Origin of the sequence: Aeromicrobium sp. 50.2.37 (assembly GCF_024655735.1) — a bacterium.
Classification (GTDB): domain Bacteria; phylum Actinomycetota; class Actinomycetes; order Propionibacteriales; family Nocardioidaceae; genus Aeromicrobium.
This window is the reverse complement of the sequence record NZ_JANLGG010000014.1, coordinates 1-53,145: the sequence shown is the minus strand read 5'-3', so window position 1 is coordinate 53,145 and position 53,145 is coordinate 1. Positions and strand designations below refer to the sequence as shown.

General features: G+C 72.4%; 63 protein-coding genes and 1 tRNA gene (1 of these 64 only partly in view). 24 read left to right on the top strand and 40 right to left on the bottom strand.

The window, feature by feature from the left end:
- Both NUV38_RS09265 and NUV38_RS09260 read left to right on the top strand, forming a co-directional pair.
- Positions 1–899 carry the 3' portion of an Mrp/NBP35 family ATP-binding protein gene (locus NUV38_RS09265; protein WP_257728849.1) on the top strand. The gene continues 280 nt to the left of window position 1, outside the view, so 899 of the gene's 1,179 nt are visible here — the last part of the coding sequence; its start codon lies beyond the left edge, outside the window; it ends in the stop codon at positions 897–899.
- 19 nt (positions 900–918) lie between these two features.
- Positions 919–1,218, top strand: a complete 300-nt coding sequence (locus NUV38_RS09260; protein ID WP_235492879.1) for a sec-independent translocase — start codon at positions 919–921, stop codon at positions 1,216–1,218.
- A gap of 25 nt (positions 1,219–1,243) precedes the next feature.
- On the opposite strand, the gene NUV38_RS09255 is transcribed toward NUV38_RS09260, so the two are convergent.
- Entirely contained in the window at positions 1,244–2,086 is an 843-nt protein-coding gene (locus NUV38_RS09255; protein ID WP_257728848.1) for an anti-sigma factor, read from the bottom strand.
- Positions 2,086–2,673, bottom strand: a complete 588-nt coding sequence (gene sigE, locus NUV38_RS09250; protein WP_374626685.1) for an RNA polymerase sigma factor SigE — start codon at positions 2,671–2,673, stop codon at positions 2,086–2,088. The genes NUV38_RS09255 and sigE overlap by 1 nt, the downstream gene beginning before the upstream one ends.
- A gap of 221 nt (positions 2,674–2,894) precedes the next feature.
- Between sigE and NUV38_RS09245 the strand changes: the two genes are divergently transcribed.
- A complete protein-coding gene (locus tag NUV38_RS09245; RefSeq protein ID WP_055970181.1) occupies positions 2,895–3,524 on the top strand; it encodes an O-methyltransferase in 630 nt (209 codons plus the stop codon).
- A 9-nt stretch (positions 3,525–3,533) separates the two neighbouring features.
- Here NUV38_RS09245 and NUV38_RS09240 read toward each other — a convergent pair whose 3' ends face one another.
- On the bottom strand, positions 3,534–3,863 hold the full coding sequence (locus tag NUV38_RS09240; RefSeq protein WP_257728846.1) for a hypothetical protein: 330 nt from the start codon (positions 3,861–3,863) through the stop codon (positions 3,534–3,536).
- A gap of 17 nt (positions 3,864–3,880) precedes the next feature.
- Positions 3,881–4,042 carry a DUF3117 domain-containing protein gene (locus tag NUV38_RS09235; protein ID WP_162237311.1) on the bottom strand — a complete coding sequence of 54 codons (162 nt, stop codon included), beginning with the start codon at positions 4,040–4,042 and terminating at the stop codon, positions 3,881–3,883.
- Between the two features lie 153 nt (positions 4,043–4,195).
- Between NUV38_RS09235 and NUV38_RS09230 the strand changes: the two genes are divergently transcribed.
- Positions 4,196–4,798, top strand: a complete 603-nt coding sequence (locus NUV38_RS09230; protein ID WP_257728845.1) for an enoyl-CoA hydratase-related protein — start codon at positions 4,196–4,198, stop codon at positions 4,796–4,798.
- Positions 4,799–4,867: 69 nt separating this feature from the next.
- Here the strand turns inward: NUV38_RS09230 and NUV38_RS09225 are convergent, their stop codons facing one another.
- Both NUV38_RS09225 and NUV38_RS09220 read right to left on the bottom strand, forming a co-directional pair.
- A complete protein-coding gene (locus NUV38_RS09225; RefSeq protein ID WP_257728844.1) occupies positions 4,868–5,458 on the bottom strand; it encodes a hypothetical protein in 591 nt (196 codons plus the stop codon).
- A gap of 81 nt (positions 5,459–5,539) precedes the next feature.
- Positions 5,540–6,100 (bottom strand): DNA-3-methyladenine glycosylase I, encoded by a 561-nt coding sequence (locus NUV38_RS09220; protein ID WP_257728843.1) that lies wholly within the window; start codon positions 6,098–6,100, stop codon positions 5,540–5,542.
- 107 nt (positions 6,101–6,207) lie between these two features.
- On the opposite strand from NUV38_RS09220, the gene NUV38_RS09215 reads away from it, so the two are divergent.
- On the top strand, positions 6,208–7,008 hold the full coding sequence (locus tag NUV38_RS09215) for an ion transporter (RefSeq protein WP_257728842.1): 801 nt from the start codon (positions 6,208–6,210) through the stop codon (positions 7,006–7,008).
- On the opposite strand, the gene NUV38_RS09210 is transcribed toward NUV38_RS09215, so the two are convergent.
- Genes NUV38_RS09210 through dapE form a run of 3 tightly spaced genes read right to left on the bottom strand, consistent with a single transcriptional unit; the run spans position 6,992 to position 9,619 of the window.
- Entirely contained in the window at positions 6,992–7,834 is an 843-nt protein-coding gene (locus tag NUV38_RS09210; RefSeq protein WP_257728841.1) for a TrmH family RNA methyltransferase, read from the bottom strand. The two genes, NUV38_RS09215 and NUV38_RS09210, sit on opposite strands and share 17 nt — an antisense overlap.
- A gap of 7 nt (positions 7,835–7,841) precedes the next feature.
- Positions 7,842–8,561: a TIGR00730 family Rossman fold protein gene (locus tag NUV38_RS09205; RefSeq protein ID WP_257728840.1), complete on the bottom strand. Its 720-nt coding sequence runs from the start codon at positions 8,559–8,561 to the stop codon at positions 7,842–7,844.
- Positions 8,558–9,619 carry a succinyl-diaminopimelate desuccinylase gene (dapE, locus tag NUV38_RS09200; protein WP_257728839.1) on the bottom strand — a complete coding sequence of 354 codons (1,062 nt, stop codon included), beginning with the start codon at positions 9,617–9,619 and terminating at the stop codon, positions 8,558–8,560. Before dapE ends, NUV38_RS09205 begins: the two co-directional genes overlap by 4 nt.
- An 888-nt stretch (positions 9,620–10,507) precedes the next feature.
- On the opposite strand from dapE, the gene NUV38_RS09195 reads away from it, so the two are divergent.
- On the top strand, positions 10,508–11,200 hold the full coding sequence (locus NUV38_RS09195; RefSeq protein ID WP_257728838.1) for an SDR family oxidoreductase: 693 nt from the start codon (positions 10,508–10,510) through the stop codon (positions 11,198–11,200).
- A gap of 18 nt (positions 11,201–11,218) precedes the next feature.
- Positions 11,219–11,749 carry a DinB family protein gene (locus NUV38_RS09190; RefSeq protein WP_257728837.1) on the top strand — a complete coding sequence of 177 codons (531 nt, stop codon included), beginning with the start codon at positions 11,219–11,221 and terminating at the stop codon, positions 11,747–11,749.
- 47 nt (positions 11,750–11,796) lie between these two features.
- Here the strand turns inward: NUV38_RS09190 and NUV38_RS09185 are convergent, their stop codons facing one another.
- The 3 genes from NUV38_RS09185 to NUV38_RS09175 are packed head-to-tail and all read right to left on the bottom strand — an operon-like array spanning position 11,797 to position 13,525.
- Entirely contained in the window at positions 11,797–12,318 is a 522-nt protein-coding gene (locus NUV38_RS09185; protein WP_257728836.1) for a GNAT family N-acetyltransferase, read from the bottom strand.
- Positions 12,315–12,830, bottom strand: a complete 516-nt coding sequence (locus NUV38_RS09180; protein ID WP_257728835.1) for a helix-hairpin-helix domain-containing protein — start codon at positions 12,828–12,830, stop codon at positions 12,315–12,317. Before NUV38_RS09180 ends, NUV38_RS09185 begins: the two co-directional genes overlap by 4 nt.
- Positions 12,827–13,525, bottom strand: coding sequence for a VOC family protein (locus NUV38_RS09175; protein WP_257728834.1), 699 nt, complete (start codon positions 13,523–13,525; stop codon positions 12,827–12,829). The genes NUV38_RS09180 and NUV38_RS09175 overlap by 4 nt, the downstream gene beginning before the upstream one ends.
- Before the next feature lie 61 nt (positions 13,526–13,586).
- On the opposite strand from NUV38_RS09175, the gene dapD reads away from it, so the two are divergent.
- The 4 genes from dapD (at position 13,587) to NUV38_RS09155 (ending at position 17,489) form a co-directional block, all read left to right on the top strand.
- Positions 13,587–14,519 (top strand): 2,3,4,5-tetrahydropyridine-2,6-dicarboxylate N-succinyltransferase, encoded by a 933-nt coding sequence (gene dapD / locus NUV38_RS09170; RefSeq protein ID WP_257728833.1) that lies wholly within the window; start codon positions 13,587–13,589, stop codon positions 14,517–14,519.
- A 62-nt stretch (positions 14,520–14,581) separates the two neighbouring features.
- On the top strand, positions 14,582–15,412 hold the full coding sequence (locus tag NUV38_RS09165) for a hypothetical protein (RefSeq protein ID WP_257728832.1): 831 nt from the start codon (positions 14,582–14,584) through the stop codon (positions 15,410–15,412).
- A gap of 155 nt (positions 15,413–15,567) precedes the next feature.
- The gene (locus tag NUV38_RS09160; RefSeq protein WP_257728831.1) at positions 15,568–16,617 is read left to right on the top strand and encodes a CoA ester lyase; all 1,050 of its coding nucleotides are present in this window, start codon (positions 15,568–15,570) and stop codon (positions 16,615–16,617) included.
- Positions 16,614–17,489: a CoA ester lyase gene (locus tag NUV38_RS09155; protein WP_257728830.1), complete on the top strand. Its 876-nt coding sequence runs from the start codon at positions 16,614–16,616 to the stop codon at positions 17,487–17,489. The genes NUV38_RS09160 and NUV38_RS09155 overlap by 4 nt, the downstream gene beginning before the upstream one ends.
- A 69-nt stretch (positions 17,490–17,558) precedes the next feature.
- Here NUV38_RS09155 and NUV38_RS09150 read toward each other — a convergent pair whose 3' ends face one another.
- The 4 genes from NUV38_RS09150 to NUV38_RS09135 all read right to left on the bottom strand — a co-directional run bounded on the left by NUV38_RS09150 (position 17,559) and on the right by NUV38_RS09135 (position 19,974).
- Positions 17,559–17,726, bottom strand: a complete 168-nt coding sequence (locus NUV38_RS09150) for a hypothetical protein (RefSeq protein WP_257728829.1) — start codon at positions 17,724–17,726, stop codon at positions 17,559–17,561.
- Positions 17,727–18,186: 460 nt separating this feature from the next.
- Positions 18,187–19,308, bottom strand: a complete 1,122-nt coding sequence (locus NUV38_RS09145) for an aromatic acid exporter family protein (protein WP_257728828.1) — start codon at positions 19,306–19,308, stop codon at positions 18,187–18,189.
- Positions 19,309–19,375: 67 nt separating this feature from the next.
- Positions 19,376–19,723 carry a co-chaperone GroES gene (locus NUV38_RS09140; protein WP_257728827.1) on the bottom strand — a complete coding sequence of 116 codons (348 nt, stop codon included), beginning with the start codon at positions 19,721–19,723 and terminating at the stop codon, positions 19,376–19,378.
- Positions 19,724–19,725: 2 nt separating this feature from the next.
- Positions 19,726–19,974, bottom strand: a complete 249-nt coding sequence (locus NUV38_RS09135) for a DUF3618 domain-containing protein (RefSeq protein ID WP_055968715.1) — start codon at positions 19,972–19,974, stop codon at positions 19,726–19,728.
- Between the two features lie 46 nt (positions 19,975–20,020).
- On the opposite strand from NUV38_RS09135, the gene bcp reads away from it, so the two are divergent.
- The 3 genes from bcp to NUV38_RS09120 all read left to right on the top strand — a co-directional run bounded on the left by bcp (position 20,021) and on the right by NUV38_RS09120 (position 21,569).
- A complete protein-coding gene (bcp, locus tag NUV38_RS09130; protein WP_257728826.1) occupies positions 20,021–20,497 on the top strand; it encodes a thioredoxin-dependent thiol peroxidase in 477 nt (158 codons plus the stop codon).
- A gap of 35 nt (positions 20,498–20,532) precedes the next feature.
- Positions 20,533–20,614 (top strand) — tRNA-Leu (locus NUV38_RS09125).
- A gap of 55 nt (positions 20,615–20,669) precedes the next feature.
- A complete protein-coding gene (locus tag NUV38_RS09120) occupies positions 20,670–21,569 on the top strand; it encodes a carbohydrate kinase (protein WP_056552197.1) in 900 nt (299 codons plus the stop codon).
- A 15-nt stretch (positions 21,570–21,584) separates the two neighbouring features.
- Here NUV38_RS09120 and NUV38_RS09115 read toward each other — a convergent pair whose 3' ends face one another.
- Positions 21,585–22,025: an SRPBCC family protein gene (locus NUV38_RS09115; RefSeq protein WP_257728825.1), complete on the bottom strand. Its 441-nt coding sequence runs from the start codon at positions 22,023–22,025 to the stop codon at positions 21,585–21,587.
- A gap of 26 nt (positions 22,026–22,051) precedes the next feature.
- Between NUV38_RS09115 and NUV38_RS09110 the strand changes: the two genes are divergently transcribed.
- Both NUV38_RS09110 and NUV38_RS09105 read left to right on the top strand, forming a co-directional pair.
- Positions 22,052–22,516 carry a tRNA (cytidine(34)-2'-O)-methyltransferase gene (locus tag NUV38_RS09110; protein WP_257728824.1) on the top strand — a complete coding sequence of 155 codons (465 nt, stop codon included), beginning with the start codon at positions 22,052–22,054 and terminating at the stop codon, positions 22,514–22,516.
- A 108-nt stretch (positions 22,517–22,624) separates the two neighbouring features.
- The gene (locus NUV38_RS09105) at positions 22,625–23,335 is read left to right on the top strand and encodes an SGNH/GDSL hydrolase family protein (protein ID WP_257728823.1); all 711 of its coding nucleotides are present in this window, start codon (positions 22,625–22,627) and stop codon (positions 23,333–23,335) included.
- Between the two features lie 6 nt (positions 23,336–23,341).
- Here the strand turns inward: NUV38_RS09105 and rdgB are convergent, their stop codons facing one another.
- The 10 genes from rdgB to NUV38_RS09055 all read right to left on the bottom strand — a co-directional run bounded on the left by rdgB (position 23,342) and on the right by NUV38_RS09055 (position 31,592).
- The gene (gene rdgB / locus NUV38_RS09100) at positions 23,342–23,998 is read right to left on the bottom strand and encodes an RdgB/HAM1 family non-canonical purine NTP pyrophosphatase (protein ID WP_257728822.1); all 657 of its coding nucleotides are present in this window, start codon (positions 23,996–23,998) and stop codon (positions 23,342–23,344) included.
- The gene (rph, locus tag NUV38_RS09095; RefSeq protein WP_055968726.1) at positions 23,995–24,717 is read right to left on the bottom strand and encodes a ribonuclease PH; all 723 of its coding nucleotides are present in this window, start codon (positions 24,715–24,717) and stop codon (positions 23,995–23,997) included. The genes rdgB and rph overlap by 4 nt, the downstream gene beginning before the upstream one ends.
- 24 nt (positions 24,718–24,741) lie before the next feature.
- Entirely contained in the window at positions 24,742–25,491 is a 750-nt protein-coding gene (locus NUV38_RS09090) for an MBL fold metallo-hydrolase (RefSeq protein WP_257728821.1), read from the bottom strand.
- On the bottom strand, positions 25,488–26,294 hold the full coding sequence (gene murI, locus NUV38_RS09085; protein ID WP_257728820.1) for a glutamate racemase: 807 nt from the start codon (positions 26,292–26,294) through the stop codon (positions 25,488–25,490). Before murI ends, NUV38_RS09090 begins: the two co-directional genes overlap by 4 nt.
- Before the next feature lie 59 nt (positions 26,295–26,353).
- Entirely contained in the window at positions 26,354–27,136 is a 783-nt protein-coding gene (locus NUV38_RS09080) for an amino acid ABC transporter ATP-binding protein (RefSeq protein WP_257728819.1), read from the bottom strand.
- Complete coding sequence (locus NUV38_RS09075; protein WP_257728818.1) at positions 27,133–28,614, bottom strand: ABC transporter substrate-binding protein/permease; 1,482 nt, start codon at positions 28,612–28,614, stop codon at positions 27,133–27,135. The genes NUV38_RS09080 and NUV38_RS09075 overlap by 4 nt, the downstream gene beginning before the upstream one ends.
- A 130-nt stretch (positions 28,615–28,744) precedes the next feature.
- Positions 28,745–29,722: a ribose-phosphate pyrophosphokinase gene (locus NUV38_RS09070; protein ID WP_056574283.1), complete on the bottom strand. Its 978-nt coding sequence runs from the start codon at positions 29,720–29,722 to the stop codon at positions 28,745–28,747.
- Positions 29,723–29,819: 97 nt separating this feature from the next.
- Positions 29,820–30,770, bottom strand: coding sequence for a PLP-dependent cysteine synthase family protein (locus NUV38_RS09065; protein WP_257728817.1), 951 nt, complete (start codon positions 30,768–30,770; stop codon positions 29,820–29,822).
- Entirely contained in the window at positions 30,767–31,111 is a 345-nt protein-coding gene (locus tag NUV38_RS09060) for a MoaD/ThiS family protein (protein ID WP_257728816.1), read from the bottom strand. Before NUV38_RS09060 ends, NUV38_RS09065 begins: the two co-directional genes overlap by 4 nt.
- A gap of 46 nt (positions 31,112–31,157) precedes the next feature.
- Complete coding sequence (locus tag NUV38_RS09055) at positions 31,158–31,592, bottom strand: M67 family metallopeptidase (RefSeq protein ID WP_257728815.1); 435 nt, start codon at positions 31,590–31,592, stop codon at positions 31,158–31,160.
- A gap of 88 nt (positions 31,593–31,680) precedes the next feature.
- Between NUV38_RS09055 and NUV38_RS09050 the strand changes: the two genes are divergently transcribed.
- The gene (locus NUV38_RS09050; protein WP_257728814.1) at positions 31,681–32,313 is read left to right on the top strand and encodes a GntR family transcriptional regulator; all 633 of its coding nucleotides are present in this window, start codon (positions 31,681–31,683) and stop codon (positions 32,311–32,313) included.
- Positions 32,310–33,092, top strand: coding sequence for an ankyrin repeat domain-containing protein (locus NUV38_RS09045; RefSeq protein WP_257728813.1), 783 nt, complete (start codon positions 32,310–32,312; stop codon positions 33,090–33,092). The genes NUV38_RS09050 and NUV38_RS09045 overlap by 4 nt, the downstream gene beginning before the upstream one ends.
- Before the next feature lie 55 nt (positions 33,093–33,147).
- Here NUV38_RS09045 and NUV38_RS09040 read toward each other — a convergent pair whose 3' ends face one another.
- Genes NUV38_RS09040 through clpS form a run of 3 tightly spaced genes read right to left on the bottom strand, consistent with a single transcriptional unit; the run spans position 33,148 to position 34,522 of the window.
- On the bottom strand, positions 33,148–33,645 hold the full coding sequence (locus NUV38_RS09040; RefSeq protein ID WP_257728812.1) for a hypothetical protein: 498 nt from the start codon (positions 33,643–33,645) through the stop codon (positions 33,148–33,150).
- Positions 33,642–34,223 carry a DUF2017 domain-containing protein gene (locus NUV38_RS09035; RefSeq protein ID WP_257728811.1) on the bottom strand — a complete coding sequence of 194 codons (582 nt, stop codon included), beginning with the start codon at positions 34,221–34,223 and terminating at the stop codon, positions 33,642–33,644. The genes NUV38_RS09040 and NUV38_RS09035 overlap by 4 nt, the downstream gene beginning before the upstream one ends.
- Positions 34,223–34,522: an ATP-dependent Clp protease adapter ClpS gene (clpS, locus tag NUV38_RS09030; protein WP_200914431.1), complete on the bottom strand. Its 300-nt coding sequence runs from the start codon at positions 34,520–34,522 to the stop codon at positions 34,223–34,225. Before clpS ends, NUV38_RS09035 begins: the two co-directional genes overlap by 1 nt.
- Before the next feature lie 59 nt (positions 34,523–34,581).
- Here clpS and NUV38_RS09025 point away from each other — a divergent pair, with 59 nt between their 5' ends.
- Positions 34,582–35,868 (top strand): nicotinate phosphoribosyltransferase, encoded by a 1,287-nt coding sequence (locus tag NUV38_RS09025; protein ID WP_257728810.1) that lies wholly within the window; start codon positions 34,582–34,584, stop codon positions 35,866–35,868.
- A gap of 26 nt (positions 35,869–35,894) precedes the next feature.
- Entirely contained in the window at positions 35,895–36,461 is a 567-nt protein-coding gene (locus tag NUV38_RS09020; RefSeq protein ID WP_257728809.1) for an isochorismatase family protein, read from the top strand.
- On the opposite strand, the gene NUV38_RS09015 is transcribed toward NUV38_RS09020, so the two are convergent.
- The 4 genes from NUV38_RS09015 to NUV38_RS09000 all read right to left on the bottom strand — a co-directional run bounded on the left by NUV38_RS09015 (position 36,448) and on the right by NUV38_RS09000 (position 41,311).
- Entirely contained in the window at positions 36,448–36,585 is a 138-nt protein-coding gene (locus NUV38_RS09015; RefSeq protein WP_257728808.1) for a hypothetical protein, read from the bottom strand. The two genes, NUV38_RS09020 and NUV38_RS09015, sit on opposite strands and share 14 nt — an antisense overlap.
- Positions 36,586–36,650: 65 nt before the next feature.
- Positions 36,651–37,688, bottom strand: coding sequence for an LLM class flavin-dependent oxidoreductase (locus NUV38_RS09010; RefSeq protein ID WP_257728807.1), 1,038 nt, complete (start codon positions 37,686–37,688; stop codon positions 36,651–36,653).
- A gap of 90 nt (positions 37,689–37,778) precedes the next feature.
- Entirely contained in the window at positions 37,779–40,334 is a 2,556-nt protein-coding gene (locus tag NUV38_RS09005; protein ID WP_257728806.1) for a hypothetical protein, read from the bottom strand.
- Between the two features lie 98 nt (positions 40,335–40,432).
- Positions 40,433–41,311: an oxygenase MpaB family protein gene (locus NUV38_RS09000; RefSeq protein WP_257728805.1), complete on the bottom strand. Its 879-nt coding sequence runs from the start codon at positions 41,309–41,311 to the stop codon at positions 40,433–40,435.
- A 121-nt stretch (positions 41,312–41,432) separates the two neighbouring features.
- Between NUV38_RS09000 and NUV38_RS08995 the strand changes: the two genes are divergently transcribed.
- Positions 41,433–42,056: a TetR/AcrR family transcriptional regulator gene (locus NUV38_RS08995; protein ID WP_257728804.1), complete on the top strand. Its 624-nt coding sequence runs from the start codon at positions 41,433–41,435 to the stop codon at positions 42,054–42,056.
- A 40-nt stretch (positions 42,057–42,096) separates the two neighbouring features.
- Here NUV38_RS08995 and NUV38_RS08990 read toward each other — a convergent pair whose 3' ends face one another.
- From NUV38_RS08990 to NUV38_RS08975, 4 genes are all read right to left on the bottom strand, one after another.
- Positions 42,097–43,053 (bottom strand): alpha/beta hydrolase, encoded by a 957-nt coding sequence (locus NUV38_RS08990; protein WP_257728803.1) that lies wholly within the window; start codon positions 43,051–43,053, stop codon positions 42,097–42,099.
- A 20-nt stretch (positions 43,054–43,073) separates the two neighbouring features.
- Positions 43,074–44,768 carry a DEAD/DEAH box helicase gene (locus NUV38_RS08985; RefSeq protein ID WP_257728802.1) on the bottom strand — a complete coding sequence of 565 codons (1,695 nt, stop codon included), beginning with the start codon at positions 44,766–44,768 and terminating at the stop codon, positions 43,074–43,076.
- Positions 44,761–45,051 (bottom strand): DUF3039 domain-containing protein, encoded by a 291-nt coding sequence (locus NUV38_RS08980; RefSeq protein WP_257728801.1) that lies wholly within the window; start codon positions 45,049–45,051, stop codon positions 44,761–44,763. Before NUV38_RS08980 ends, NUV38_RS08985 begins: the two co-directional genes overlap by 8 nt.
- 70 nt (positions 45,052–45,121) lie before the next feature.
- Positions 45,122–45,682 (bottom strand): YqgE/AlgH family protein, encoded by a 561-nt coding sequence (locus NUV38_RS08975; RefSeq protein ID WP_257728800.1) that lies wholly within the window; start codon positions 45,680–45,682, stop codon positions 45,122–45,124.
- Positions 45,683–45,699: 17 nt separating this feature from the next.
- Here NUV38_RS08975 and NUV38_RS08970 point away from each other — a divergent pair, with 17 nt between their 5' ends.
- Positions 45,700–46,539, top strand: a complete 840-nt coding sequence (locus NUV38_RS08970) for a MerR family transcriptional regulator (RefSeq protein ID WP_257728799.1) — start codon at positions 45,700–45,702, stop codon at positions 46,537–46,539.
- Between the two features lie 89 nt (positions 46,540–46,628).
- Here NUV38_RS08970 and NUV38_RS08965 read toward each other — a convergent pair whose 3' ends face one another.
- Positions 46,629–47,159: a hypothetical protein gene (locus NUV38_RS08965; RefSeq protein WP_257728798.1), complete on the bottom strand. Its 531-nt coding sequence runs from the start codon at positions 47,157–47,159 to the stop codon at positions 46,629–46,631.
- A 136-nt stretch (positions 47,160–47,295) separates the two neighbouring features.
- On the opposite strand from NUV38_RS08965, the gene NUV38_RS08960 reads away from it, so the two are divergent.
- Complete coding sequence (locus NUV38_RS08960) at positions 47,296–47,958, top strand: TetR/AcrR family transcriptional regulator (protein WP_055968778.1); 663 nt, start codon at positions 47,296–47,298, stop codon at positions 47,956–47,958.
- Between the two features lie 104 nt (positions 47,959–48,062).
- Here the strand turns inward: NUV38_RS08960 and NUV38_RS08955 are convergent, their stop codons facing one another.
- Positions 48,063–49,103, bottom strand: coding sequence for a DUF3048 domain-containing protein (locus NUV38_RS08955; RefSeq protein ID WP_257728797.1), 1,041 nt, complete (start codon positions 49,101–49,103; stop codon positions 48,063–48,065).
- Positions 49,104–49,191: 88 nt separating this feature from the next.
- Between NUV38_RS08955 and NUV38_RS08950 the strand changes: the two genes are divergently transcribed.
- The coding region (locus NUV38_RS08950; RefSeq protein ID WP_257728796.1) for a DEAD/DEAH box helicase at positions 49,192–53,145 on the top strand (3,954 nt) is incomplete at its 3' end.

Here is a 53,145-nt window from a genome sequence, read left to right as displayed (position 1 = left end):
GCATGCGCGAGATGCTGCGCGGCGGCCAGGCCGAGCGCGAGATCCCCTTCGCCCAGGCCGGTTCGCTCACCAAGGTCTACGCGATCGCGTCGGGCAAGGGCGGCGTCGGCAAGTCCTCCGTCACCGTCAACCTGGCCGTGGCCATGGCCCAGCGCGGGCTGAAGGTCGGCATCGTCGACGCCGACATCTACGGCCACTCGATCCCCGACATGATGGGCGTCGGCGACCGGCGCCCCACCCAGGTCGACGACATGATCCTCCCGGTGCCGGTCGCGGTCCCCGGCTCCCCGGACGCCCCCGACGTCAAGGTGATGAGCATCGGCATGCTCAAGCCCAAGCGTGACCAGGTGGTCGCGTGGCGCGGGCCCATGCTCGACCGCGCCCTCGTGCAGATGCTGAGCGACGTGTTCTGGGGCGACCTCGACGCCCTGCTCCTCGACCTGCCCCCGGGCACCGGCGACATGGCCATCAGCCTCGGCCAGCACCTCTCCAACGCCGAGGTCGTCGTGGTCACCACGCCGCAGCAGGCGGCTGCCCAGGTCGCCGAGCGGGCCGGGACGATGGCCTCGATGATGCACCAGCGCGTGGTCGGCGTCATCGAGAACATGTCGTACCTGCTCACGCCCGCCGGCGAGCGGCTCGAGGTCTTCGGCAGCGGCGGCGCCGAGACCGTCGCACGCACCCTCGGCCAGCGGCTCGGCCACGACGTGCCCGTGCTCGGCAAGGTGCCGCTCGAGGAGCAGCTGCGCGTCGGTGGCGACGACGGCCTGCCGATCGTCGCCACCCACCCCGACAGCGAGTCCGCGAAGATCCTGCTGCAGGTGGCCGACTCCCTCACCGGCCGTTCCCGCGGCCTGGCCGGGATGCAGCTCGGTCTCGCGCCCGTCGGCCGACTCTGAGGAACCGGCCGTGTTCGGGATGGGCTGGCCGGAGATCGGCCTGATCCTCGTGGTCGGCCTGCTGCTGTTCGGACCGGACAAGCTCCCGGGCATGGCCAAGCAGGCGGCTCAGATGGTGCGCACCGTGCGGCGGATGGCCGACAACGCCAAGAACGACCTCGGGCGTGAGCTCGGCCAGGACTTCTCCGACGTCGACCTGCGCAGCCTCGATCCGCGCGACGTGGTGCGACGCCACCTGCTCGAGGAGTCCGAGACGCCCACGCGGGACCGGATCCTGCGTCCCGGCGAGCGGCCGCCGCACGACGACGAGGCGACCTGAGGGTTACCCGTCGTCGCGGGAGCCGTCAGGCGGCGATCCAGGTCGTGACGCGGCTGAGGCCGTCGCCCAGGCGTTGACGCAGCCCGGGCTCGCCGGGCGGAGCGGGCAGGTCGCGCAGGGCCGGCGCCAGCCGGTCGTCGCCCACGTCGGTCACGATCGTGTACACCACGCCGTCCGCGTCCCACGTGACGATGCGCTCGCGCGGGGTCTCCCGCACCCACACGGACCGGTCGGCGAGCCGCCGAGGCTCGAATCCGCGCAGGCCGTCGGTGTCGAGCGCGCCGTTCTGCTCGTGCAGGACCAGGCGGTGCGGGCCGTCGGTGTACGTCAGCGAGACAGCCCCCTCCTCCTGCAGACGCCCCTCGACGCGCTCGAGGTCGTCACCCAGCTGGCCGTGGCAGGGCCAGCCGTTGGCGGTCAGGTCCTCCATGACCGCGGCCGTCATGACGTCGTTGCCCATCGTCGGACCCGTGCCGTGGAAGTCGGCCGCGTAGGTCTCGACGGGCGGCACCACCTCGTCGCCGATGCCGCGAGCGCTCCCACCGGCCAGGTAGGCCGCCAGCGCCACGGCGAGGGATGCGCCCACCAGGACGCCCGCCGCGCCGAGGGTGCTCGACCGCATGATCCGGGCCCAGGCGCTGGGCGTCGGAGGGGGCGGGGACGCCGGTACGGAGCTGAGCGAGGCGAGCAGCGATGCCGGGGGGCGCACGTCGGCGGACACCTGCATGCGGCGCTTGAGCTGACGCTGCTGCGCCACCGCCTCGCGGCACTGCTCGCAGGACTGGACGTGACGCGCTGCGACCTCCGTGGCATCGGGCGAGAGCTGCCCGTCCACGAAGGCGGCGACGTCGGCGTCCAGATGGGCCATCAGGCTCCTACGGCTCCGAGGAACCGGGTCCGGCCGGCGGTCGGCGCGCGGTGCGCGAGGGCGTGCCGCAGCTGCGTACGACCCCGGTGGATGCGCGAGCGGACCGTGCCGATCTTGACGCCCAGCACGTCAGCGATCTCCTCGTACGACAGCCCCTCGACGTCGCACAGGACCACCGCGACGCGGAACTCCTCGGTGAGCGACGACAGAGCGGCCTCGATGTCGGGGTCGAAGGCGGCGTCGTGCACGACCGACTCGGGCCGCTGCTCACGACCCTCCAGACGCTCCTCGGCACCGTCGCTGAAGCCGTCCATGCGCAGCTTGCTCGTCCGACGCACCCGGTCGAGGAACAGGTTGGTGGTGATGCGGTGGATCCAGCCGTTGAAGTTGCCCGGCTCGTAGCGGTCCAACGAGCGGAACACGCGGATGAAGACGTCCTGGGTGAGGTCCTCGGCGTCGTGGCGGTTGCCGGTGAGCCGGTACGCCAGGCGGTACACGCGGGCGGAGTGCTCCTCGACGATGGTCTCCCACGCGGTGTCGGCGTCCGTCGAGCCCTCGCCCGTGCGGGCGTTGCGCTCAGCGGTCATGACCTGCGTGCTCACGTCTTCTTCCTTCATGCATCGATCGTCGTGCCGTCTCCTGAGAGAACGCCCAGAGGACGCTGACGGTTCCCTCTCGATCATGGCGCATCCTGGGGCCTGCCACGACACGGCGAGCCCCGGGGCACGCAACGCCGCCAGCCGACGCGACCTCACTATGCTGGCCCCACAGCCGCCGGACCCCCGGCACGCGCCACCGAGGAGTCATCATCACCAGCGAAGCCAGCCTCAGCTACGTCGAGGGCTACCTGAGCGAGGACGACCACCTCGCCGACGCGCGCCGCCGAGCCGACGAGGTGGGCGTGAGCCCGATCGGGGCTGCCGGTGGGGCGACACTGCGCTTCCTGGCGTCCGTGCTGGACGCGCGTGCGGTCGCCGAGGTCGGCACGGGCACGGGCGTGTCCGGGCTGTGGCTCCTGCGCGGCATGGCCGACGACGGCGTGCTCACGTCGGTGGACCTCGAGGCGGAGCACCAGCGTCACGCCCGGCAGGTCTTCACCCAGGCCGGGGTCGCGCCGCAGCGCTTCCGGCTGATCGCCGGGTCTGCGCTCGACGTCATGCCCCGCCTCACCGACGAGGGCTACGACCTGGTGTTCGTCGACGGCGACAAGGTCGAGTACGGCGAGTACCTGGAGCAGTCACTGCGCCTCGTGCGCGTGGGCGGGGTCGTGGTCTTCGACAACGCGCTCTGGCACGACCGCGTGGCCGACCCCGAGCGCCGCGACGCCGAGACCGTCGCGATCCGCGAGCTGCTCACGCAGGCCGCCGTCGACGAACGACTCGTGCCGGCCCTGCTCCCGGTGGGCGACGGCCTGCTGGCCGTGCGCCGCGTGGCCTGAGCGCCCGGCTCAGGTCTCGAAGGCCGGCGCCGAGCGGAAGCCGGCGGGCCCCCGCACCACGGCGACGATCTCGCAGGCCTCGATGAGCTCGGGTGGACTGCCGATGATGCGGCTGCCCGGGAGCTCGGCGGCCCCGGACTCCATGTCGGCCTGGAACGCGGCGCGTGCCTCGGCATTCACGAACACGTAGGTGCCCTCGAACCACTCGCCCTCGCGGGCGCGCCAGGACTTGAACCGCAGGCCCTCGAGCCCCGCGAAGCGGGCGAAGCTGACGTCCTCGATGTACGCGCGCAGCTGCGCGAGGGTGTCCTCGGGTGCGCCGGTCAGGGACCAGCGCATCGTCAGACCGAACAAGCTCAGACAGCCTTGAGCGCGTCGCCGAGCGTCTCGGCTTCCTCGTTGTTGAGCTCGACCACGAGACGTCCGCCGCCCTCGAGCGGGACCCGCATGACGATGCAGCGGCCCTCCTTGGTGACTTCCATCGGTCCGTCACCAGTACGAGGCTTCATGGCCGCCATGGGTTCCCCTTCCATTCGGTGACCGCCTTCCGGTCGCCTCAGGTTCCTATTATCTCTCATGCCCCCTCATCACTTCCCACCGGTGCGAAGGACGACGTGAGCACTTCAGGTCAGGACCACGACAGCACGACGCCACACCCCTCCGCTCCGGGCGTGACGCGGGTCGACCTGCGCACCCGGTCCACCCCGGGGACGGGCACGATCGGGCCCGGATCGGCCACTCGACGTGTGCGTGACGCACTCACCACGCCCGGTGTCCGATGCCTGCTGCTCGTGCTCGACGAGTCCTCCGACGGGCTGGACGACGACACGGTCCTGGCCGTGGCCGATGCCTCGATGCCGGCGGTGGCTGCCGTCCTGGGGCCGATCGACGGGCACGCCACCGCCCTGGCTCTGGCCGCCGACCTACGGGTGGCCGCAGCCGACGCCACGGTGCGGGTGGAGCCCCTCGTGGGCGGCACGAGCGTCACCCTCCCGGGCGCCGTGGGCGAGGCGACGGCACGTCTGCTCCTGCTCGCGCCGCGGGCCGTCACCGCCACCGAGGCGCGACGCATCGGCCTCGTGCACGAGGTGCACACGGCTGACCGCGTGTCGAACGCCGCCACGGCGCTGGCCGCGGCAGTGGCCGACCGCGCGGGCCGCGGCGCCGCAGTGCGTCGGGCCTTGTCACCCGAGGGAGCCGGCACCAGCGTGGCGCGCGCCGTCGAGAACGAGGCCCGCCTGCGTGCCGTCGTGGACCTGCATCCTCAGGACTGAGCCGAGCGGGTCCGACGGGCCGAGCAGGCGACGGCTCCACGGTCACGGGACCGTGCTGGAGCCGTGAGGTCAGGCGAGCCTGCGCTGCTCCTCGGCCTGCTGCTGCCAGGCGAGCAGCTCGGTGCGTGCCTCGAGCTCGGCGCTCTGGCTCGCGGCCAGCTCGTCGCGCAGACGGCGCACCTCCGCGCGCGTGCCGAGCAACGAGTCGCGCGTCTGCTGGAGCTCTCCGTCGAGGGCGCCGGCGCGACGGGCGGCGGCCACGTGCTCGGCCTCTGCCTGGGCCAGGGCGACCTCAGCCTCGGCGATCTGCGCGGCCAGGTCCTCGATGCGGGTGTCGCGCACCTGCACCTTCTCGGCCATGGTGTCGGCGAAGGAGACCTGCTCGCGCTTGCGGCGGGCGGCCTCGCGGCTCTGCTCGTGAGCGGTGACCGCGCGGTCGCGGGCCCAGTCTCGACGCACCTGCGCGGTCTCGTTGGTCAGGAGCCGGGCGGCGACGGAGCAGACCGTCACGGCATAGGCGACCGCGACCGCGAGAGCGGCGACGGTCGCGACCACGATCGCCGCCGTGCCGGCGACGAGGGCGGACACGATGAGGACGACGGCAGCGAGGGTGCGCGCGGAACGGCGGCTGCGTCGAGCGGCGGAGCGGGGGGTGGTCATGGCGACAGGCTAGATCTCCCGGCCCCGTCGACACGGGAGCCACACCGTGACGCAGGGGACGGATGTGACAGGAGTGGTGCGTCAGGACCGTCGGGCCACGCACCCGACGAGGTGGTCGTCGACCATGCCGGTGGCCTGCATGAGGGCGTAGGCCGTGGTGGGACCGACGAACCTGAAGCCGCGACGCTTCAGCTCCCGCGCGAGGGCGGTGGACTCCGGCGACGTCGCGGGCACGTCGTCGACCGAGCGGGGCGCGACGTGCTCGTCGGGCGCGAACGACCACACGAGGTCGCTCAGGCTCTCGCCCAGCTCGAGGGTGGCGCGGGCGTTGGAGATCGTGGCCTCGACCTTGGCACGGTTGCGCACGATGCCGACGTCGGTGAGCAGCCGCTCCACGTCGGCGTCGTCGAACCGGGAGACCAGGGCGGGCACGAACCCGACGAAGGCGGCCCTGAACGCCTCGCGCTTGCGCAGGATCAGCGACCACGACAGCCCGGCCTGGAAGGCCTCCAGGCTGAGTCGCTCGAACATGGCTCGGTCACCGCGCAGCTCGCGCCCCCACTCCTCGTCGTGGTAGCGCTGCAGTGCCGGGTCGCTGCCCCAGGGACAGCGCTCGATCTCGTCGGGTCCCGTGACCGTCATGGCCCGATCCTGCCAGGCGCCGCGGACACACCGGTACGATGAGCCGCTCGCCGACGTCGTCGCCGCCGCACTCCCCTCGCCACTCCTCCACAGCCCGGAGCCCGACCGTGTCCCCCAGCCGCGCCCGCGTGCTCGCCCTCGTCGAGTCGTCCCGCTTCCAGTGGTTCATCATCGCGGTGATTGTCGTGAACGCCGCGGTGCTGGGCCTCGAGACCTCCCCGCAGCTGGTGCGCGAGGCCGGCTGGCTCGCCCCGCTCGGCTGGGTGACCGTGGCGGTCTTCGTGGTCGAGATCGGTCTGCGGATCTTCGCCCACCGCGGCGCGTTCTTCCGTGATGGCTGGAGCCTGTTCGACCTGTTCGTGGTGGCGGTCGCGCTCATCCCCGCCTCGGGTGCCTTCGGCGTGCTCCGGGTGCTGCGCGTCCTGCGGGTACTGCGTCTGCTGTCGGCCGTGCGGTCCATGCGTCGCGTGGTCGCGGCTCTCGTGGCCACGATCCCGGGCATGGTCTCCATCGGCGCCCTGCTCGTGATGCTCGTCTACGTGTCGGGCGTCGTCTCGACGCAGCTGTTCAGCACGACCGATCCCGAGCACTTCGGGGACCTGCCGACGTCGTTGCTGAGCCTGTTCCAGGTGATGACCGGTGACGACTGGGCCAACGTCGTCAGGCCGGTCACCGACGCCCATCCCGCCGCCTGGGTCTTCTTCATCTCCTACATCCTCGTCTCGACCTACATCGTCCTGAACCTGTTCATCGCCGTGGCCGTGGAGGCGCTGGAGATGCAGAAGGAGGACGACAAGCGCGAGATCGTGGAGGAGGTCGAGGAGAGCGAGCGCCTGGTGCTCGACGCGGTCACCGAGCTGCGCGCCGAGGTGGCCGCGCTCCGCGAGGAGATCAGCCGGCGCGGCTGACCCGCCGACGCTGGCGCGAGGCCTCGTAGAGCACGACGGACGTGGCGTTGGCCGCGTTGAGCGACGAGGCCGTCCCGGTCATCGGGATGTGCACCACCAGGTCGCAGGCGTCCCGCCATGCACTCGAGAGGCCACGGGTCTCGTTGCCCGTCACGACGACGGTCGGGCCGGTCAGGTCGGCGTCGGCCAGCTCGACCTCGCCGTGCTCGTCAGTGCCCACGACGGTGACGTGGCCCAGTGCGCGGCGCGCCGCCTCCACCCACGCGAGCACCTCGCGCGGGGAGCCCAGACGCACCGTCGGCACGGTCAGCGCCGACCCGGTGGACGCCCGCACCGCTCGCGGCTCGTACGGGTCGCACGCGTGGCCGCACACCACGAGACCGGTGCCGCCGAAGGCGTCGACCGACCGGGCGATGCTGCCGACGTTGCCCGGGCTCGACGGTCGGTCGAGCACCACCGTGAGCAGGTCCGCGGGAACCGGGAGCCGCGCGACGTCGTCGGCGGGCTGGACGACCACCAGCACGACCTCGGGTCGGTCCTGCTCCTGCTCGGCGAGCTCGGCGAGCAGCTCCGCCGACAGCTCGTACGGCGTGGCACCGGACGCGACGGCGCGGGAGAGCACGTCCCGGGCCCACTGCGACGGGCTCGGCCGGTCGTCGTGGAGCACGGCGTCGACGACCAGGCCGGAGCGGTCGACGGCGTCGAGCGCCACCGTCACCGGTCGCACGCCCTGCACGAGCATCCGACCGAGCTGGTGACGCTTGCGCCGGTTCCCCAGCAGCGCCTCCCACTGTTGGAAGGCGGCGTTGCGCGAGGTGACCCTCACGACGGCGCTACGCGGAGGTGACGGCGTCGAAGTGGGCGACCGCCTCGTCGACGTCGTCGGTGAGCAGCACGAGGTCGAGGTCGGCCTCGTTGATCTTGCCGTCGGGCAGCATCGTGTCGCGGAGCCAGTCGATGAGGCCCTGCCAGTACGCGGTGCCGAAGAGCACGATCGGGAACGTCGTGATCTTGCCCGTCTGGGAGAGGGTCAGCGCCTCGAACAGCTCGTCGAGGGTGCCGAAGCCGCCCGGCATGACGATGTAGCCCTGTGAGTACTTGACGAACATCGTCTTGCGCACGAAGAAGTAGCGGAAGTTGATGCCCAGGTCGACCCACTCGTTGAGTCCCTGCTCGTGCGGGAGCTCGATGCCAAGACCCACCGAGACGCCACCGCAGTCGCTGGCGCCACGGTTGGCCGCCTCCATGGCGCCCGGACCACCACCGGTGATGACGGCGTACCCGCGCTGGCAGAGCTTCTCGGCGACCTCGCGGGCCTTCTCGTACATCGGGTCGTCGGGCTTGGTGCGGGCCGAGCCGAACACCGACACGGCCGGTCCCAGCTCGGAGAGGGCCCCGAAGCCCTCCACGAACTCGGCCTGGATGCGCAGCACGCGCCACGGGTCGGTGTGCACCCAGTCCGTCGGTCCGCGCGAGTCGAGCAGACGCTGGTCGGTGGTGCTGGTGGGGATGCGATCGCGGCGCAGACGCACCGGACCCTTCTGGTAGCTCATGCGGTCAGCCATCTCCTGAGGGCGTCCTCGACGGTGCGCAGGTGCGCGACGGGGACGTGTTCGTCCTGCTTGTGGGCGTAGATCGGGTCACCGGGTCCGAAGTTGACCGCGGGGATCCCGAGCTGCGTGAACTGGGCGACGTCGGTCCAGCCGAACTTGGGGCGGGGCTCCGCGCCGACCGCAGCGACGAACGCGGCTGCCGCCGGGTGGTCGAGACCGGGCATGGCGCCGGGGGCGGAGTCGGTGACCGTGAGCTCGAAGCCCTCGAACACCTCCGTGAGGTGGGCCAGCGCGTCGTCCTCGCTGAGGTCGGGGGCGAAGCGGTAGTTGACCGTGACGGTGGCCAGGTCGGGCACCACGTTGCCGGAGACGCCCCCGCTGATGCCGACGGCGTTGAGGCCCTCGCGGTACTCGAGCCCGTCGATGACGACCCGGCGTGGCTCGTAGTCGCGCAGCCGGACGAGCAGCTCGGCGGCGTCGTGGATGGCGTTGTGCCCCATCCAGGAGCGCGCCGAGTGGGCGCGCTCGCCACGGGTGACGACGTCGACGCGGATCGTGCCCTGGCAGCCGGCCTCGACCGAGGCGACCGACGGCTCCATGAGGATCGCGAAGTCACCCTCGAGCAGCTCGGGGCGCTCCCGGGCGACGCGGCCGAGGCCGTTGTACTTCGCGGCGATCTCCTCGGCGTCGTAGAAGACGTACGTGACGTCGCGGTTCGGGTCGGGCAGACCGGCGGCGAGCCGCAGCGCGACCGCCACGCCACCCTTCATGTCGCAGGTGCCGAGGCCCCAGAGGGTGTCTCCGTCGAGACGGGTCGGGAAGTTCCCGTTCGCCGGGACGGTGTCGAGGTGCCCCGCGATGACGACCCGCTCCTCCCGGCCGAGGTCGGTGCGCGCCACGAGCGTGTGGCCGTCGCGCACGACGGTGAGGTGCGGGGCTGCCTCGAGCACCGCGGCGACGGCGTCGGCGATCTCCGCCTCCTGGAGGCTCTCCGAGGCGATGTCGCACAGGTCGACCGTCAGCCGGACGACGTCGCGCGAGGGGTCGAGGACGGCCATGGCGCCCACTCTAGGTCTCGCTCCCCCGGGTTCCCGTCACCCGGCCCGGGCGAGACGGATGTGTCGTCCGGTGCGGCGGGTGCGGTGACCTCGCATGTGGTGCTGCGTCGCTGTGGCTGAGCCTTCACTCGCTGCTGCGGCGCTGTGGCTGAGCCTTCACTCGCTGCTGCGGCGCTGTGGCTGGCGTTCTCGTGCTGCTGCGTTGCTGTGGCTGGGCTTCCACTCGCTGCTGCGTCGCTGTGACGCCGAGTGGGGTCGTTCTCCGAAAGTGCCTCGACCGGAGCGGGGGTCTGGGCCCGGGTGGGTCTGCGGGGCGCGGCCACGATTCTCCAACTGCGCGGAATCCACGCACGATTCGCCCTTCGCGTCGACCGTCCCTCGCGAAGGAAGCACCGTGGCGACGACTTTGGCCCCGTACGGGCAGGGATTCTCCCTCTCCGTGGAACGGTCCGCGCAAAGGGAGAATCCCTACCCCACTCAACGCGCGACTCTCCCGTGCGGACGCAGGATTCTGCCTTCGCGTGCCGAAGCCCGAACGATGCTGCGTTCACGACGGGATCCGGGCGCGAACACAGCATCCTTCACCCCCTCACGCACGAACGCAGAATCCTGCGTCCCCCGGAGCCACGCTCCGAGAGCCCGACCAAGCCCGGACCCGTCCGCCGGTCGAGGCCCTTTCGCAGACCGACCCGCCTCGCAGCCACAGCGACGCAGCAGCAAGAACGCGCACAGCCGGGGCTACGCAGCCGCAGGCCGAGACCCAGCAGCAGCGACGCAGCCGCAGGCCGAGACCCAGCAGCAGCGACGCAGCAGCGAGGACAGACCCAGCCACCTGAGAGCACGGCGACTCACGTTGCGGCTCCCCCGGGCGTGGGTAGCGTCCCGAGCATGGAGCTCACCGACGCCCGCGCCCTGGTCATCGGCGCCACCGGCGCCCTCGGCGGCGGCATCGCCCGCGCCCTCCACGAGGCCGGCGTCTCGCTGGCGGTCACGGGGCGTGACGCCGATCGGCTGGCGGCGATCGGTGAGGAGCTCGGCGCCCCCACGTTCGTGCTCGACGTCGTCGACGTCGAGCGTGCGTCGGCGACGGTGTCGCAGGCCGTCGACGCGCTCGGCGGGCTCGACCTCCTGGTCGTGGCCACCGGCGTCCCGGCGTTCGGTCCGGCGGTGGACGCCGACCCTGCCGTGGTCGAGGAGCTGTTCGCCGTGAACACGCTGGGGGCCACCGGCGTCGTGCGTGCCGCACTCCCCCACCTCGACGGTGGCGTCGCGGTCGTGCTGTCCGCGATCCTGGCCGACACTCCTACGGCCGGCATGGCCGACTACTCCGCGGCGAAGGCGGCGCTCTCGGCGTGGCTCACCGTCGCGCGCCGCGAGCACCGGCGGAGCACGCGCATCGTCGACGTGCGTCCGCCGCACCTCGACACCGACCTCGCGTCCCACGCGCTCTCCGGTGAGCCGCCGCGCCTGCCGGAACCACTGCCGGCTGCCGACGTCGTCGACGCCGTGCTGCGCGCGGTCGGCGACGACAAGGCGATCGAGGTCGTGTGGGACCGGCGCGACGGGCTGGTCGTGCGGTGACGCAGTAGCGTCGTGGACATGAGCCTCGACCCCGTCACGACCGACCTCCTGGACGACGCGTTCGGACGCGTCCGCGAGCTCGTGGAGCAGCAGTGCGCCGACCTCGACGAGTCCACCGCGACGTTCCAGGTCGACGACGGCGCCAACACGCCCGTCTGGCTGCTCTGGCACCTCGCCCGCGTGCAGGACGACCACGTGGCCGCCCTGGCGGACGTGCCGCAGGCGTGGGACACCTGGGCCGAGCGGTTCGCTCCGCACATCGGCGACGGCATCGAGCACGGTGACATCGGGTACGGCCACGACCTCGAGCAGGTGCTCTCGGTCCGACCTCCCTCCGAGCTGGTCGACGCGTACCACGCGGACGTCCACGCGCTCACGCGTCGATACCTCCGGACGCTCGACACGACCGAGCTGGCCCGGGTGGTCGACGAGCGCTGGGACCCGCCCGTCACCGCGTCGGCGCGCCTCGTGAGCGTGCTGGGCGACACCCTGCAGCACCTGGGCCAGGTCGCGTTCGTGGTCGGCGTGGCCCAGCGACGCACTCCGTAGGTCCTCCCCACCGTGACGCGCGGTCGTCGTCGGCCCACTCGTCGGGCTCAGACGTCGTGCGGCGTGAAGCGGTGGAACAGGACGTGGTCCTGCCACTGCCCGCCGATCTTGAGGTAGCGCGGCGCGCGTCCGAACGACTCGAATCCGGCACGCCGGAGCACGGCCTGGGAGCGCTCGTTGTGGGCCAGCGTGGCGGCCTGCAGCCGATGCAGCTCCAGGACGTCGAACGCGTGGGTGGTGATCTCCTCGACCGCGCGGGTCATCAACCCTCGCCCCTGCACGTCGGCGGCCAGCCAGTAGCCGACGTGGGCGTTCTGGAAGGCGCCGCGCACCAGGTCGTTGAGGTTGATCTCTCCGACCACCCGGTCGCCGTCGAGCACGACGAAGTACGCGCCCCGGCCCTGGACCATGGCCTCGAGTCGCCTCTCGAGGAGGTCGAGCTGGCCCTCGACGGTGTAGAAGTCGGCCTTGCGCTCGGGGCTCCAGGGGTCGAGGTGCTCGCGGTTGGTCGCCCACAGGTCGGCGAGGACCTCGGCGTCCGCGGGGTCGGGGACCCGCAGCACGCTCACCACGTGGCGCCTCGCTCGGCGAGCGCCTCGGCCAGGGTCGCCACCGCGCGCGGGCCGATGCCGTGCAGCGCGGCCACCTCGTCGCGATCGCGAGCAGCCAGCTCGTCGAGCGAGCCGATGCCGGCGCCGTGGAGCGCACGCCGTGCCGGGGCACCGATCGCGCCGAAGTCGTCGTCGCCCTCGGCAGCAGCCCTCGCCGCGTGCACGGACGCGTCGACGGCACCGGCCGGTGCGCAGTGCCGCCACGCCTCGTGGACCCAGTAGTTGAGCGCCATCCCGTCGATCGCGGTCAGGTCGACCAGGACGCCCGACGAGGTGGTCTGCACGCCGGGCAGCTCACCGGCCATGCGGGTGCGCGGCTCGATCCCGAGCGAGAGCGCCGCGCGCCCGTCGTCGGCGAGGGCGGCGAACACCGTGCCCGCGACCGCCCAGCCCCGTGTGGGGCCGACCTCGACCTGCTCGGCGCCCTCCTGCGCGAGGGCCGCCTTGCGCAGCTGCGCCCGGGACGTCACGCAGCGTCCTCGTCGAACACGCAGAACTCGTTGCCGTCGGGGTCGGCCATGACCGTCCAGGCCACCTCGCCGTCGGGTCGGCGCAGCACGGTGGCGTCGAGGGCCTCGAGGTCGGCGACGCCCGCGCCAGGGACGAGCGTGACGTCCCAGTGGAGCCGGTTCTTGACCGTCTTGGGCTCCGGCACCTCACAGAACACGATGCCCTCGAACGGCATGCCCGGGACGTCCTCCAGCCAGCTGAAGCCCTGCTCCTCCTCGCTGCCGACCGTGCCACCCCACACGCCCTGCCACCAGGCCGCCGCGGCGCGGTGGTCGGCGACGTCGACGCACAGCTCGTAGAGCCGGTAGTCGGGGACGTCGTCGCGGACGAACGTGCAGATCTCGTCGCCCTCGGGGCCGGCGACGACCGCCCACGGGAACTCGCCCTCGGCGCTGAGCCGCGTGGTCCCGGGCAGCAGCGGCGCGGCGGCGTGTACGTCCAGGTGCACCCGGTCCTTGACCGACTTCCGCTCGGGCACGACGCAGGGCCACACGGTGTGCCGAGGGGTGGGTCCCTCGAGGTGCACCTCGCCCTGCTCCCCCGCCGCACCCTCGTCGGGCACCACGCGAAGACCCAGCGTCTCGGCCCAGAAGGCCGCGGACGCGTGCAGGTCGTTCACGTCGATGCAGAGGTCTTTGTAGGTCACCAGCGCCATGCGGTCCACGCTAGGTCCACTCACCGACCGGCGCCAACGACGGATCGGTAGGTTGAGGGCCATGAGCGAGCAGAGCGCGTACGGATACGGCCTGGCCACCCTCACCGAGGATGCCGACGTCCTCGACGTCTGGTTCCCCGAGCCCCGGCTCGGCGCCCCCGGGCACGACCCGGAGCCCGAGGAGCTCACGGCACTCACCGGTGAGGACCCGGTGCGCCAGGTCCGCAAGGCCGTGGTGCACGTGGTCGCGCCGGACCTCTCGGCCCCGCCCGCCGACGTCTACGACGTGTGGCTGCGCCTGCACCTGCTCTCGCACCGTCTCGTCCAGCCGCACGGGGTCAACCTCGACGGCCAGTTCGGGCTGCTCACGAACGTCGTCTGGACCACCATCGGTCCGTGCGCGGTCGCCGGGTTCGAGCACACCCGCGCCCGCGCCCGCGCCGCCGGCCTCACGGCCAACGTGACCAGCATCGACAAGTTCCCCCGGATGACCGACTACGTGATCCCCTCCGGTGTGCGCATCGGCGACGCCGACCGCGTGCGCCTCGGCGCGCACCTGGCCGAGGGCACGACCGTCATGCACGAGGGCTTCGTGAACTTCAACGCTGGAACGCTGGGCCACGCCATGGTCGAGGGCCGCATCTCGGCCGGTGTCGTCGTGGGCGACGGCACCGACGTCGGAGGCGGCGCGAGCATCATGGGCACGCTCTCGGGTGGTGGCACCGAGGTGATCTCGATCGGCCGCAACAGCCTGCTCGGGGCCAACTCCGGCATCGGGATCTCGCTCGGCGACGACTGCGTGGTGGCCGCCGGGTGCTACGTCACGGCGGGCACCAAGGTGCGCACGCCGGACGGCTCCGTGGTGAAGGCAGCGGAGCTGAGCGGGCAGGACAACCTGCTGTTCCTCACCAACAGCGAGACCGGTCAGATCGAGGCGCGGCCCCGTGGCGAGCGACGCGGCATCGAGCTGAACTCCGACCTGCACGCCAACTGACTCCAGCCCGACCAGGGGCCAGGCGCCCGGTCGGATTCACGTCGTCTGCCTAGGCTGACGACGTGAAGCTGCGCTGGGTCCTCCTGGGCGCCGTCCTCGTGGCCGGTGTCCTGGTGGCGGTCGTCGTGACCGATCGCACGCCGCTGCGCACCGAGTACTGCGTGGCGCGGGTGGGCGAGACGCGTGCGCAGGTGGACGTGGAACAGGCGCGCTGGTCGGCCCTCATGGCCGCGACGGCGCAGAACCGCGGGCTTCCCCCACGCGCCACCACGATCGCGATCGCGACCGCCTTCCAGGAGTCCAAGGTCCGCAACATCGACTTCGGCGACCGGGACTCCGTGGGTCTGTTCCAGCAACGTCCGTCGCAGGGGTGGGGCACGGTCGAGCAGATCCTCGACCCGCACTACGCCATCGGGAAGTTCTACGACGGCCTCGTGAAGGTCGACGACTACACGTCGCTGGAGATCACGGTCGCGGCGCAGGAGGTGCAGCGCTCGGCGTTCCCGGGCGCCTACGCCCAGCACGAGGACTACGCCCGTGCCCTCGCCTCCGCCCTCCGGGGCTACAGCCCCGCCGCGTTCACCTGCCAGGTCAACGCGGTCGGCGGCGGTTCGGTGCGGACCGTGGCGGCCGACGTGGACAAGGCGTTCGGGGAGATCCCCCGCAGCACCGACGACGCCGAGGACGCACTCACGTACCGCCTCGACGGCGACGCCGCCGACGTGCGGGCGCGGGGGTGGGCCCTGGCGCACTACCTGGTGGCCAACGCGGCCGACCTGCAGGTCGCCTCGGTCTCCTTCGACGGGCTGCGCTGGACCGCTGCGTCCTCGCCGGACGGCTGGGTCGCCGACGAGGGCGCCCGCGACGACCGTGTGGTCATGTCCGTCCGCTGACCCGGCGGGGGTGCCGGGCTACGGGCGGCGAACGACACCGGCGGTGTGCTCGTCGACAGGCTCGGGGACCAAGGGTGTGAGACCCGCCCTACTCACGGGTCACGAGTCCCGGCCATACTGTCGGGCAGTCCCGACGTCTGCAGGAAGAGACCCGCGTGCGCAACCCCCGTGCATTCCTCCGTCCGCTCGCCGTCGGAGCTCCCGCTCCGCTCGCCGAGGTGCCGTTCCGTCCGAGCCGGATGATCCACTTCTTCGACCCGAGCAACGAGAAGATGGCGGCGAAGGTCCCCGACATCGCCTCGAAGGTCGACATCATCCTCGGCAACCTCGAGGACGCGATCAAGACCGAGAAGAAGGAGGCCGCACGCCAGGGTCTCGTCGACATCGCGAAGGCCACCGACTTCGGCGACACGCAGCTGTGGGTGCGCGTCAACAGCCTCGACTCCCCCTGGGTCCTCGACGACCTGACGACGCTGGTCACCGAGATCGGCGACAAGCTCGACGTCATCATGGTGCCCAAGGTCGAGGGCGCCCAGGACATCCACTACGTCGACCGTCTGCTCGCCCAGCTCGAGGCGAAGGGGAACGTGCAGAAGCCGTTGCTCGTGCACGCGATCCTCGAGACCGCGCTCGGCGTGACGAACGTCGAGGAGATCGCCGCCGCCAGCCCGCGCATGCAGGGCATCAGCCTCGGCCCGGCCGACCTCGCGGCGAGCCGCCGCATGAAGACCACGCGCGTGGGTGGCGGCCACCCGGGCTACCTGGTGCGCCAGGACCCCACGGGCGAGGACCTCACCGAGGGCCGCACGACGTACCAGCAGGACCTCTGGCACTACACCATCGCGCGCATGGTCGACGCCTGTGCCGCGAACGACATCCTCCCGTTCTACGGACCGTTCGGTGACATCAAGGACGTCGTGGCCTGCGAGGACCAGTTCCGCAACGCGTTCCTGCTGGGCTGTGTCGGGGCGTGGAGCCTGCACCCCGTGCAGATCGACATCGCCAAGGCGGTGTTCTCGCCGAGCGCCGAGGACGTGGCGCACGCCAAGAAGGTCGTCGAGGCGATGGGCGACGGCTCCGGTGCCGTGATGATCGACGGCAAGATGGAGGACGACGCGTCCTGCAAGCAGTGCCTCGTGATGCTCGACCTCGCCCGTGAGCTGGCCGACCGCGACCCCGAGCTGAAGGAGCTGTACGACCTGTGAGCACTCCCGCCATCCGCCCCCGCCGCTCCGTCCTCTACATGCCGGGTGCGAACGAGCGCGCCCTGGAGAAGGCCAAGACGATCGACGCCGACGCGCTGATCCTCGACCTCGAGGACTCCGTCGCACCCGACGCCAAGGTGCAGGGGCGTGAGAACGTGTGCGCGGCCGTCCAGTCCGGCGCGTACGGCCATCGCGAGCTCGCGATCCGCGTGAACTCCATCGGCACCGAGTGGCACGACGACGACGTCCGCGCCGCCGCGGCAGCCGGACCCGACGCCGTGCTCGTGCCCAAGGTCGAGTCGGCCGAGCAGGTGCGGGCGCTCGTCGCGGCGCTCGAGCAGCACGGCGCCCCGGAGCACACCCAGCTGTGGGCCATGATCGAGACCCCGCGGGCCCTCCTGCACGCCGAGGAGATCGCGGCCGCGCACGAGCGCCTCACCGTCGTCGTCATGGGGACGAACGACATCGTGAACGAGACCTACGGCCTGCACGTCCCGGGACGCAACGCCACCGTGCTCACGTCGCTGGCGTGGACGCTCCTGGCGGTGCGCGCCGCCGGCAAGGTGATCATCGACGGCGTCTACAACGCGGTCAAGGATCCGGAGGGCTTCGAGGCCGAGGCCCGCCAGGGTCGCGAGATGGGCTTCGACGGCAAGACCCTCATCCACCCCTCGCAGGTGGACCCGGCCAACACGATCTTCGCGCCGTCGGACGACGACGTCGAGCGGGCGACCGGCCTCATCGAGACGTTCGAGGAGGCCAAGGCCGCGGGCCAGGGCGTCGTGACGTTCAACGGCAAGATGGTCGAGGAGCTGCACGTGCGCGATGCGCGACGCATCCTCGCCTTCCACGAGGCGCTCGCGGGTCGCTGACCCGGCCCGACGCGACGAGGGCCCCGTCCGGTGGACGGGGCCCTCGCGCGGTCGGTCCAGCAGGACTGCTCAGCGGTAGGACCGCTGGCTCAGCACCTGCAGCTGGTGCGCGTCCTTCACGGCCTGCGCCTCGCGGCGCTGCCGGACGCTCTCCAGCAGGACCTGTCGGTCGGTCTCCGACATCTCGTCCCAGGCGCGCTTGCGGCGTGCACCGGGGCGAAGGGGGTTCCGTGCCATCGCGTTCACCCCCTCTCCAGGGATTCCGTCGCGGTCGGTCCTGGTCGGGGCCGTGGCGATCTGGTCGGTCGTCGGGGTGTCTGCGGGCAAGGTGTCGGTGTTCTGGTGCTGGTTCATTGCGCGCCTCCTTTCTGCGAGATGGTCGGGTGTGGTCGAAGGGATGGGATCGTGGGTGGGCAGACGAGAAGAGCCGCCCTGGACGTGGTGTCCTGAGCGGCTCGAAGCCAGGGTGTCGGTCAGCGATGCTGACGTGACGGATCTGGCTAGACGGAGACTGCGCCGAGGACGGGGGAGCCGGCGAACGCGGCACCACGGGACGTGTGATCGAAGGCGATCGGTGTCGTGGTCTGGTTCATTGCGGCTCACCTCCTCAGGCGGTCTGGTGTCGTCACCGTAGCGCACCCGGGCCGCCGAGCGCCACCGTCCGCGGGCGCGTGTCCCGCCGACCTCGAGCGCCGCGTCACTCGAAGTCGAGTGCGGCGTCGATCTCGTCGCGGCTCGCGCCGCAGACGAACATCAGGTCGGCGGCGATGGACCGAACCTGGGCCGTGATGGCTGCCGTGTTGAGCGTCATCGTGTCCGGCAGCGCCGCGACGGCGGTGCGGGCGGCCTCGACGAGCTGGTCGCGGGCGCCGGCGAAGTCGTCGAGCGAGGACAGGTCGTCGGCGATGACGTCGACGGCCTCGGCGAGGGCCTCGACGGACTGCTCGAGGGCGTCCGGGCCGACCTCGTCATGGCGCAGCATCGCGCTGACCCGCCGTGCGAGCACCCGGGAGTCACGGATGGCGTTGTCGAAGTCGCGGACGGCTCCGACGTAGAGCGCCAGGTGCTCGCGCTGTCGCCAGCGCATGGGCGACATGCGGGCGATCTCGCTGACGTTGCGTGCCGTCGCGTCGAGGGAGTCGATGCTGCCCTGCATGCCGCGGGCCCGCTCGAGCGCCTCGTCGGCCACGCCGGGGTCACGCTCACGCAGGGACCGCGCGGTCCCCCGCAGCACCGAGGCCAGCTGACGCAGCAGACGCTGCACCTCCGCATCGATGTCGCGCACCGGGTTGCGGGGCAGCAGCAGGACCATGGCCATGCCGCACAGGCCACCGATCAGCGCGTCGAGGAAGCGGGTCAGTGCAGGGTTGCCCGCTCCGGCCGCGGGCACGACGGCCGCCAGCAGCACGGCGGAGTTGGCGGCCTGCGTCAGGGCCAGGCCCCGGATGCCGGTCAGCGTGGCCGCGACGACCGTGAGCAGGACGACGAGCGCCATCTGCGCCGGCCCGCGTCCGATCGTCAGGATGATGAGCTCGCCCACGAGCACCCCGAGCGCCACACCGACGACGACCTCGACGAGGGTGCGACCGCGCAGACCACCGCCCGCGGTGATGACGACGACCGCGGCGATCGGGGCGAAGAACGCCTGCTGGTGCCCGAACACCTGGGTGGCGATGAGGAACGCGGCCGCGGTCGCGATCCCCAGGCGGAGCATCAGTCGCCAGCGACGGCGCAGCAGCAGGAGGCGGTCGAGGAACGTCTCCTCGCTGCGGCGCAGACGGATGCGGCGCAGGGGGACGTCACGACCCGTGCCGCTCATCGATCCTCCGCTCCCCCACGTCCGGCCCCACCTACGACACCACTCGTCCCCACCGTGCCCGCGCCGCTCACAGGTACAGGCCGGTCTGGCCCTCCTCGATGCGCTCCGACGCGACCGCGTGCAGGTCGCGCTCGCGCAGCAGCACGAAGCTCTCGCCCCGCACCTCGACCTCGGCGCGCTCCTCGGGATCGAAGAGCACCCGGTCGCCGACCTCGACGGCCCGGACGTGTGCGCCGACCGCCTCGACCTTGGCCCACGCCAGCCGCTTGCCCATCGTCGCGGTGGCCGGGATCAGGATGCCACCACCGGAGCGCCGCTCCCCCGCCTCCTCGTCGATCGAGACGAGCAGGCGGTCGTGCAGCATCCGGATGGCGAGCTTGCCGCCGTCGTCCCGCGCTCCCTCGGTGCCGGGCATGGTCAGCCGAGCACCCGGCGCAGCACGACGATCGCCGCCACGGAGCCCACGACGCCGAGCACCACGGGCACCACGGTCTCGTAGCGGACCGAGCCGTCCGGGCCCACGAACTTCGCCTTCACGTCGGCCAGGCTGCGCCGCGCGATGTTCTTGGGGTTCGTGCGGTCGACCAGGGCGTCGACGGTGTCGGCGAGCCGCTCGCGGATCTGCTCGATCTCGTCGACCAGCTCATCGGTCTGTGACGTGCCCACGTGGCGCCTCTCGTCGGTGCGGACTGGTCTTGCAAGGATAGGGGCCATGACGACGCGACTGCAGCCCGGTGACACCGCACCCGACTTCACCCTCCCCGACGACACGGGCCAGGAGGTCTCGCTGTCGAGCCTGCGCGGCGGCAAGGTGATCGTGTACTTCTACCCGGCGGCCATGACACCGGGGTGCACGAAGCAGGCCACCGACTTCTCCGGGGCGCTCGACGACCTGCAGGCCGAGGGCTACACCGTCGTCGGCATCAGCCCGGACAAGCCCGAGAAGCTGGCGAAGTTCCGGGAGCGCGACGGGCTCACCATCACGCTGCTCTCCGACGTCGACCGCTCGGTCATGACCGCGTGGGGCGCCTTCGGCGAGAAGAAGCTCTACGGCAAGGTCGTCGAGGGCGTCATCCGCTCCACGGTCGTGGTCGGCGAGGACGGCGCCGTCGAGGTGGCCCAGTACAACGTGAAGGCCACGGGTCACGTGGCCAAGCTGCGCCGCGACCTCGGGCTCGACGCCGCCTGACCCCGAACCCCCTGGCCTAGGCTGGGGGCGCACTCGCCGGTGTGGTGGAACTGGTAGACACGCAGGATTTAGGTTCCTGTGCCCCAGGGCGTGCAGGTTCGAGTCCTGTCACCGGCACCCGCTCCCCGCGGCCACGCCGTGCGGCGGACCCGGGTCACGGCAGACTGTGGCCATGGTCCTGGTCATCGGTGAAGCCCTCGTCGACATCGTCGAACGCCCCGACGGGTCGCGCACCGAGCATCCCGGCGGCAGCCCCGCCAACGTGGCGGTCGGGCTCGGACGCCTCGGCGTCACCCCGGTGCTCGCCACGAGCCTGGCCACGGACGACCTGGGGGCGCTCGTGCGCATGCACCTCGCGGAGTCGGGCGTGCGCCTCATGCCCGGGCTCAAGGAGCTGGAGCGCACCTCCACCGCCGTCGCCACGCTGGCCGAGGACGGCAGCGCGAGCTACGACTTCGACATCTGCTGGGACCCGGGCCGCATCTGGGCCGAGGAGGTCCCCGACATCGTCCACACGGGCTCGATCGCCGCGTTCCTGGAGCCGGGCGCCGACGACGTCGAGGACGCCCTGCGTCGGCTCGCGCCCATGTGCACCGTCACCTTCGACCCCAACGTCCGTCCGTCGCTCCTGCCGAGCCGCGCCGAGGCACTGGACCGGATGGAGTCCCTGCTGCCGCTGTGCGACGTGGTCAAGGTCAGCGACGAGGATCTCGCCTGGCTCGAGCCGCACAGCGACCCCGCCGACACCGCCCGCAGCTGGCTGGCGGCCGGACCGGCGGCCGTCGTCATGACGATGGGTGCCCGGGGTGCGCGCACGTACACGCACCGCGGCTCCATCGCCTCGAGGGCGCAGGCCTCCCACGTGGTCGACACCGTCGGCGCCGGCGACGCCTTCATGTCGGGCCTCATCGCGGGCCTCAAGGACGACGGGCTCGACGGTGCGGCCGGCAGCACGCGCCTGCACGCCTCCGACCTCACGCTGTGGCGCAGCGTCACCGACCTCGCGTCACGCTGCTCCGCGTTCGTGGTCGGCCGCGCCGGCGCCCAGCCTCCGTGGGAGCACGAGCTCTGAGCTCGGCGCCGAGGCTCAGGGGACGAGCTTCGGCAGGTTCGCGTTGATCTTCTGGGTCAGCACCTTCGCCACGGCGGCGGCCACGCCGGGCACCGGGGCGTCGAAGTGGATCGTGTAGTCCAGGTGGGTGCCACCGTCGGCGGTGGGCGTCAGCACCTGGATGCCCCGGTGTCCCTTCAGCGGGCTGCCCTGGGTGATCTCGTACTCGATGCGCTCGTCGGGCTCGGAGACCACCACGGTCTCGACGAAGCCGGGCAGCGGTCCGAGCTTGAGCGTGCGGGCCGAGCCGACCCCGTTGCGCGACGTGTGGCCGTCCCGCAGCCGCGTGATGTTCGCCCCGAAGAGGGGACCGAGGTTCTCGTGCTCGCCGAGCGCGGCGAACACGTCGGCCGGGGCGGAGCGGAAGGTGTGGGTCACGTGGACACGGGGCTGACCGAGGGCGCGGGTTTCAGGCATGGCCGACATCCTAGAGTGAGCGCGTCATGTTCCGCGTCCTGTTCCACGAGCCCCGCATCCCCGGCAACACCGGGAACACGATCCGGCTCGCCGCCGCCACCGGGGCGGAGCTGCACCTGGTGGAGCCGCTCGGCTTCGACCTGTCCGAGCCGAAGCTGAAGCGCGCCGGGCTCGACTACCACGACCTGGCGACCCTCCACGTCCACGCCGACCTGGAGACGGCACTGGACGCCCTCGGCGACGCACGCGTCCTCGCGTTCACGACCGGGGCCACGCGCTCCTACGCCGACGTGTCGTACGAGCCTGGCGACGTGCTGCTGTTCGGCGCCGAGCCGACGGGCCTGCCCGACGAGGTGCTCGCCCACCCTCGCGTGACCGACCGCCTGCGGCTGCCGATGCTGCCCGCACGTCGGTCCATGAACCTCGCCAACTGCGCGGCGATCGTGGTCTACGAGGCCTGGCGCCAGCACGGCTTCGCCGGTGGTTCCTGACGCCTCGCCGGCCACCGATGACGTTTCGGTGACTTCTCCGGATCCATCGGTTCCTGGCCGTCCGCGGACGTAGGCTGGTGCTCTTCTCGGGGAGGACAGCAGGGGACCATGGCACGACACGGACACGGACGGCGCGTGCTGGTCACCGTCGCCCTGGCCCTGCTCATCAGCCTCGGTGTCACCGCGGGGCGGCAGGGTGCCATCGGCACCGAGCCCGGCACCGGACCCTTCCCCCAAGGCATGGTCGTGGTGGGCGACTCCATCACCGCGCGCTACGACGACGACCCAGGCAGCGCCGAGCAGGGCTGGTGGAGCCTCGTCGGACGTCACTTCGACACCGAGGTGCGCACCTTCGCGCAGTCGGGATCCGGGTACCAGCGCCCCGGCCACCGGTGCGGCGGGAACCGGTTCATCGACCGGCCCGAGGCCTTCGAGGGACCCGCACCGTCGGTCTTCATCGTCGAGGGCGGTCGCAACGACTGGGCCACCTGCCGCCAGGGCGGCCTGGTCGAGTCCACCGACGCCGCCGTCCAGCGGGCCGTCAACCGCTACTTCGACGTGGTCAGCCGGAGTCTGCCGCCCACGACCCGCATCGTGGTGCTCGGCCCGCCGTGGGGCCCGCTGGACCCGTGGCAGCAGCGCCGGATCACGTCCATCGTGCACACGGCCGCGAAGCGTCACGGCTTGGAGTACGTGGCCACCAAGGGCACCCTCGACCGTCCGGGCCGCACCGTCGACGGCGTGCACCCGACGCTCGAGGGCAGCAAGGCGCTGGCCGACGTCGTGATCGCCGCCCTGTCGAGCCGCCCGCCGCGCTGAGTCCTGTCAGTCCGAGAGTGCCTCGGCGACCAGTGGCGCGACCTGGGCGAGCGCCCGTCCGCGGTGGCTGATCGCGTCCTTGTCGGTCGCACTCAGCTCGGCGGTCGACACGTCGAACCCGTCGGCGGCGAAGAGCGGGTCGTAGCCGAAGCCACCCTCGCCCTGCTCCCCCGCCAGGATGCGTCCGGGCATCTCGCCCCGGACGACGTGCTCCTGCCCGTCGGGCGTGCAGAACGCGACGGCGGCCACGAAGGTGGCGCTGCGTCGCTCCGGCGGGACGTCGGAGAGCTGCGACAGCAGCAGACGGTTGTTCGCCGCGTCGCCGCCGTCGGACTTCGCCACGCCCGACCAACGAGCCGACAGCACGCCCGGCATGCCGTTGAGCGCGTCGACGCAGAGGCCCGAGTCGTCGGCGAGCGACGGCAGCCCCGTGGCCTCGAGGCACGCCCGCGCCTTGATGAGGGCGTTGCCCCCGAACGTCGGCTCGGTCTCGGCCGGCTCCGGGTAGTCCGCGACGTCGGCCAGGCCCAGCACCTCGACGCCCGGCACCAGCGGGGCGAGGATGCGCTGCAGCTCGGCCAGCTTCTTCGCGTTGTTCGACGCGAGGACCACGGTGCTGGTCCGCCGCCCACGGCCCGGCACCCCCGCCGTGCCGTCGGTCATCGGGCGAGCGCCTCCTGCTGGAGGCGGGTGAGGTCGGTGCAGCCCTTCTCGGCCAGGGCCAGGAGGGCGTCGAGCTCGGAGCGGACGAAGGGCGCACCCTCGGCGGTGCCCTGCACCTCGATGAACGCGCCGCTGCCGGTCATGACCACGTTCATGTCGGTCTCGGCGCGCACGTCCTCGACGTAGGGCAGGTCCAGCATCGGGGTGCCGTCGATGATGCCGACGCTGACCGCGGCCACCGACTGCACCAGGGGCTCCCCCGCCAGCGCGCCCTTGTCGCGCAGGTGCGCGACGGCGTCGGCCAGGGCCACGTAGGCGCCGGTGATGGCCGCGGTACGCGTGCCGCCGTCGGCCTGCAGGACGTCGCAGTCGATCGTGATCGTGTTCTCGCCGAGGGCCGTGTAGTCCACCGCAGCACGCAGCGAACGGCCCACGAGCCGCGAGATCTCGTGCGTGCGGCCACCGATGCGACCCTTCACGGACTCACGCGCGGAGCGGTCGTGCGTGGCTTGCGGCAGCATCGCGTACTCGGCCGTCACCCAGCCCAGCCCCGAGCCCTTGCGCCAGCGCGGCACGCCCTCCGTGGCCGACGCGGCGCACAGCACCTTCGTCTTGCCGAACTCCACCAGGCAGGACCCCTGCGCGTGGTCGAGCCAGTGGCGGGTGATCGTGATCGGGCGGAGCTCGTCGACGGCGCGGCCGTCCTCGCGGGAGGTCATGTCCGCGACCCTACCGACGGGCGCTCAGACGTCGTAGACCTGCCCGGCCTCCACCAGGACGAAGTCCCCCGCGAACGTGGAGCGGGTGTCGGCAGCGACCTCGTCGCGGTCGGTCCACGACGGCACGTGGGTCACGAGGAGACGGCCGACGCCGGCGCGGGTGGCGTAGTCACCGGCCTCCGCGCCGGTCAGGTGCAGGTTCGGCGGGTTGGTCGCGGACTCCACGAAGGAGGCCTCGCAGAGGAAGACGTCGGCACCGAGCGCCACGTCGTCGAGCGCCTCCGTGGGTGCCGTGTCGCCGGAGTACGCCAGCACGCGTCCGTCGGCCTCGATCCGCATCCCGTACGCCTCGACGGGGTGGTCCATGAGCGAGGGGGTCACCAGGAAGGGACCGATCTGCACCGCCTCGCCGTGCACCCAGGTGCGGAAGTCGAACTGGTCGGCCATCTGCAGGCCCTCGGACCGCCCGTAGCTGCTCGCGAGGAACGGACCGGCGCCCTGCGGGGCGTACACGGGGATGGTCGGCAGCGCGCCCGTCGGGTGGTACTTGCTGACCACGTAGAAGCCCGACAGGTCGAAGCAGTGGTCGGCGTGCAGGTGCGAGAGCAGGACCGCGTCGACGTCGCGCAGGTCGAGGTGTCGCTGCAGGGGGCCGAGGGCGCCGCTGCCGAGGTCGACGAGCATGCGGAAGCCGTCGTGCTCGACGAGGTAGCAGCTGGACGCCGAGTCCGGCCCGGGGAACGATCCGGCGCAGCCGACGATCGTCAGCCTCATGCCACCACCTGCGCGAACTGTCCGACGGATTCGACCTCGGGCCCGAGGAAGCGACGCCCGAGCACGCCGAACTCGTCCGGCCGGCCCGTGGTGAGGAACCGGTGCTCTGGTGCGGGCGCCTCGACGTCGCGCAGCAGCCCGCCCTGCACGAGCCGCGCGTAGACGTCCTTCGCCGTCTCCTCCGCACTCGAGACCAAGGTGACCTCCTCGCCCATGGCCAGGGCGATCGCCCCGGTCAGGAGAGGGTAGTGCGTGCAGCCGAGCACCAGGGTGTCGACACCCGCGTCCCGCAGCGGGGCCAGGTACTCCTCGGCCGCCGCGTCCACCTCGGGGCCGGTCGTGACGCCCCGTTCGACGAGGTCGACGAAGTCGGGGCAGGCCTGCGTGACGAGCTCGATGCCGGGGTTCGCGGCGAACGCGTCGTCGTAGGCGCGCGACGCCGCCGTGGCGCGGGTGCAGATGACGCCCACCCGACCGTTGCGGGTGGCGCGGGCCGCCCGCCGGGTGGCGGGCACGATAACCTCGACGACGGGGACGTCGTAGCGCTCGCGCGCGTCACGCAGCACGGCGGCGCTCGCGGAGTTGCAGGCGATGACCAGCATCTTGACGCCCTGCGCGACCAGGTGGTCGAGGCACTCGAGCGCGAACTCCCGCACCGCGGGGATCGGCTGCGGGCCGTAGGGCTGGCGGGCGGTGTCGCCGAGGTAGAGCACCGGCTCGTGCGGCAGCTGGTCGATCACGGCCCTGGCGACGGTCAGTCCGCCGAAGCCAGAGTCGAAGATCCCGATCGGTGCGTCCGCCACGAGGTGAAAGCCTACGGACGCGGCGGGGCCACGGCCACCCCTGGCCGCCGACGACGGGCTCACCCGGGGTGCAGGATGCGCTCGAGGAAGCGCTGCGTGCGCTCCTCGCGGGGTGCGTCGACGACCTCGCGCCCGGGCCCCTGCTCGACCACGTGACCGCCGTCGACGAAGACCACGGTGTCAGCGACGTCGGCCGCGAAGCGGATCTCGTGCGTCACGACGACCATGGTCCAGCCCTGCGAGGCGAGGTCGCGGACGACCGCGAGGACCTCGCCCACGAGCTCGGGGTCGAGCGCCGACGTCGGCTCGTCGAGCAGCACGACGCGCGGCCGCAGGGCGAGCGCACGCGCGATGCCGACGCGCTGCTGCTGGCCACCGGAGAGCTGCGACGGGTAGGCGTCCTCGCGCCCCGCCAGTCCGACCTGCTCCAGGAGCGTGCGGGCACGTGCGGCCGCCTCGTCGGGGTCCTCCCCCTGCACCTGCACCGGACCCTCGACGAGGTTGCCCAGCACGGTGCGGTGCGGGAAGAGCTCGTGGGACTGGAAGACCATGCCGCTCTGGGCGCGCAGGAGAGCCGTCTGGTGCCGGCCCTCCTTCCCGGCCGGGAGGGAGCCGAAGTCGACCGAGACGTCACCGATGCGCACGGTCCCGTCGTCGGGGACGGTGAGCGCGTTGAGCGAGCGCAGCAGCGTGGTCTTGCCCGAGCCCGACGGGCCGATGATCGCGGTGGTCGTGCCCTCGGGGACGTCGAGGTCGATGCCGTCGAGGACGACGGTGCCGTCGAAGGCCTTGCGCAGGCCATGTGCCTGCACGAGAGGTGTCCGATCCGTGGGTGAACTCATGTGGTCACGTACCTGTTCAGTCGGGTCTCGAGCCGGTTCTGCGCCGCGGTGAGCAGGGTGCAGATGACCCAGTAGTAGAAGCCCACCATCACGAACAGCGGCAGGTAGTCGAACGAGACGGAGGCGGCCTGCGTGACCACCCGGAAGGGATCGGTCAGCAGCACCACCGACACGAGGGAGGTGTCCTTCACGAGTGAGACGAGCGTGTTCGACAAGGGCGGCACCGCGATCCTGGCCGCCTGCGGCAGCACCACGCGGCGCAGCGTGAGCGCGCGCGACATGCCGATCGTGGCCGCGGCCTCGTGCTGCCCCGCGGGGACAGCGAGCAGGGCCCCGCGCACGGTCTCCGCGGCGTAACCGGCCACGTTGACGCTCAGCGCGAGCGTGGCGGCCAGGAACGACGGCAGCTCGACGCCGAGCGTCGGCAGGGCGAAGAACACCACGAAAAGCTGGAGCAGCAGCGGGGTGCCACGGACGGCCGAGATGAAGAACCGCGCCGGCCACGAGAGCAGGCGCGACGACGAGATCCGTGCCAGCGCGATCAGTACCGCGGCCACCAGGCCGATGGCGAAGCTGACCGCCGTGAGCGGGATGGTGATCTTCAGGAGGGCGACCAGCGCCGGCCACGCGGTGTCGCGGACGGAGTCCCACCACGACCCGCCCGCCCGGCCGGCGACCTCGGCGTCGCCGCCGTCCTCCACGGAGACGTCGGCCTTGAAGTACTTCTCGCTGATCGTCGTGAGGGTGCCGTCGGCGCGGAGGGCGTCCAGCGCCTGGTCCGCCTCCCGCACGAGGGCGTCGTCGTCCTGGCGGAAGGCGAGGGCCTGCGCGCCGACCTCCTCGCCGGCGTCACCGACGACCTCGATCTGGTCGTCGCCGGTGGTGGCGAGGTAGTCCAGCACCGCGATGTTGTCGTTGACGATCGCGTCGACCCGACCGCGGGCCACGAGGTCGGCGGCCTGGGCGAACTGCTCGACGTTCTCGACGCGGGCGCCTGCGTCCTTCGCCACCTGCGACCAGTTGCTGGTCGCCGACTGCGCCGTGACCTTGCCCTCGAGGTCGGCGAGGGTCCGGATGTCCGAGCCCTTCTTCGCGACGATCACGCCCCGCGAGTACGTGTAGGGCGTGGAGAACGCGTAGTTCGCCTCGCGCTCGGGGTTGACGGTGATCTGGTTGGCGATCACGTCGATGCGTCCGGAGTCGAGTGCCCCGAACAACGCGTCGAACTGCGACTGCACGAACCGCAGCCGCCAGCCGGCCTCGTCGGCGACGGCCTTCATGACCTCGATGTCGTAGCCGGTCAGCTCACCGCCCTCGTTGAACGAGAACGGCGGGTAGGTGCCCTCCGTGCCGACGACGACCTCGCGGCCACCCTCGTCGGCACCGCCCTCAGCAGCCTGTGCCGGCCCGGCCAGCAGCAGGGGCGCCAGGACGGCAAGCACGAGCCCGGCCAGCACCCCCATCGATCGTCGCCTCACGCGCGACCCCCTTCGTCGTCGCTCGACCCTAGTCCGGTCCCGAGACCTCGGCACGCCCGTCCCGGTGCGTGAGAGGCGACCCGCTGGCCACGGACCTCGGGAGGCGGCCCTCCGCGCCGGAGCGGTGCCGTCAGAGCGGGAGCTTGGGCTGCGGCGGCGCGTGGGTGGGGTCGACGCCGTCGAAGAGGCTGCTGACCGACTCGCCGGCGTGGATGCGGGCGATGGCCTGGGCGAACAGCGGCGCGACCGAGCGGACCCGCAGCTCGGGCCAGTCCGCGGGCGGCGGCACGGTGTCGGTCGTGACGACCTCGGCGATGCCCGGGTGGTCGCGCAGCCGCTCGACCGCCTTGCCGGTGAACAGCCCGTGGGTGCAGGCCACCGAGATCTCGGTGACGCCCTGCGTCTCCAGCATCGACACGAGCTCGACGATGGAGCCGCCCGTGGCGATCTCGTCGTCGAGCACGATCGCACGCTTGCCCGAGACGTCGCCGACGATGGCGTCGATGACGACCTTGTCGTCGGCCTTGCGCTGCTTGCTGCCGGCCGCCACAGGCAGGCCCAGCAGCCGTGCGAACTGCGAGGCCGTCTTGGCGTTGCCGAAGTCGGGCGAGACGACCACCGCGTTGCTCAGGTCGGACCCGCGGTAGTGGTCGGCCAGCTCCCCGATGGCGGTCAGGTGGTCCAGCGGCATCGAGAAGAACCCGTGCACCTGGGGTGCGTGCAAGGTCATGGTGACCACCCGGCTCACACCGGCCGTGGCCATCATGTCGGCCACCAGCTTGCCGCCGATGGAGATGCGCGACGCGTCCTTCTTGTCCGACCGCGCGTAGGCAAAGTGCGGCACCACGACGGTGATCGAGGCCGCCGACGCGCCGCGCGCCGCGTCGACCATGAGCAGCAGCTCCATGAGGTGGTCCTGCGTCGGCGGCACCAGCGGCTGGACGATGTAGACGTCGCGCTGGCGGCAGTTGGCGTGCAGCTGCGACTGCAGGCAGTCGTTGCTGAAGCGCACGGTCTCCGACGGGGAGAGGGTGGTGCCGAGCTCGTTGCAGATGGCCTCGGCGAGGGAGCGGTGGGCGCTTCCGGAGAAGACCACGATGTCGCGCACACCGTGAGGCTAGCGGAGGGAGCGGCGACCCGGAACCGTCACCGGTGCCGACGTCATCGACCGGTCCCGGCGACCGCCCCGCCGACCGGCGCGGGGCTCAGGCCCAGAGCTGGCCGTCGAGGGCGTCCTCGGCCTCGTCGAGCGTGCCCTCGTAGGCGCCGGTCGACAGGTACTTCCAGCCACCGTCGCAGACGATGAAGACGATGTCGGCGCGCTCGCCGGCCTTCTGGCTCTTGGCCGCCTGGGCCAGCGCGGCGTGCAGGATCGCGCCGGTGGAGATGCCGGCGAAGATGCCCTCGGCCTCGAGGAGCTCGCGCACGCGGCGCACCGCGTCGCGCGGCCCGACGCTGAACCGGGCGTCGATCAGCGACGCGTCGTACAGCTCGGGCACGAAGCCCTCGTCGAGGTTGCGCAGGCCGTAGACGAGCTCGCCGTAGCGCGGCTCGGCAGCGACGATGCGCACGTCGGGCTTGGCCTCGCGGAAGAACCGTCCGGTGCCCATGAGCGTGCCCGTGGTGCCCAGCCCGGCCACGAAGTGGGTGACCTCGGGCAGGTCGGCGAGGATCTCGGGTCCCGTGCCGCGGTAGTGCGCCTCGGCGTTGGCGGGGTTGCCGTACTGGTAGAGCATCACCCAGTCCGGGTGCTCCTCCGCGATGCCCTTGGCGACGCGCACGGCCTCGTTGGAGCCGCCCGCAGCGGGCGACGGGATGATCTCCGCGCCCCACATGCGCAGCAGCTGGCGGCGCTCCTCCGAGGTGTTCTCGGGCATGACGCAGACCATCCGGTAGCCGCGCAGCTTGGCGACCATGGCCATGGAGATGCCGGTGTTGCCGCTGGTGGGCTCGAGGATCGTGCAGCCGGGCGTGAGCCGGCCGTCGGACTCGGCGGCCTCGATCATGGCCAGCGCCGCGCGGTCCTTGATCGAGCCGGTCGGGTTCTGGTCCTCCAGCTTGGCCCAGAGGCGCACGTCGTCGCTCGGCGACAGCGCGGGCAGGCCGACGAGCGGGGTGCCCCCGACCGTCTGCGCCAGGCTCTCGAAGCGGGTCACTGGGCCCCGGCGGGGGTGCCGGGGCCCCACGATCGGCTGGGGCGGCGGACCGGCAGAGCGCCGCCGGCGACGGCGGGCAGGATGACGACCGTGTCGCCGTCGGAGAGGGCCGTCTCGAGGCCGCCCGTGAACCGGATGTCCTCGTCGTTGACGTACACGTTCACGAAGCGCCGGACGGCCACGCCCTGGTCGCCCTCCTCGACGAGACGGTCCCTGATGCCGGCGTGGGCCGACTCCAGGTTCTCGACGAGCTCGGCCACGGTGGTGCCCTTGCTCTCGACGGCGCGCTCGCCGTCGGTGTACGTGCGCAGGATGGTCGGGATGCGGACCTCGATGGCCATCGGTGCCGTCACTCTCTTCCGGTTCTCGGGGGAACGTGTTGGGGGTTCAGTCGTCGTAACGCTCGACGACGCGGACTTCTTCCTCCGTGACCTCGCCGTCGACGATGCGGTAGGAGCGGAAGTCGACCGCCGTGCCCTCGACGTCGGCGCCGTCGCGGGTGGAGACGAGCACGTAATGGGCGCCGGGCTCGGAGGCCAGGTTCACGTCGGTGCGTGACGGGTAGGCCTCGGTGGCGGTGTGCGAGTGGTAGATCACGACGGGCTCCTCGTCGCGGTCGTCCATGTCGCGGTAGAGGCGCAGCAGGTCGGTCGAGTCGAACTCGTAGAACGTGGGCGACATCGCCGCGTTCACCATGGGCACGAGCCGCGCTGGACGGTCGGAGCCGATCGGCCCTGCGACGACCCCGCACGCCTCGTCAGGGTGGTCCCGGCGGGCGTGGGCGATGATCGCGTCGTGGGTCGCGCGGTCGATGGTGAGCACGGCCGCGAGTCTATCGACGCCTGCCGCGGGCGCAGGGCGACGCCTGAGCGCTGAGACGGACGTGCGTCCACCCAGTACGATTTTTGGTATGCCAAAGTCTCGCGCCCAGGGGGCTCTTGCCGTCGACGCCGCCACCGATCGGCTGCGCGACCTGGTGGTGTCCGGCGAGATCGCTCCGGGCGAGCGTCTCGTGGAGCGTCACCTCGCCGAACGTCTCGGGCTGTCGCGCATCCCGGTGCGCGAGGCGTTGCAGACCCTGGTCGCCGAGGGCTTCGCCGTCGAGCGGCGCACCGGCGGAGTGGCCGTGCGCGAGCACGGGGCCGACGACGTCGCCGAGCTGCTCGAGATCGCGCACGCGCTCGACGCCGTGGCCTGCCGACGGATGCTGGTCGCCCGCACGGACGTCGCGGCGCTGCGCGAGGTGCTGGACCTCGGGGCACGCGCCCTGACCGAGGGCCGGCACGACGACGCCGTGAAGCTCAACGCTCGGTTCCACGCCGTGCTGACGGACCTGGCGCCGGCGCCGATGGTGCGCGAGACGACGCGTCCCCTCCGCCAGGTGCTGGGGTGGCTCCTGCGCAGGCACGCCGACCCCGGGCTCATCCACGCCCAGCACGTCTCGCTCGTCGACGCCCTGGAGTCCGGTGACGGCGCACGGCTCGAGCTGGTGCTCGGCGCCCATGCCCGCACGAGCCTCGAGGCCCTGGCGGCGACCCGATGACCTCGCTCGGACCGTCCCCGGTGCTCGCGCTCGCCCTCACGACGGTGCTCGTGCTGGCCGCCTGCACCGCCGGCGACGCTCCCGAGCCCGGGCGGACGACGGCTGCCGACACCCCGGGCCCGAGCGCGACCTCGACGCCGTCACCGACCCCGACGCCGACGACGCCGCCCACCCGCGCCGAGCAGGAGCGCCTCGACGAGCGGCTCCTCGACGCCGCTGCGCGGGGTGACGCCCGCGAGACCGCGGCGGCCCTCGCGCGCGGGGCACGGATCGAGGCCCGTGACAGGCGCGACCGGACGCCGCTCCTGCTCGCCGCCGCGGCGGACCACCTCGACGTCGCGCGCCTGCTCGTGCGCCTCGGCGCCGACCCGAACGCCGTGGACGACCGGTCCGACACGCCCTGGCTCGTCACCGGCGTCACCGGCAGCGTCCCGATGGGTCGCCTCCTGCTCGCCGCCGGCGCCGACCTGACGCTGCGCAACCGGTTCGGCGGCCTCTCCCCCATCCCCGCGAGCGAGCGCGGTCACCTGGAGTACGTGCGCTGGGTCGTGTCGACCGACGTCGACCTCGACCACGTGAACGACCTGGGGTGGACGGCACTGCTGGAGGCCGTGGTGCTCGGCGACGGGGGCCGACGGCACCGCGACCTGGTGCAGGCGCTGCTCGACGCCGGGGCGGACCCGACGATCACCGACCAGCAGGGGCGGACGGCGCTCCAGCTGGCACGTCAGCGCGGGCACGCGGCGATGGCCGCGGTGCTCGAGGGCGCCGACCGCTGACCTTCCGGGCGCTACCCGACGGACTCGAGGTGATCGGGTCCTAGGTGATCGGGTCCTAGGTGGCGGGGGCCGAGGTGACCCGACGGGCGCGCAGCAGGAGCGCGAGCAGCACGAGCGCGGCCAGGACCGAGGCGGCCACGGCACCGAGCGACGCGAGGTAGGCGATGTCGGTGTCGAAGGCGATCCCCTGGCGGACACGCGGAACCGCGCTGGTCCGGATCCCGTAGTAGGTCGCGAGCTCCTGCAGCAGCCACAGGCCGACCGCGCTCAGCACCAGCGGGACGACGGCGAGCGCGAGGTCGCCGGCCCCGGGTCTGCGCGCCGGCCGGGTCCAGGCCCGGCTCAGCCACACGAGGTAGCCGACGGCCAGCACCTGCGCGACGAGCGTCGCCAGGAAGGGCTCGGGCGTGCGCGACGTGTTCGCCACGCCCCACACCACGGTGGCCACCGGGCAGACCAGGAACAGTGCCAGGCCGAGGACCTGGTGGGCCCGGCCGTCCGTGGCACCGAGGCGGCGCGGTCCCTCCGGGTACGCGGTCCCGGCACCGGTCACGCGAGGGCCCCGACCAGGGTCTCCTGGACGTAGCCGAGCCAGTCGTACACGTCGGACATCGCCTGCACGGCCGGGTCGTCGCTCTCGGCGACCGAGAGCGCGTCGTCGTCGGAGTCGATGCCGAGCCGCACGGCGATCGAGAGCCTGATGTCGGTGAGCGTCCGCAGCCAGGCCTGGACCTCGGCGTCGTCGAGCTCGACCTCGACGACGACCTCGGGGCCGTCGTCCTCGTCCAGCCCCATGCCACCGGAGACGAGGGACGCGATGAGCCGCTCGGCGTTCTCGACCTTGGCGCTCGTGAGGGACCGCTCGGTGAAGCGGCGGAACTCGGCGGAGTCCTCGGCGTCGTCGCCGTAGGCGTCGGGCAGGAGGCGGCGCAGCACCGGGTCCTCCGGCGGCAGGGAGGGACCGCCCATGCCCAGCTGCGCGGCGAGCGGGTCGGGGTCGGACTCCGGCGTGCCGTTGCGGTCGCGGAGCAGCTCGACGACCTGTCCGGCCAGGTTGGCCAGGACGTGCGCCTCCTCGGGCTCGAACGTCGCGACGACCCCGCCTCGACGGCGGCGCTTGAACGGGCGCATCAGATCGTGTCCGACGTCTGCAGCGTGGCCCACAGGCCGTACTCGTGCATGGCCTGCACGTGCCGCTCCATCTGCTCGCGGCTCCCGCTCGACACGACCGCGCGGCCCTCGTGGTGCACGGCCAGCATCAGCTCGGTCGCCTTCTCGTCGGAGTAGCCGAAGTAGGCGCGGAACACGTACGCCACGTACGACATGAGGTTCACGGGGTCGTTCCACACGATCGTGACCCACGGGTCCTCCAGCGCGAGGCGGAGGTCGGAGGCGGGCTCGTCGAGCTCGACCGGGGCCGGAGTGGTCACCTCTCCATTGTGACGCAGCGCCGCACGCGCGCGAAACCGGACGGACCTAGGCTGTGGGCGTGACCACGGCACTGCTGACCGACCACTACGAGCTGACGATGCTGCAGGCAGCACTCGCCGACGGGACCGCGCACCGCAGGTCCGTCTTCGAGCTCTTCGCCCGCCGGCTCCCCGCCGGGCGCCGCTACGGCGTGGTCGCCGGCACGGGTCGCCTGCTCGACGCCCTCGAGTCGTTCCGCTTCGACGCCGACGCGGTCGCCTGGCTGCGGGATCGCCGGGTCGTCGACGAGGCGACCTGCGACTGGCTGGCCGACTACCGCTTCACTGGTGACGTGTGGGGCTACGCCGAGGGCGACCTGTACTTCCCCGCCTCGCCCGTCCTCGTCGTGGAGGGCACCTTCGCCGAGGCCGTGGTCCTGGAGACGCTGTTCCTGTCGATCCTCAACCACGACTCGGCGATCGCGTCGGCCGCGGCCCGCATGGTCGGCGCCGCGGGCGGTCGCCCGTGCATCGAGATGGGCTCGCGCCGGACCCACGAGTGGTCGGCGGTCGCGGCCGCGCGGGCCGCCTACGTGGCGGGATTCGCCACCACCTCGAACCTGGAGGCGGGGCGCACGCACGGCATCCCCACGGCCGGCACCAGCGCGCACTCGTTCACCCTGCTGCACGACAGCGAGCGCGACGCGTTCACGGCGCAGGTGGAGTCGCTCGGCGCCACGACCACCCTGCTGGTCGACACCTACGACATCGCCGAGGCGGTCCGCACCGGGGTCGAGGTGGCGGGACCGTCGCTCGGCGCCGTCCGGATCGACTCCGGCGACCTGCCCTCCCTCGCCCACCAGGTGCGCGAGCAGCTCGACTCACTGGGGGCCACCGAGACGCGGATCGTCGTCACGAGCGACCTCGACGAGCACGCGATCGCCACCCTGGCGGCCGCACCCGTCGACGGCTACGGCGTCGGCACGTCGCTGGTCACGGGGTCCGGCGCGCCCACGTCGGGATTCGTCTACAAGCTCGTGGCGCGCGAGGACGACACCGGGACGATGCAGCCGGTGGCCAAGAAGAGCGTCGACAAGGCCAGCGTCGGCGGACGCAAGTGGGCGCTGCGCAGGTTGTCGCCCTCCGGCACCGCCCAGGCCGAGGTCGTGGGCATCGGTACTCCCCCGGTCGACGACGGTGACGATCGCGCGCTGCTGGTGCCGTTCGTGGAGGGAGGCCGGCGGGTGCACCACGACACGCTGGACGACGCCCGCGCACGTCACGCGTCGGCGATCGCCGAGCTGCCCGCCGCGGCGCGCAAGCTCTCGCGCGGCGAGCCCGTCATCGAGACGGTCGTCGAACGATGACCCCGACCCGATCCCCGGAGGACGACATGCCCGACCAGACGACCGCCCTCGTGGTGGTGGACGTGCAGAACGACTTCTGCGAGGGCGGGTCGCTCGCGGTGGCCGGCGGGGCCGACGTCGCCCGTCGGGTCGCCGAGCTGGTCGCCGAGGGCCGGTACGCGACGGTCGTCGCCACGCGCGACCACCACATCGATCCCGGGGCGCACTTCTCCGACACTCCAGACTTCGTGGACTCCTGGCCGCGGCACTGCGTGGTCGGAACACCCGGCGCTGAGCTGCACGCGCCTCTCACGACCGACCTGTTCGACGCCGTCTTCCTCAAGGGTGAGTACGAGGCGGCCTACTCCGGCTTCGAGGGCGCCACGGCGGAGGGTGAGCCCATGACCACGTGGCTGCGCGAGCGCGGCGTCACGACGCTCGACGTCGTGGGCATCGCGACCGACCACTGCGTCCGCGCCACCGCGCTCGACGGCGCGCGCGAGGGCTTCACGGTGCGCGTCGTCGAGGAGCTGACCGCGGCCGTGAGCCCGGCCGGCCTCCCGGCGCTGCGTCAGGAGCTGACGGCGGCGGGCGTCCGCGTCACGGAGCGCTGACCGCGGAGGCGGTCGACGCGTTCTCCGGCTGGTCCGGGGCGGGCGGCAGCACGAACAGCAGCGCGCCCAGGGCGACCACCGGGATCGAGGCGAGGACGTCGCGACGGGTCAGTGAGTGCTTCATGGCGCCAGCCTGACCAGCGCACCTGAACGCTCGGCGTCAGCGCGGTGAACGCGCGCCGCACACCCTCAGAGCAGCTCCTTCGCGAGCAGCTCGAGGGTCTCGTCACGCGCCGGCGAGGTGCGCGGGTCCGTGCCCAGGCGGGCCGACCCGACCGGGTGCAGCATGACCTCGTCGACGTCGAACCGCTCGGCGAGCTCGCGCACCTGCGCGGCGGCGCCGGCCGGGTCGCCGACGACCGATCGGGCGGACCCCGCGTCGACCATGGCCTGCTGCTGCGGCGGCAGGTCCGTGGCGAGCGCGGTCTCGACGAGGTCGAGTGCCGTCAGGGGCTGGCCGGTGCGCAGCCGAGCCATGTTCTGCAGGTTCGGCAGGGCCTGGGCGTGCGCCTCGGCCTCGGTGGCGGCGACCGAGGCGTTGACCGTGAGGAAGGTGGTGGGTCGGTCCGCCAGGTCCGACGGACGGAAGTTCGCGCGGTAGTGGGCGAGCGCCTCCTCCGTCCCGTGGCCGGAGAAGTGGTGGGCGAACACGTAGGGCAGACCCTTCGCGGCCGCGAGCTGCGCCGAGTACATGGACGAGCCCAGCAGCCACAGACGCGCCGTGGAGGCGGCGACGGGCGTGGCCTTGAGGACGTACTCGCGCTGCGGGATCGGCACGCGGACGCCGCGACCGTCCATCAGGGCGGCGACGTCGTCGAGGTACTGCGGGAAGTTCTCGACGTCGGTGTCGTCGCGCCCGGCGGCACCCCGCAGGGCCCACGACGTGACGGGATCCGATCCCGGGGCGCGGCCGATGCCCAGGTCGACGCGGCCCGGGTAGGCGGCCTCGAGCAGCGCGAACTGCTCGGCCACTGCGAGCGGCGCGTGGTTCGGCAGCATCACCCCGCCGGACCCGACCCGGATCCGGTCGGTGGCCGACGCGAGGATGCCGATCAGCACCGGAGGGCTGGTGGCGGCGACCGCGGCCATGTTGTGGTGCTCGGCCACCCAGTAGCGCTCGAACCCGAGCCGGTCGGCGGTCTGGGCGAGCTGCACGGAGGCCGCGACGGCGTCGGACGTCGTCTGGTCGGTGCGGACAGGGACGAGGTCGAGGACGGACAAGCGCATACGTGGGTCAACGCCGCAGGGGGCCGAAGACTTCCCTCGCCGGCCGGGGCCCCCGAGACGGGGCCCGGACGGGTCCTGCACGACGGAGCCTCAGACCACCTTCTTCAGCGTGCCGCTCGGGGTGAAGGTCACGGTCCGCTTCTTCGTGGCACCCGCCGAGGTCTTCGTGCAGTAGCCGAAGCTGGTCCCGAGCCGGCTGTGCGGCTGACCCATCGTCCTGAGGACGCTCTCGACGGACGAGCCCGTCCTCAGCCGCGTGACGACCGCGTCGCTCGGGCGGGCCGCGCGGTCGCGGCAGCCGTCGTTGGCGACGCCCTCGGCGCGCTCCCACGTCTGCAGGTACGCCTCGGCGCCCCGGGCCATGTCGTCGACGATGGCCTGCCCGCCCTGCTTGCGCAGGTCCTCGATCCAGTCGGGGTACAGCCCGTAGTGGGCCACGCCGTCGGCGTTGATGTCGTACACGCGGGTGCCGCTCACGTTCTTGTCGATCGTCACCCCGCCGAGACCCTTGAACGGGTACGTGACCTTGTCGGGGACGTCGGCGCCACGCGGGTCGCCCTGGGCACCGAGACCGTTGATGTCGGCGCCGAACCCGAACCCGAAGTAGTACCGCGGGTCGGCCCAGGCGAGGTGCTGGCGCCACTTCTCGACGAAGCCGTCGCTGTCGCCGGCGTAGGGGGTGACGACACCACCAGCCCGGTAGATGCGGGGGTAGGCGTCGGGGGTCGACCACGAGTGGCTCGACAGGACACCCGGGTAGTCGATCCGCTCGACCAGGTCGAGGGAGGACTTCCGTGCCGCGACGCTCATGTGGTCCGGGTCGAACAGCATCTTCTTCTCGGCCATCCGCAGGATCGTGTGGTCACCGAGCGACGTGAGGCCGCGCGCGTTGCAGTGCGGGCCCGAGGCGTACAGCGGGAGCTTGACCGGGATGTAGAGCTTCGCGATCGCGCCGAACAGCGCGTCCTGCTCGGGCACCAGGGTGGGCGCCGTGAGCTGGCTGCGGTCCTCGACCCCCTCCTGGCCGTTCTCGCACGTCCTCATGTCCCAGAAGGACCCGGTCTCCAGGAAGTTGGCGCCGTTGATGAGGGGCGCGATGCCACCGGTGTCGCCGGCCACGCCGGAGAGGGCGTTGTCGAACTTGTTGACCAGCTCCATCTGGCGCACGCCGAGGTCGTGGACCTCGTCGAGCTGACGGTCGATCTCCGCCTTCGTGCACTGCGGCTGGTCGAGCTTGGTGGAGCAGCCGAACAGCACGCTCGTCTCGATGCCCATGACGACCGCGAGCTTGCCCTCGTTGATCACCTTCCGCGCCTCGAACGGGTCGGTGACGATCCGGTACCAGCCCTTGCCGGGACCGCCGTACTGGGCGTCGACGTACCGCTCGAGGTTGCGCATCTGCTTCGCCTGCAGCCGGATGCTGTCCATGTCGTCGCAGGAGTTGCGCTTGAGCGGGTAGACGGTGCACAGCTGGTTGTTCTCGACCAGCAGGTTGACGAACAGGCGCTGCCCGCCGCGCCACGACCGCTCCATCCACTTGTAGTAGGTGCCCTCGTGGGTGAGCGAGTCGGGCCTGGGCCAGTCCTTGAACGTGGGCCAGCCGACGGGGTCGTGGAAGCCGACGGGCGTGCCGCCCTTGCTCATCAGGTTCTCCAGCAGGGCGCCCGCACCGTTGGCCAGCTGGTGGTCGAGGCAGTCGACGAGGGCGGCCTTGACGCCGTAGGGGCTCCACGGGCGGCCGCAGTGCACCTGCCCACCGAGGAACTCGAAGGCCATGCCGTGGGTGTGGGCGTCGAGGTAGCCGCGCACCTCCTGGAAGGGTGATGCACCACGGTGCGGCTCGCCCCTCACGTTCGTGGTGATCTCCGGCCAGGCCGCGCAGCCGGACGTGAGCCGGAGCGCGAACGGCGTCGAGGCCCGCTCGGTGAGCCGTCCGCGGCCGTCGGCACCGAGCACCTTCGCACCACGCGCGAACGTGAAGCCTCGCGCGGTGCGCTCGACCGTCCAGGTGGTCCTCGCCGAGGCGGTGGACGTGCGGCCGACCACCCCGAGCAGCCCGACCGAGAGGAAGCTCTCGTCCTTGGCGAACAGCAGGTAGCTGCCGAGGTCGGTGGCCTGGAAGTGGAAGGGCTCCGCGTCGGCGACGCTCGTCGCCGAGGTGGTCCAGCCGGCGCCCGATCGGCGCACCCACCGGCCGTCCGGACCCTGCAGCGCGTAGCAGCCGCCCGCCATGGCGTAGCGGTCGGTCGGGACCGACGCGCGCTTCGCCGGCGCGATCCCGGGGAGCAGCGTCGGGTCCTTCTCGGCCCGCTGAGCCTCCACCGCGGATCTGCCGGCGGCGGCCTGCGTGGCGCTGGTGGGATCGGCCGTCTCGGCCGAGTCCGGCGTCCGCGAGACGGCGTTCTTCGTGGCGGGATCGTTGTGCACGTGGTCGTGGCCGTCGTTCCCCGCGCCACCCTGGAGGACGGAGACCGCGGCGGCGTCGGCCCCGTCGAGGGCCGTGCCGTCGAGGGCGCGGTCGGCGGTCGTCGCGTCCCCGTGGAACTGCTCGGTCCAGGTCACGTAGGCGGGCAGCATCGCCGCGGTCAGCGACATGGTCACGACCACGACCGCGATGCCCCAGCCGTGCCGACGCCTGCGTGTCATGCCGGGTCCAACGACGAACTTACCCAAGAGTCACACCTCGATCCGGTACGACCGTACCGGTTCCTCCGCGGTGCGACCAGCCCCAGCCGGTCGTGCCGTCAGGCCACGTCGGCCGGCATCGACGAGGGGAACGTGCCGAGACGCTCGACCATGAAGCCGCCGGGATAGCTGCGGATGCGGTGCGACCGGCGCGGGTCGTAGGGCCGGCGGCGCGGCGGCAGCAGGCGCACGACCCTCCCCCGCAGGCGCAGGGACCGTCGAGCCAGACCCTGAACCCAGCGCGGGGGGTCCGGGTAGTCGAACGCGCGCCTCAGCGGCGCGTCGAGGAGCGCGACCGCGAAGACCCGCATGACGCGACGCAGCGGCCGGGGGTAGAAGTCGGCGAAGAGCGCCAGCGTCGAGTCGGCGACGGCCCGGCCTCCCTGGTCGAAGGCGAAGTGCCTGGACTCGTACTCGTCCATGTGCCGCTCGAAGCCGGCGAGGTCCTCGGGCATCCCGGTGATCCCCATGAGGCGTCCCAGCCGACGGTAGTACTGCACGGCCGCGACCTTCTCCGTCTCGGTCAGGGGGCGCCAGCCGAACTCCTCGATCCAGCGCACGGGAGCGACGACGAAGGTGCACAGCACGTAGAGCATGTCGTCGTTGGCGATGTCGTAGCTGCCGTGCATCTGGTTCATCCGACGGATCGCCGCACGCCCCTGCGGGTTCTCCAGACCGTCCTCGAGCACGGTCTCGAGCACGATCACCGTGTCGTCGTGCCGCTTCTGGGTGCGCTCGGTGAACTCCTCCGTGGCGCCGAGGAGTCGGCCGATGCTGGGGACGGCGTACGTGCGGAACAGCGCGAAGCTGAGCGCCTGCTGGATGTCCCACGGGAACTCGTGGTGTCCGGTGATGCGCGAGATGTCCTCGTAGTCGGTCGTCGGGTCGAGCGACTCGATGCGCTCGATCCAGTGGTCGCGGGGCAGCAGTCCGATCATGCGCATGAGTCCTCCGTCGAGTTGCGACCACGCTTGTTGGCGCGGCGCCAACAATGCCACCGCGTGGGTGCTCCGTCAACGGCCGAACACTCCGACGGGTTCGCGTGGCAGGCTTCGTCGCGTGACGACGACGCCCGAGGGACCACGCTGGCAACGGCTCGGCGCCGACCAGCGACGGTCGGAGATCCTCGCGGCGGCCACCACCGCCTTCGCGGCACGGCCCTACCCTGACGTGTCCCTCGCGGGCATCGCGCGCGACGCGGGCGTGGCGCGGGGACTCATCAACCACTACTTCGGCACCAAGCGCGACCTCTACCTCGAGGTGGTGCGCGAGGCCGCCACCGTGCCGTCGGTGGCCGTGGAGTCCCTGCCCGAAGGCACCGTGCACGAACGGATCGACGCCGCGGTGACCTGGTACGTCGACTCCCTCGAGGCGGCCGGCACCACGTGGATCGCCGCGGCCGACGCCCACGGCCTGGGCCGCGACCCCGCCCTGGAGCAGATCCTCGACGAGGCGGAGGGTGCCACCGTCGACCGCGTGCTCGAGGCAGTCGGTCTCACCCCTGGTGGGGCGTCCCAGGAGCTCCTGCGGGCCCTCGTCCGCACCTACGGAAACCTGGCGCGCTCGGCGGCGCGCGAGTGGCTCCTCCAGGGCACGCTCGACCGTGCGCAGGTGCACGTGCTGCTGCGCGCCACGCTGGTGACGATCGTCGACGAGGTCGTGCCGACCGTGCTCGACGCCTGAGCGGACCCGCTGCGTCGAGCCCGGCCGGACGCGGGCGCGCTCAGAGCACGTCGCGCAGGAACGCCGACGTGGCCTGCACCGCGTCGGCGGCCGACGGACTCACGCCCGGCAGGCTGATGAAGCCGTGCAGCGCCTCGGGGAACTCCTGGAGCACCACGTGGACGCCCTGCTCCCCCAGCTGGGCCGCGTACCGGCGACCGTTGTCGGCCAGCGGGTCGTGCCCGGCCACCAGCACGAGCGTCGACGGCAGCCCGGCGTGGGACGCGGCGCGGATGGGCGACGCGCGCCAGTCCAGCGTGCCGTACTGGTCGCCGAGGTAGCGCCGCACGAAGCCGCGCATGTTCGACGAGGTCAGCACCGGCGCGTCGGCGAACTCGTCCTCGCTCGGCCACCGGTCGTACGCCTCCACCCCGGGGTAGACCAGCACCTCGGCGCGCAGACGCGGCGCACCGGCGTCGCGGGCCATCAGCGCGACCGTCGCCGCCAGGCCGCCACCGGCGCTGTCGCCCATCACGGCCACCCGGTCGGGATCGACGTCGAGCTCCTCGGCGTGCTCGACGACCCACTGCAGCGCCGCCCACGCGTCGTCGACGCCGGCGGGGAACGGGTGCTCCGGAGCCAGCCGGTAGTCGAACGACAGCACCACGGCACCCGTCCGTGCCGCCACGCGGCTCGCGAACCACGCCGACTGCTCGGGGTTGCCCTGCACCCAGCCACCGCCGTGCAGGTTGAGCACCACCGGCGGCGCCGTCGTGGCGGACGGACCCCCGACGAGCCGGTGCTGCAGGAACCGGCGCGGACGGCCGTCGACGTCGACGTGGTGCTCGGTCGTGCGCACCGCAGGGTCGGCCGTGCCGAAGAGCCAGCGCCCGACGGGCGAGCGCTGGAGCCTCAGCCGCTGCTCACGCCGCGGCGCGAAGTCGTCGACCTCCTCGATCGGGGTCGACGACAGACGTTCGAGGACGCCGAACACGCGGGTCACCAGGGGCAGGCTCATGGGGCCACGCTACGGCGCGCTCAGCCCGACGCCCGGAGAGCCCAGCTCCGCAGCAGGTCGACGCGCTGCTGAAGCTGCTCGACGGTGGCCTGCGCGGCGGCCGGCCCGCCGGCCTGCGACCTGAGCTGGGCGTGGGTGACACCGTGGGGCTGACCGGTACGTCGGTGCCAGGCGCCGACCAGGCCGTTCAGCTCGCGTCGCAGCTCGCTGCGCTTCTCGTGGGCGACGTCGGCGGCGGTGCGCGACGCCGCTGCCCGCGGGGCCGAGGCGTGCTTGGAGCGCTTCGCCCGCAGCAGCTCGGCGACCTGGTCGGCCTCCAGCAGACCGGGGATGCCGAGGAAGTCAAGGTCGTCGTCGTCCAGGGAGTCCGAGACGGCACCGGCGTACTCGCCGCCGTCGAAGAGCACACGGTCGAAGTCGGCCTCGCTGCCGAGCGCCTGGTAGGTCCCCTGCTCCAGCTCGGCCGACGCCGACTCCCCTGCCTGGGCGCGGGCCAGCATCTCGGCCTCGGCCGCGAAGAGGTCACCCTCGTCCTTGACCGGACGGCCGACCACGTGGTCGCGCTCGGCCTCGAGGTCGGCGGCCAGACCGAGCAGACCGGCGACGCTCGGCAGGAAGATCGACGCCGTCTCGCCCCGGCGGCGTGCTCGCACGAAGCGTCCGACGGCTTGGGCGAAGTACAGGGGCGTGGCGACCGTGGTGGCGTACACGCCGACGGCCAGCCGGGGGATGTCGACGCCCTCGCTGACCATGCGCACCGCGACCAGCCACGGTGACATCGACGCCGAGAACTCGGCGATCCGGGCGCTGGCGCCCGTCTCGTCCGAGAGCACCACGGTGGGGACCTCGCCGGTGATGTCGGCCAGGAGCCTGGCGTACGCACGGGCCGAGTCCTGGTCCGACGCGATCACGAGCCCGCCGGCGTCGGCGATGTCGCGCCGGACCTCCATCAGCCGCCGGTGCGCGGCGCGCAGCACCGTGGGCATCCAGGAACCCTCCGGGTCGAGGGCGGTGCGCAGGGCCTGCGCGGTCGCGTCCTTCGTGAGCGGCTCGCCCAGCCGCGCGGCGACCTCGTCGCCGGCGCGGGTGCGCCAGTGCATCTGCCCCGAGTAGGCCATGAACAGCACCGGCCGGACCACGCCGTCACGGAGGGCACGCCCGTACCCGTAGGCGTAGTCGGCCACGCTCTGCTTCGTGCCGTCGTGCTGGGGGGCGTAGGTGACGAACGGGATGGGGTTGTCGTCGGAGCGGAACGGGGTCCCGGTGAGCGAGAGGCGCCGGGTGGCTCCCTCGCACGCCTCCTGCACCGCGTCGCCCCACGAGAGGGCGTCGGCGGCGTGGTGGACCTCGTCGAGGATGACGAGCGTCTTGCGGGCGTCGATGCGCACGCGGTGGCCGTTGGGGTTGACCGCGAGACCGGCGTAGGTGACGCAGTACCCGTCGAACCCCGGCGGCATGGCACCGGCGAGCGCCGGCTCGAGCCGGATGCCGAGACCCGACGCGGCCAGCGCCCACTGCGTCTTCAGGTGGTCGGTCGGGGTGACGACGACGATCCGCTCGACGACACCGCGGTGCATGAGGTCGGCCGCGATCGTGAGGGCGAACGTGGTCTTGCCGGCACCCGGCGTGGCGACCGTGAGGAAGTCGCGCGGTTGCGTGCGCGTGTAGAGGTCGAACGCGTCACGCTGCCAGGCCCGGAGGCGCTGGCTAGGCATCGGAGCCGGAGTCGCCTTCGCCGCCGGGCTGCATGCCGTCCCAGATCTCCTTGCACTCCGGGCACACCGGGAAGCGCTGCGGGTCCCGGCTGGGGGTCCAGACCTTGCCGCACAGCGCGATGCAGGGGGTCCCCATGACCATGGCCTCGGTCAGCGTGTCCTTCGGGACGTAGTGGCTGAAGCGCTCGTGGTCACCGTCCTCGAGACGCTCGTCGCCCCGCTGGTCGGTGCGCTCGTCTTGGACCGTCTGGGTGCCGCTGCCGAAGAATCCCACGCCGCCCATCGTAACGGCTCCGCCACGACGTCGAGGCCCCCCACGCGCCGGTGGCGGTGACTGCGGCCGACCCCGCAGGTCAGTTGCTGGAAGGGTCGTCCGGGAACGTGGCCCAGAAGCGGACGTCGTCGTCCTGGCGGCGCAGCACCTCGCGCCAGAGCGTCTCCGGCACGGGCGAGAGCAGGTCGTCGTCGCGCGCCTCGACCACGAGCCAGGATCCCTCGGCCGTCTCGTCCTCGAGCTGGCCCGGCCCCCAGCCCGCGTACCCGGCGAAGACCCGCAGCCCACGCAGGCTGCCCTCCTGGGGCAGCGGGCCATCGAGGTCGACCAGACCGACCCGACCCGCCATGGGTCGCCACCCCTGCGGAGGCGTGGGGCCGACGTCGGCCACGGCGCGCACGCCGACCGCCAACGCCGAGTCGGTGGCCACGGGGCCACCCTCGAACAGGCAGTCCGGGGCGTTCACGGCCCGCCCCCAGGCGGGGAGCACGTCCTCGACGTCGGCGTCCAGCGGATGGTTGAGGATCACGCCCAGAGCGCCGTCGTCGTCGTGGTCGAGCAGCAGCACGACGCTGCGCAGGAACGGACCCGACTCGATGGCCGGGGTGGCCACCAGCAGCTGACCGCGCAGCGAGTCCATGCCTCTATGATGCCCGCATGCCTGCGCCGGAGGACGGAACCGGGCCCGCCGACGTCGACGGGTCGCCGCTGACGGCCGCCTCCGAGGCGCCCGGACCCGACGAGGAGTACACCGTCGACGAGCTCGCGGCGCGCGCGAACATGACGGTCCGCAACGTGCGTGCCTACGCCGCGCGCGGGCTCATCGACCCGCCGCGCCTGGAGGGCCGCACCGGCTACTACCACCGCGGGCACCTGCAGCGTCTGCAGCTGGTGCGCGACCTGCTCGACCGCGGCTACACGCTGGCGGCCGTCGAGAAGGCGGTGCTCTCGAGCCCCGCGACGGCCACCGCCACGGCGCTCGACCTGCTGCACCTGCTCGACGAGCCGTGGAGCGACGTCGAGCCCGAGCTCATGAGCCGCGACGCGCTCGCCGCACTGGCCCACGTCGACCGCGACGACGCACTCATCGACGCGCTCGTGGAGTTCGGCCTCGCCGCGTGGGTCGAGGACGACCACGAGTCGGTGCGCCTGATCCAGCCGGCCATCGTGCGCAACGGCGCAGCCGCCGTGGCCCTCGGACTGCCGGCCAACGACATCATCGCGCTGTTCCCGCTGATGCAGCAGAACCTGCGCGCCATCGCTGACGCGTTCGTCTCGAACGCGGTCGCGGCGATCGCCCAGCCCTTCATCGACCACGGGCTTCCGGCCGACGAGGCGCCGGAGGTGCTGGGCGCCATCGAGAAGCTGCTGCCGGTCGCGAGCCAGGTGACCTACGCGATGTTCCGCCACGCGCTGGCGGAGGCGATCGACGCGGAGATCGGCACCCAGCTCGACGAGGTCGGCCTGCGCGGCCGCGAGCGTCGCACGCGTCACTGACCTCGTCCGTGACGGCGCCGTGCGGGGGAATCACCCCGCCCGCGCTGGAGGGAGGGAACGCGCGGGCGAGGTGACGTGCTGGGGCCTGCTCAGGCCGCGAGGGCGTTGCGCAGGCGGGTGATGAAGGCGCTGGTGCGGTTGTCCGACCCCCCGTGCAGCGGAGGCATCGACTCCACGCTGGGGTACTCGACCTGCTCACGGGCCTGCGAGACGAGGTGCTCGCCCTGGCCGACCAGGTCGGGGTGCCAGCTGGAGATGCCGGCCGAGACCGCGAGCAGCGCGCGTTCCTTGGCGAAGGCCTTGGCCAGCTCCGGCCGGTCGCGGTGGGCGTCGAGCAGCGCACGTACGCCGGGCATCTCGGCGGCGCAGGCCACCCAGGCCTCCACGGCCACGGTCGCCGGCGAGTCGCCCTCGAGGACCGTGCGGTCGAGCTCGCCGCTGAGGCGCTGGTACCAGGCCATCTGGACGTCGAAGAGCAGGGAGAGGTCGTCACCGAACGCGGCGCGCGCGTCGGGGACCGCGTCAAGCAGCTGGTCGGCGGTGTCGTGGCGTCGGCGATCGGCCAGGGCCAGGACCTCGCGGAGGGCGGACTTGCGACGGTTGTAGGCATCCCAGGTCATGGAGGTGCTCCTTTCGGGGGACCGTCGTGCGAGGGAACATACCCTCGGTACGTACTTTGAGTATGTTGTATCCGCGCAGGTCAGGCAATCCCAGCGGTTGTGAGGCTCACCACCCCCCGTGCGTAGGATGGAACGCATGAGCAGCCCCGCGAAGGTGCAGAAGAAGGTGCTCCGCGCCGCCCGGAGCACGACCCGCCGGACCGGCTACTCCTCGAGCACGAAGCGCGCGCTGCTCGACAACGCCACGCAGCTGTTCGCCGCCCACGGGTACGCCGGGACGTCGCTCGACGAGGTCGTCGCCGCGGCCCGCGTCACGAAGGGCGCGCTCTACCACCACTTCCCCAGCAAGCTCGCGCTCTTCGAGAGCGTCTTCGACCGGCTCCAGGAGTCGGCCACGCGCGCCATCGAGAAGCGCATCGACACCGTCGACGACCCCTGGGAGCGCGCCCAGATCGGGCTCGAGGGCTTCCTCGAGGTCTGCCGCGAGCCGCAGTTCCGCCGGATCTGCCTGCAGGAGGGCCCGGTCGCCCTGGGTCACGAGCGCTGGGTGGTCGCCGAGCGTGCCGCGTCGTTCGGCATCGTCAAGCGCACCGTCGATGCCCTCCTCGACGACCTCGGAGGCGCCGGCGAGCTGAGCGAGGCCTACGCCGCGATCTTCTTCGGTGCGATCCGGTCGAGCTCGGAGTACGTGGCCGACGCCGAGGACGCCGACCAGGCCGCGGCCGAGGTGCAGGCCTCCATCAGCGGGATCCTCGCGGGCATGCGGCTGCTGCCCTCGCTCGCCGATCCCCCGGCCTGAACCCCAGCCCACGGCCGAGTCCGTCGCCCCGCTGCCGAGCCCGTCTCCACGCTCCCCGAGCCCGTCTCCACGCTCCCCGAGCCTGTCGAGGGGCCAGGCCGGGCTCAGCCGACGTCGAGCGCGCCGTCGCCCTTGGGGACCAGCTCGATCCACGTCTTGCCGGGCGCGACCCGCACGGGCGTGCCGTCCTTCGCCTCGAACGTGATCGTGGAGTCGTTGGACTTCTTCGTCCACGTGGTCTCGAGGGCCCCGTCGGCCGTGAGCAGCACGGCGCGACCCGCCCCCTTCATCTTCGTCTCGGGCACGGGGTTGCCGGCCGGGTCGGTGTAGCCGGCGTCGCCGACGTCGGCGAACATGACGACAAGCGTGTCGGCCTTGAACTCCTTCGCGGCGTGCCCGTTGGTGCGCACCCAGGTGTCGCCGTCGCGCTTCCACTGCGTGGTCGAGAAGGGCGAGAAGCGCACCGACGCGGTGGAGGCGGGCGTGGGCTCCGGCGCGGCGGCGGCGGACGCCTCGGGCGCGGCTGACTCCTCGGCTCCCTCGGACCCCTTGACCGGGGTCCAGGAGAGGTAGGGGCCGGGGATCGGGGCGACCTTGGCCGCCTTGTCGAGACGCTGCAGGTCGATCAGCCGGTTGTACGGCCGCACCTTGGCCGGGTCGCTGCTGAAGCCGGCAGCGCCCTCGTCCTCGGAGAAGACGGTGATGCCGGCCTTCTTGACCTTGCGGATCGTCCCGGAGGCACCACCGGAGGCCACGATCTGGCCGGCCACGGGCGCGGCGATGCCGATGTCGGTGGCGCGCATGGAACGCACGTGCCCGACCTGGTCGGGCAGCTCGGAGTAGTAGAGGGCCGCGAGACGCGTGAGTCCACCCTCGACGAGCTCCTCGACGACCAGGTCGGCCTTGTCCAGCGCCACCTGGGGCGCACCGTTGGCGGTGTTCTCGATCTTCACGACGAAGACCGGGTTGTCCGGCGGCCCGTCCGGCAGGGCCTCGCCGGTCACCGGCGAGACCTGGACGAGCTTCGCCCCGGCACCCTTCGACGCCTCGGGCTCCGCCTTGGGCTCGGAGTCGGAGGAGCAGGCGGCGAGCACGAGGCTCGCGGCGAGGGCAGGGACCAGCACGGCGACACGACGCGACAGCATGCCGTCAGCATGCCGCACGTCGAACCCCCGCCGCGGGACCGGGGCCGCACGACGCGCAGGTGTCGGCGGTGACTGCCACGATAGACTGGTGTCCGACCCGTCGAGCGCCCCTCCGCCGGGGACCGATCCCCTCAGCGCGGTCGCTCCTGCCACGCGGGAGTGGTTCGAGGGCGCGTTCTCCGCTCCCACGCCGGCGCAGACCGAGGCCTGGGCGGGCATCGCCGAGCGCAAGAACGTCCTCGTCGTGGCGCCCACGGGGTCGGGCAAGACCCTCGCGGCGTTCCTGTCCGCGATCGACCGGCTGCTGCACGAGCCGACGCCGGAGAAGGAGCGTCGGACCCGCGTCCTGTACATCTCGCCGCTCAAGGCGCTCGCGGTCGACGTCGAGCGCAACCTGCGCTCGCCCCTTGTCGGCATCACGCAGGTGGCGGCGCGCCGCGGCGACACGTTCTCCGACGTCCGCGTCGGCGTGCGCTCGGGCGACACGACGGCACGTGACCGCCGCTCGCTGGTCACCAGTCCCCCCGACATCCTCATCACCACCCCCGAGTCGCTCTTCCTCATGCTCACGTCGGCGGCGCGCGAGACCCTGCGCGGCGTCGACACGGTGATCATCGACGAGATCCACGCCGTGGCGGGCACCAAGCGCGGCGCCCACCTGGCCCTTTCGCTGGAGCGGCTCGACGACCTGCTCGACGAGCCGGCCCGGCGGGTCGGGCTCAGCGCCACGGTCCGCCCGCACGACGAGGTCGCCAGGTTCCTCGGCGGCCGAGCGCCGGTGCACGTCGTGGCGCCACCGTCACCGTCGCGCCTCGAGCTCGACGTGGTGGTGCCGCTCGACGACATGACCGAGCTGTCCCGGCCCCCGTCGGCCGACGCCGACGAGGTCGTGCGCGACGAGGGTTCGGGGGCTCGCTCGATCAGCGACCCCCTGCAGGACGACAACGGCGGCAGCATCTGGCCGTTCATCGAGCACGACGTGGTCGAACGCATCCTGTCGGTCCGCTCGACCATCGTGTTCTGCAACTCGCGCGGTCAGGCCGAGCGGCTCACCGCCCACCTCAACGAGCTGTGGTCCGACCGCGAGGCCAGGTCCGAGGCCTCCGGACGCAGCCGACTCCCGCCCGCCTCGGTCGGCGGGGTCAGCGGCACCACCTCGGGACGCGGCAGCGTCGATTCCCGCGACCCCGACGAGGTCGGCGCCCTGGCCCGTGCCCACCATGGCTCGGTCAGCAAGGAGCAACGCGCCCTGATCGAGGACGACCTCAAGTCGGGGCGCCTGCGGTGCGTCGTGGCCACGTCGAGCCTCGAGCTGGGCATCGACATGGGCGCCGTCGACCTCGTCGTGCAGATGTCCACGCCCCCGTCGGTGGCCAGCGGACTGCAGCGGGTCGGCCGCGCCGGCCACCAGGTGGGCGAGGTCTCCCGTGGCCTCGTCTACCCCACCACGCGGCACGACCTGGTCGGTGCCGCCGTCACGGCCGAGCGCATGCGCGAGGGCGCCATCGAGCGGCTGTCGGTGCCGGCCAACCCGCTCGACGTGCTGGCGCAGCAGACGGTCGCCGCGTGCGCGCTCGAGCCGCTCGAGGTCGAGGCCTGGTTCGACGTCGTCCGTCGCTCGGCCCCGTTCGCCGCGCTCCCCCGCTCGGCGTACGAGGCCACGCTCGACCTGCTCGCCGGTCGCTACCCCTCCGACCGCTTCGCCGAGCTGAGGCCTCGCGTCGTGTGGGACCGCGACGCCAGGACCATCACCGGCCGTCCCGGCGCCCAGCGCCTCGCCGTCACGAGCGGCGGGACCATCCCCGACCGCGGACTGTTCGCGGTGGTGCTGGCCGACGGCATCGACGAGGGACCGTCGAAGCGGGTCGGCGAGCTCGACGAGGAGATGGTCTACGAGTCGCGGGTCGGCGACGTGTTCGCGCTCGGCGCCACGAGCTGGCGCATCCAGGAGATCACCCACGACCGGGTGATCGTCACCCCGGCGTTCGGCGAGCCGGCTCGGCTCCCCTTCTGGCGTGGCGACGCCGCCGGGAGGCCGGCCGAGCTGGGCGAGGCCATCGGCGCCTTCGTGCGTCGGGTCTCCGAGGGCAGCGCGCCCGAGCACCTCGACGAGCGGGCCCGGTTCAACCTGATGGCCTTCCTCGACGAGCAGCGCGAGGCCATGCCCACGCTGCCCACCGACCGCACGCTCGTGGTCGAGCGCTTCCACGACGAGCTCGGCGACTGGCGGGTCGTGCTCCACTCTCCGTACGGCCGACGGGTGCACGCACCGTGGGCGCTCGTGGTCGCCGCGCGGGTGCTCGACCGCTACGGCGTCGACGGCTCGGTGGTCGCGACCGACGACGGCATCGTGGCGCGCATCCCCGACACCTCCTCCCCGTGGGCCCCCGACGGCCCCGGCGGGGGTTCCGGGCCGTGGGCGGACGACGGCACCGGCGACGGCAACGGCAACGAGGTCCCGGGAGCCGACCTCTTCGTCCTCGACGTCGACGACCTCGAGCGCGTGGTCACGGCCGAGGTGGGCGGCTCCGCGCTGTTCGCGTCACGGTTCCGCGAGTGCGCGGCGCGCGCCCTGCTGCTGCCTCGGCGCAACCCCGGCGCACGTGCGCCGCTCTGGCAGCAGCGCCAGCGCGCTGCCCAGCTGCTCGACGTCGCACGTGAGCACCCGGACTTCCCGATCCTGCTCGAGACCGCCCGCGAGTGCCTCCAGGACGTCTACGACCTGCCCGCCCTGACCACGCTCGCCGAGCGGGTCGCGCAGCAGGAGGTGCGCATCGTGGAGGTGGAGACCTCGACCGCCTCCCCGTTCGCCCGCACGCTGTTGTTCGGCTACGTGGCCACGTTCCTGTACGAGGGCGACACGCCCCTCGCGGAGCGGCGCGCCGCGGCGCTCTCCCTCGACCCCACGCTCCTGTCGGAGCTGCTCGGCCGCGCCGAGCTCCGCGAGCTCCTCGACCCCGAGGTGCTCGAGCGCACCGAGGCCGAGCTGCAGCGCCTCGCCGACGACCGCCGCCTCAAGGGCACCGAGGGTGCGGCCGACCTGCTCCGTCTGCTGGGGCCGCTCACCACGACCGAGGTCGACGACCGCCTGGTCGACGACGCCGTCCCCGCGCTCGAGGAGCTGCAGCACGCCCGTCGCGTCGTGGAGCTCCCGGTGGCGGGCGAGCCGCGCTGGGTGGTCGTCGAGGACGCCGGCCGTCTGCGCGACGCCCTGGGCGTGGTGGTGCCGCTCGGCATCCCCGACGCCCTCCTGCAGCAGGTGGCCGACCCGCTGGGTGACCTCGTCTCGCGGTACGCCCGCACCCACGGTCCGTTCACGGCCGAGGAGGTCGCCGCGCGGTTCGGGCTCGGCCGTGCCGTGGTCCTCGACGTCCTCACGCGGCTCACCCGCGAGGACCGGCTGGTGGAGGGCGAGTTCCGTCCCGGCGCGTCGGGCACCGAGCACGTCGACGTCGAGGTGCTGCGCCGCCTGCGAAGCCGGTCGCTCGCCGCTGCTCGCCAGCAGATCGAGCCGGTCGAGCCCCGCACGTTCGCCCGCTTTCTCCCGTCGTGGCAGGAGGTCGGTGGGTCGCTGCGCGGGCTCGACGGCGTGCTCACCGTCGTCGACCAGCTCGCCGGCGTGCCGCTGCCCGCGTCGGCCTGGGAGTCCCTCGTGCTCCCCAGCCGGGTGCGCGACTACTCCCCCGCCCAGCTCGACGAGCTGCTCGGGGCGGGTGAGGTCGTGTGGACCGGTGCCGGCACGCTCGCGGGGAGCGACGGCTGGGTGCAGCTCCACCCTGCCGACCTCGTGCTCCCGGCCCGCCGCGACCCGGTCGATCCCGACGCACTCGGCCTGCGTCTGCTGGAGCTCCTCGACGACGGAGGCGCCTACCTCTTCCGCCAGCTCACGCAGGCGCTGGCGACCGACGAGAAGCCCCCGGGTGACGACGCCGTCGTCGAGGCGCTGTGGCAGCTCGTCTGGTCCGGTCGGGTCGCGGGCGACTCCTACGCGCCGGTGCGTGCGCGCCTCGGCGGCCGCGGCGCGCACCGCTCGCGTGGCGGC

What these genes read in the sequence shown, in the direction of transcription:
- NUV38_RS09260 (WP_235492879.1), top strand. Translation starts at nt 919, where the DNA reads ATGGGCTGGCCGGAGATCGGCCTGATCCTCGTGGTCGGCCTGCTGCTG.
- NUV38_RS09255 (WP_257728848.1), bottom strand. Translation starts at nt 2,086, where the DNA reads ATGGCCCATCTGGACGCCGACGTCGCCGCCTTCGTGGACGGGCAGCTC.
- sigE (WP_374626685.1), bottom strand. Translation starts at nt 2,673, where the DNA reads ATGACCGCTGAGCGCAACGCCCGCACGGGCGAGGGCTCGACGGACGCC.
- NUV38_RS09240 (WP_257728846.1), bottom strand. Translation starts at nt 3,863, where the DNA reads ATGCGCTGGTCCCTGACCGGCGCACCCGAGGACACCCTCGCGCAGCTG.
- NUV38_RS09235 (WP_162237311.1), bottom strand. Translation starts at nt 4,042, where the DNA reads ATGGCGGCCATGAAGCCTCGTACTGGTGACGGACCGATGGAAGTCACC.
- NUV38_RS09225 (WP_257728844.1), bottom strand. Translation starts at nt 5,458, where the DNA reads ATGACCACCCCCCGCTCCGCCGCTCGACGCAGCCGCCGTTCCGCGCGC.
- NUV38_RS09220 (WP_257728843.1), bottom strand. Translation starts at nt 6,100, where the DNA reads ATGACGGTCACGGGACCCGACGAGATCGAGCGCTGTCCCTGGGGCAGC.
- NUV38_RS09205 (WP_257728840.1), bottom strand. Translation starts at nt 8,561, where the DNA reads ATGAGCTACCAGAAGGGTCCGGTGCGTCTGCGCCGCGATCGCATCCCC.
- dapE (WP_257728839.1), bottom strand. Translation starts at nt 9,619, where the DNA reads ATGGCCGTCCTCGACCCCTCGCGCGACGTCGTCCGGCTGACGGTCGAC.
- NUV38_RS09195 (WP_257728838.1), top strand. Translation starts at nt 10,508, where the DNA reads ATGGAGCTCACCGACGCCCGCGCCCTGGTCATCGGCGCCACCGGCGCC.
- NUV38_RS09190 (WP_257728837.1), top strand. Translation starts at nt 11,219, where the DNA reads ATGAGCCTCGACCCCGTCACGACCGACCTCCTGGACGACGCGTTCGGA.
- NUV38_RS09175 (WP_257728834.1), bottom strand. Translation starts at nt 13,525, where the DNA reads ATGGCGCTGGTGACCTACAAAGACCTCTGCATCGACGTGAACGACCTG.
- dapD (WP_257728833.1), top strand. Translation starts at nt 13,587, where the DNA reads ATGAGCGAGCAGAGCGCGTACGGATACGGCCTGGCCACCCTCACCGAG.
- NUV38_RS09150 (WP_257728829.1), bottom strand. Translation starts at nt 17,726, where the DNA reads ATGGCACGGAACCCCCTTCGCCCCGGTGCACGCCGCAAGCGCGCCTGG.
- NUV38_RS09145 (WP_257728828.1), bottom strand. Translation starts at nt 19,308, where the DNA reads ATGAGCGGCACGGGTCGTGACGTCCCCCTGCGCCGCATCCGTCTGCGC.
- NUV38_RS09140 (WP_257728827.1), bottom strand. Translation starts at nt 19,723, where the DNA reads ATGCCCGGCACCGAGGGAGCGCGGGACGACGGCGGCAAGCTCGCCATC.
- bcp (WP_257728826.1), top strand. Translation starts at nt 20,021, where the DNA reads ATGACGACGCGACTGCAGCCCGGTGACACCGCACCCGACTTCACCCTC.
- NUV38_RS09120 (WP_056552197.1), top strand. Translation starts at nt 20,670, where the DNA reads ATGGTCCTGGTCATCGGTGAAGCCCTCGTCGACATCGTCGAACGCCCC.
- NUV38_RS09115 (WP_257728825.1), bottom strand. Translation starts at nt 22,025, where the DNA reads ATGCCTGAAACCCGCGCCCTCGGTCAGCCCCGTGTCCACGTGACCCAC.
- NUV38_RS09110 (WP_257728824.1), top strand. Translation starts at nt 22,052, where the DNA reads ATGTTCCGCGTCCTGTTCCACGAGCCCCGCATCCCCGGCAACACCGGG.
- NUV38_RS09105 (WP_257728823.1), top strand. Translation starts at nt 22,625, where the DNA reads ATGGCACGACACGGACACGGACGGCGCGTGCTGGTCACCGTCGCCCTG.
- rdgB (WP_257728822.1), bottom strand. Translation starts at nt 23,998, where the DNA reads ATGACCGACGGCACGGCGGGGGTGCCGGGCCGTGGGCGGCGGACCAGC.
- rph (WP_055968726.1), bottom strand. Translation starts at nt 24,717, where the DNA reads ATGACCTCCCGCGAGGACGGCCGCGCCGTCGACGAGCTCCGCCCGATC.
- NUV38_RS09090 (WP_257728821.1), bottom strand. Translation starts at nt 25,491, where the DNA reads ATGAGGCTGACGATCGTCGGCTGCGCCGGATCGTTCCCCGGGCCGGAC.
- NUV38_RS09080 (WP_257728819.1), bottom strand. Translation starts at nt 27,136, where the DNA reads ATGAGTTCACCCACGGATCGGACACCTCTCGTGCAGGCACATGGCCTG.
- NUV38_RS09060 (WP_257728816.1), bottom strand. Translation starts at nt 31,111, where the DNA reads ATGGCCATCGAGGTCCGCATCCCGACCATCCTGCGCACGTACACCGAC.
- NUV38_RS09050 (WP_257728814.1), top strand. Translation starts at nt 31,681, where the DNA reads ATGCCAAAGTCTCGCGCCCAGGGGGCTCTTGCCGTCGACGCCGCCACC.
- NUV38_RS09045 (WP_257728813.1), top strand. Translation starts at nt 32,310, where the DNA reads ATGACCTCGCTCGGACCGTCCCCGGTGCTCGCGCTCGCCCTCACGACG.
- NUV38_RS09035 (WP_257728811.1), bottom strand. Translation starts at nt 34,223, where the DNA reads ATGCGCCCGTTCAAGCGCCGCCGTCGAGGCGGGGTCGTCGCGACGTTC.
- NUV38_RS09020 (WP_257728809.1), top strand. Translation starts at nt 35,895, where the DNA reads ATGCCCGACCAGACGACCGCCCTCGTGGTGGTGGACGTGCAGAACGAC.
- NUV38_RS09015 (WP_257728808.1), bottom strand. Translation starts at nt 36,585, where the DNA reads ATGAAGCACTCACTGACCCGTCGCGACGTCCTCGCCTCGATCCCGGTG.
- NUV38_RS09010 (WP_257728807.1), bottom strand. Translation starts at nt 37,688, where the DNA reads ATGCGCTTGTCCGTCCTCGACCTCGTCCCTGTCCGCACCGACCAGACG.
- NUV38_RS09005 (WP_257728806.1), bottom strand. Translation starts at nt 40,334, where the DNA reads ATGACACGCAGGCGTCGGCACGGCTGGGGCATCGCGGTCGTGGTCGTG.
- NUV38_RS09000 (WP_257728805.1), bottom strand. Translation starts at nt 41,311, where the DNA reads ATGATCGGACTGCTGCCCCGCGACCACTGGATCGAGCGCATCGAGTCG.
- NUV38_RS08990 (WP_257728803.1), bottom strand. Translation starts at nt 43,053, where the DNA reads ATGAGCCTGCCCCTGGTGACCCGCGTGTTCGGCGTCCTCGAACGTCTG.
- NUV38_RS08985 (WP_257728802.1), bottom strand. Translation starts at nt 44,768, where the DNA reads ATGCCTAGCCAGCGCCTCCGGGCCTGGCAGCGTGACGCGTTCGACCTC.
- NUV38_RS08980 (WP_257728801.1), bottom strand. Translation starts at nt 45,051, where the DNA reads ATGGGCGGCGTGGGATTCTTCGGCAGCGGCACCCAGACGGTCCAAGAC.
- NUV38_RS08975 (WP_257728800.1), bottom strand. Translation starts at nt 45,682, where the DNA reads ATGGACTCGCTGCGCGGTCAGCTGCTGGTGGCCACCCCGGCCATCGAG.
- NUV38_RS08970 (WP_257728799.1), top strand. Translation starts at nt 45,700, where the DNA reads ATGCCTGCGCCGGAGGACGGAACCGGGCCCGCCGACGTCGACGGGTCG.
- NUV38_RS08965 (WP_257728798.1), bottom strand. Translation starts at nt 47,159, where the DNA reads ATGACCTGGGATGCCTACAACCGTCGCAAGTCCGCCCTCCGCGAGGTC.
- NUV38_RS08960 (WP_055968778.1), top strand. Translation starts at nt 47,296, where the DNA reads ATGAGCAGCCCCGCGAAGGTGCAGAAGAAGGTGCTCCGCGCCGCCCGG.
- NUV38_RS08955 (WP_257728797.1), bottom strand. Translation starts at nt 49,103, where the DNA reads ATGCTGTCGCGTCGTGTCGCCGTGCTGGTCCCTGCCCTCGCCGCGAGC.